This is a genomic window from Streptomyces sp. NPDC058685 (assembly GCF_042714725.1).
Classification (GTDB): Bacteria; Actinomycetota; Actinomycetes; order Streptomycetales; family Streptomycetaceae; genus Streptomyces.
In genome coordinates this window covers 1-40734 of the sequence record NZ_JBHXSL010000063.1, presented here as the reverse complement: position 1 = coordinate 40734, position 40734 = coordinate 1, and the positions used below count along the sequence as shown (strand labels likewise).

37 protein-coding genes and 1 pseudogene are annotated in these 40734 nt (G+C 70.8%); 22 read left to right on the top strand and 16 right to left on the bottom strand.

Annotated elements, in window-relative coordinates; translation table 11 throughout:
* Positions 1-318 precede the first annotated feature (318 nt).
* The 5 genes from ACFWU3_RS32260 (at position 319) to ACFWU3_RS32240 (ending at position 2609) form a co-directional block, all read left to right on the top strand.
* The gene (locus ACFWU3_RS32260; protein WP_384444582.1) at positions 319-894 is read left to right on the top strand and encodes a hypothetical protein; all 576 of its coding nucleotides are present in this window, start codon (positions 319-321) and stop codon (positions 892-894) included.
* 14 nt (positions 895-908) lie between these two features.
* Complete coding sequence (locus ACFWU3_RS32255) at positions 909-1082, top strand: hypothetical protein (RefSeq protein WP_352210653.1); 174 nt, start codon at positions 909-911, stop codon at positions 1080-1082.
* A gap of 120 nt (positions 1083-1202) precedes the next feature.
* A complete protein-coding gene (locus ACFWU3_RS32250; RefSeq protein WP_384444579.1) occupies positions 1203-1598 on the top strand; it encodes a BlaI/MecI/CopY family transcriptional regulator in 396 nt (131 codons plus the stop codon).
* A 9-nt stretch (positions 1599-1607) separates the two neighbouring features.
* A complete protein-coding gene (locus tag ACFWU3_RS32245) occupies positions 1608-2129 on the top strand; it encodes an amino-acid N-acetyltransferase (protein WP_313944932.1) in 522 nt (173 codons plus the stop codon).
* 144 nt (positions 2130-2273) lie between these two features.
* On the top strand, positions 2274-2609 hold the full coding sequence (locus ACFWU3_RS32240) for an Lsr2 family protein (protein ID WP_313944931.1): 336 nt from the start codon (positions 2274-2276) through the stop codon (positions 2607-2609).
* Here the strand turns inward: ACFWU3_RS32240 and ACFWU3_RS32235 are convergent.
* Complete coding sequence (locus ACFWU3_RS32235; protein WP_384444578.1) at positions 2588-3178, bottom strand: SCO3374 family protein; 591 nt, start codon at positions 3176-3178, stop codon at positions 2588-2590. The genes ACFWU3_RS32240 and ACFWU3_RS32235 overlap by 22 nt on opposite strands.
* A 431-nt stretch (positions 3179-3609) precedes the next feature.
* Here ACFWU3_RS32235 and ACFWU3_RS32230 point away from each other — a divergent pair, with 431 nt between their 5' ends.
* Complete coding sequence (locus ACFWU3_RS32230; RefSeq protein WP_384444577.1) at positions 3610-6135, top strand: ATP-dependent Clp protease ATP-binding subunit; 2526 nt, start codon at positions 3610-3612, stop codon at positions 6133-6135.
* A gap of 106 nt (positions 6136-6241) precedes the next feature.
* On the opposite strand, the gene dacB is transcribed toward ACFWU3_RS32230, so the two are convergent.
* Positions 6242-7852, bottom strand: a complete 1611-nt coding sequence (dacB, locus tag ACFWU3_RS32225) for a D-alanyl-D-alanine carboxypeptidase/D-alanyl-D-alanine-endopeptidase (protein ID WP_384444576.1) — start codon at positions 7850-7852, stop codon at positions 6242-6244.
* 536 nt (positions 7853-8388) lie between these two features.
* On the opposite strand from dacB, the gene ACFWU3_RS32220 reads away from it, so the two are divergent.
* Entirely contained in the window at positions 8389-9081 is a 693-nt protein-coding gene (locus ACFWU3_RS32220) for a M23 family metallopeptidase (RefSeq protein WP_384444575.1), read from the top strand.
* An 18-nt stretch (positions 9082-9099) separates the two neighbouring features.
* Here ACFWU3_RS32220 and ACFWU3_RS32215 read toward each other — a convergent pair whose 3' ends face one another.
* Positions 9100-9660, bottom strand: a complete 561-nt coding sequence (locus ACFWU3_RS32215) for a TetR/AcrR family transcriptional regulator (protein WP_384444574.1) — start codon at positions 9658-9660, stop codon at positions 9100-9102.
* 114 nt (positions 9661-9774) lie between these two features.
* On the opposite strand from ACFWU3_RS32215, the gene ACFWU3_RS32210 reads away from it, so the two are divergent.
* The 3 genes and pseudogenes from ACFWU3_RS32210 to ACFWU3_RS32200 all read left to right on the top strand — a co-directional run bounded on the left by ACFWU3_RS32210 (position 9775) and on the right by ACFWU3_RS32200 (position 12622).
* Positions 9775-11352, top strand: a complete 1578-nt coding sequence (locus ACFWU3_RS32210; protein ID WP_384444573.1) for an MDR family MFS transporter — start codon at positions 9775-9777, stop codon at positions 11350-11352.
* Between the two features lie 229 nt (positions 11353-11581).
* Positions 11582-11932: pseudogene (locus tag ACFWU3_RS32205) on the top strand (helix-turn-helix transcriptional regulator); the annotation flags it as partial.
* Positions 11933-12184: 252 nt separating this feature from the next.
* Complete coding sequence (locus ACFWU3_RS32200; RefSeq protein WP_384444572.1) at positions 12185-12622, top strand: VOC family protein; 438 nt, start codon at positions 12185-12187, stop codon at positions 12620-12622.
* 65 nt (positions 12623-12687) lie between these two features.
* On the opposite strand, the gene cseC is transcribed toward ACFWU3_RS32200, so the two are convergent.
* The 5 genes from cseC to ACFWU3_RS32175 form a co-directional block, all read right to left on the bottom strand.
* Positions 12688-14004 (bottom strand): two-component system sensor histidine kinase CseC, encoded by a 1317-nt coding sequence (gene cseC, locus ACFWU3_RS32195; RefSeq protein WP_384444571.1) that lies wholly within the window; start codon positions 14002-14004, stop codon positions 12688-12690.
* A complete protein-coding gene (cseB, locus tag ACFWU3_RS32190) occupies positions 14001-14708 on the bottom strand; it encodes a two-component system response regulator CseB (RefSeq protein ID WP_384444570.1) in 708 nt (235 codons plus the stop codon). The genes cseC and cseB overlap by 4 nt, the downstream gene beginning before the upstream one ends.
* A 9-nt stretch (positions 14709-14717) precedes the next feature.
* On the bottom strand, positions 14718-15389 hold the full coding sequence (locus ACFWU3_RS32185; RefSeq protein ID WP_384444569.1) for a hypothetical protein: 672 nt from the start codon (positions 15387-15389) through the stop codon (positions 14718-14720).
* Positions 15377-15982, bottom strand: coding sequence for a SigE family RNA polymerase sigma factor (locus ACFWU3_RS32180; RefSeq protein WP_384444568.1), 606 nt, complete (start codon positions 15980-15982; stop codon positions 15377-15379). Before ACFWU3_RS32180 ends, ACFWU3_RS32185 begins: the two co-directional genes overlap by 13 nt.
* A 184-nt stretch (positions 15983-16166) precedes the next feature.
* Positions 16167-17072 (bottom strand): A/G-specific adenine glycosylase, encoded by a 906-nt coding sequence (locus tag ACFWU3_RS32175; protein ID WP_384444567.1) that lies wholly within the window; start codon positions 17070-17072, stop codon positions 16167-16169.
* A 595-nt stretch (positions 17073-17667) separates the two neighbouring features.
* On the opposite strand from ACFWU3_RS32175, the gene ACFWU3_RS32170 reads away from it, so the two are divergent.
* Complete coding sequence (locus tag ACFWU3_RS32170) at positions 17668-18495, top strand: hypothetical protein (RefSeq protein ID WP_384444566.1); 828 nt, start codon at positions 17668-17670, stop codon at positions 18493-18495.
* Positions 18496-18628: 133 nt separating this feature from the next.
* On the opposite strand, the gene disA is transcribed toward ACFWU3_RS32170, so the two are convergent.
* Together disA and radA are read right to left on the bottom strand one after the other, a co-directional pair.
* Positions 18629-19753, bottom strand: a complete 1125-nt coding sequence (gene disA / locus ACFWU3_RS32165) for a DNA integrity scanning diadenylate cyclase DisA (protein ID WP_313944917.1) — start codon at positions 19751-19753, stop codon at positions 18629-18631.
* A 44-nt stretch (positions 19754-19797) separates the two neighbouring features.
* The gene (gene radA / locus ACFWU3_RS32160; protein ID WP_384444565.1) at positions 19798-21252 is read right to left on the bottom strand and encodes a DNA repair protein RadA; all 1455 of its coding nucleotides are present in this window, start codon (positions 21250-21252) and stop codon (positions 19798-19800) included.
* A 234-nt stretch (positions 21253-21486) separates the two neighbouring features.
* Here radA and ACFWU3_RS32155 point away from each other — a divergent pair, with 234 nt between their 5' ends.
* Positions 21487-23151, top strand: a complete 1665-nt coding sequence (locus tag ACFWU3_RS32155) for a hypothetical protein (protein ID WP_384444564.1) — start codon at positions 21487-21489, stop codon at positions 23149-23151.
* A 1567-nt stretch (positions 23152-24718) separates the two neighbouring features.
* Here the strand turns inward: ACFWU3_RS32155 and ACFWU3_RS32150 are convergent.
* Complete coding sequence (locus ACFWU3_RS32150) at positions 24719-25522, bottom strand: hypothetical protein (protein ID WP_384444563.1); 804 nt, start codon at positions 25520-25522, stop codon at positions 24719-24721.
* 40 nt (positions 25523-25562) lie between these two features.
* Here ACFWU3_RS32150 and ACFWU3_RS32145 point away from each other — a divergent pair, with 40 nt between their 5' ends.
* From ACFWU3_RS32145 to ilvD, 4 genes are all read left to right on the top strand, one after another.
* The gene (locus tag ACFWU3_RS32145; RefSeq protein ID WP_313944913.1) at positions 25563-26495 is read left to right on the top strand and encodes a Ppx/GppA phosphatase family protein; all 933 of its coding nucleotides are present in this window, start codon (positions 25563-25565) and stop codon (positions 26493-26495) included.
* A gap of 22 nt (positions 26496-26517) precedes the next feature.
* Complete coding sequence (locus tag ACFWU3_RS32140; protein WP_384444562.1) at positions 26518-27348, top strand: sugar phosphate isomerase/epimerase family protein; 831 nt, start codon at positions 26518-26520, stop codon at positions 27346-27348.
* Positions 27345-27959, top strand: coding sequence for a TetR family transcriptional regulator (locus ACFWU3_RS32135; RefSeq protein WP_384444561.1), 615 nt, complete (start codon positions 27345-27347; stop codon positions 27957-27959). Before ACFWU3_RS32140 ends, ACFWU3_RS32135 begins: the two co-directional genes overlap by 4 nt.
* Before the next feature lie 93 nt (positions 27960-28052).
* Positions 28053-29903: a dihydroxy-acid dehydratase gene (ilvD, locus tag ACFWU3_RS32130; protein ID WP_384444560.1), complete on the top strand. Its 1851-nt coding sequence runs from the start codon at positions 28053-28055 to the stop codon at positions 29901-29903.
* A 501-nt stretch (positions 29904-30404) separates the two neighbouring features.
* Here the strand turns inward: ilvD and ACFWU3_RS32125 are convergent.
* The gene (locus ACFWU3_RS32125; RefSeq protein WP_384444559.1) at positions 30405-32558 is read right to left on the bottom strand and encodes a serine/threonine-protein kinase; all 2154 of its coding nucleotides are present in this window, start codon (positions 32556-32558) and stop codon (positions 30405-30407) included.
* A 249-nt stretch (positions 32559-32807) separates the two neighbouring features.
* Between ACFWU3_RS32125 and ACFWU3_RS32120 the strand changes: the two genes are divergently transcribed.
* Both ACFWU3_RS32120 and ACFWU3_RS32115 read left to right on the top strand, forming a co-directional pair.
* Positions 32808-33149 carry a peptidase gene (locus tag ACFWU3_RS32120; RefSeq protein WP_384444581.1) on the top strand — a complete coding sequence of 114 codons (342 nt, stop codon included), beginning with the start codon at positions 32808-32810 and terminating at the stop codon, positions 33147-33149.
* 54 nt (positions 33150-33203) lie between these two features.
* Entirely contained in the window at positions 33204-33731 is a 528-nt protein-coding gene (locus ACFWU3_RS32115; RefSeq protein WP_384444580.1) for a hypothetical protein, read from the top strand.
* Positions 33732-33840: 109 nt separating this feature from the next.
* Here the strand turns inward: ACFWU3_RS32115 and ACFWU3_RS32110 are convergent, their stop codons facing one another.
* Positions 33841-34302, bottom strand: a complete 462-nt coding sequence (locus ACFWU3_RS32110) for a hypothetical protein (protein WP_384444558.1) — start codon at positions 34300-34302, stop codon at positions 33841-33843.
* 127 nt (positions 34303-34429) lie between these two features.
* Here ACFWU3_RS32110 and ACFWU3_RS32105 point away from each other — a divergent pair, with 127 nt between their 5' ends.
* Positions 34430-35248: an ABC transporter ATP-binding protein gene (locus tag ACFWU3_RS32105; RefSeq protein ID WP_384444557.1), complete on the top strand. Its 819-nt coding sequence runs from the start codon at positions 34430-34432 to the stop codon at positions 35246-35248.
* Complete coding sequence (locus ACFWU3_RS32100) at positions 35245-35982, top strand: ABC transporter permease (protein WP_384444556.1); 738 nt, start codon at positions 35245-35247, stop codon at positions 35980-35982. Before ACFWU3_RS32105 ends, ACFWU3_RS32100 begins: the two co-directional genes overlap by 4 nt.
* Positions 35983-35987: 5 nt before the next feature.
* Here the strand turns inward: ACFWU3_RS32100 and ACFWU3_RS32095 are convergent, their stop codons facing one another.
* Both ACFWU3_RS32095 and ACFWU3_RS32090 read right to left on the bottom strand, forming a co-directional pair.
* Positions 35988-36617, bottom strand: a complete 630-nt coding sequence (locus ACFWU3_RS32095; protein ID WP_384444555.1) for a hypothetical protein — start codon at positions 36615-36617, stop codon at positions 35988-35990.
* Positions 36610-37116, bottom strand: a complete 507-nt coding sequence (locus tag ACFWU3_RS32090) for a SigE family RNA polymerase sigma factor (RefSeq protein ID WP_384444554.1) — start codon at positions 37114-37116, stop codon at positions 36610-36612. The genes ACFWU3_RS32095 and ACFWU3_RS32090 overlap by 8 nt, the downstream gene beginning before the upstream one ends.
* A 139-nt stretch (positions 37117-37255) precedes the next feature.
* Here ACFWU3_RS32090 and ACFWU3_RS32085 point away from each other — a divergent pair, with 139 nt between their 5' ends.
* Both ACFWU3_RS32085 and proC read left to right on the top strand, forming a co-directional pair.
* Positions 37256-38188 carry a L,D-transpeptidase gene (locus ACFWU3_RS32085; RefSeq protein WP_384444553.1) on the top strand — a complete coding sequence of 311 codons (933 nt, stop codon included), beginning with the start codon at positions 37256-37258 and terminating at the stop codon, positions 38186-38188.
* Between the two features lie 172 nt (positions 38189-38360).
* Positions 38361-39170 carry a pyrroline-5-carboxylate reductase gene (proC, locus tag ACFWU3_RS32080; RefSeq protein ID WP_384444552.1) on the top strand — a complete coding sequence of 270 codons (810 nt, stop codon included), beginning with the start codon at positions 38361-38363 and terminating at the stop codon, positions 39168-39170.
* Positions 39171-39236: 66 nt separating this feature from the next.
* Here proC and trpS read toward each other — a convergent pair whose 3' ends face one another.
* Positions 39237-40232 (bottom strand): tryptophan--tRNA ligase, encoded by a 996-nt coding sequence (gene trpS / locus ACFWU3_RS32075; protein ID WP_384444551.1) that lies wholly within the window; start codon positions 40230-40232, stop codon positions 39237-39239.
* Between the last annotated feature and the right edge of the window lie 502 nt (positions 40233-40734).

Genomic DNA, 40734 nt, shown 5'->3' with positions numbered 1-40734 from the left:
TGTCCGGGACGTCAAAGCGCCCGCAACTCGCGCGAAGCGCGGTGAGGACCGCAGTCCCGGACACGACCCCGGAACGGCACCGGGCGCCCACCGGACGACCGGCCGCGCCACAAGCACCCGGGGCCCAGCCACAAAAGCCCGCACCGCGCAGGAGGCTCAGCGTCAAGAACCCGGGCCGAACAGGAGGCGCAGCCACGGGCACCTGGGCGCGACCCCGCACAAACACAGGGGCACGCCCGGGGTGGGTGAATAAACCGATTTGAGCGATTTCGCACGTATCGTCGGTACATGCCCACGCCATACGGTTCCCGCGGCGGCATGGCCTTCAGCGCAGACGAGCTGCGTGTGCTCCGACGCGCCCTCGCCGTTGCCCTCCATCCCGTCCCCCTCCCCGACGAGGACGTCCAGGACTGCCTGCGTCTGGCCGACTCGGTGGACGACGCGTCCCGCGAGGCAGGCCGGCTGCGCGCCTTCCTCCTCGCCGACCTCGGCCGGTACCGCTCCGCGCTCCCCGGGGCCGCGGCGAGCTATCTGGAGCTCCTCCAGGACGCTCTGGCCACCGGCTACGACCCGCGCCCGGAGGACCTCGCCGCCCTGCGCACCCTGCGCGGCAATCCGGTCGGCGTGGCCGTGCTGAATCGCTGTCAGGCGCTCGCCGAGCAGTCCGTACGGGCCAGGCTGGCGGGCCGCTGCACCCCCGCGCCGCGTACGCGTCTGCTCGCCCTCCCCGGCGGCCGTGCCTCCGGGGACGCCAAGGAGCAGCCCCGGCCGGAGCCGAGGAAGCCGCAGCCCAGCAAGCCCGAGCCGGGGGAGCGCCCGGTGCCCAAGCCGTCCGAGGTGTTTCCGCCGCGCCGTCGCCCGATGCCCCCGCCGGAGCAGCTCGCGGCCGGCTAGCTACTCTGGGAGGCATGGACTACGTATCCGCGCTCCTGCCCCCCGTGGTGATGGCCGTCTTCTTCACCGTCCTGGTCGTGACGATAGTCAAGAGCCAGGGCGGCCCGAACAAGGCCAAGGAGGACGCGATCGTGGACGCCGCGATCGCCCGCGCGGAGTCCACCCGGCAGGCCGGCGGAGACGCCTGACCCGCCCCCCACGCAGCACCCGCGCACCCGCGCGACCAGGACGTACGGCAGAGCTCCAGCCGTACGTCCTTTTTGTACGTCATTACCGCTCATTCCTGCTTCTCCCACTATGGTGGCGATGTGCCCCGCCAATTGGGAGACCTGGAAGACGCCGTCATGACACGCGTCTGGCAATGGAACCGGCCGGTCACCGTCCGGGAAGTCCTGGAAGACCTTCAGCAGGAACGGTCCATCGCCTACACGACCGTCATGACGGTAATGGACAATCTCCATCAGAAGGGCTGGGTCCGCAGGGAAGTCGAGGGCCGGGCCTATCGATATACGGCGGTCTCGACCAGAGCCGCCTACTCCGCCGCCCTGATGAACGAGGCGTGGTCGAAGAGCGACAACCCCGCGGCCGCACTTGTCGCCTTCTTCGGGATGATGTCGTCCGAGCAGCGGGAGTCCCTGCAAGCCGCCGTCCGGATCGTTCAGGGCGACGAGGTCGCCGACGGCGGTGCCTCAGCGGGGCGATAGCGTCATGACATGCCTTATGCCCCAGCAAATGCCATCACCGTCCGGCGGGCCAGGACGTCCGATGTGCCCGAGGTCCGCCGTCTCGTCGACCCGTACGTGAGTGAAGGCATCCTCCTCGACAAAGCGACGGTCACTCTTTACGAAGCCATCCAGGAGTTCTGGGTCGCGGAACACGACGAGGACGGCACCGTCGTCGGCTGCGGCGCGCTCCATGTGATGTGGGAAGACCTCGCGGAAGTCCGCACACTCGCGGTTGATCCGGCCCACAAGGGCGCCGGCATCGGGCATCTGGTGCTCGACAAGCTGTTGGACACGGCCCGCTGGCTGGGGGTGCGACGGGTTTTCTGCCTCACCTTCGAAGTGGACTTCTTCGGCAAGCACGGCTTCGTGGAGATCGGTGAGACTCCGGTCGACGGAGATGTCTACGCCGAGCTGCTGCGTTCCTATGACGAGGGTGTCGCCGAGTTCCTCGGGCTCGAACGAGTGAAGCCGAACACCTTGGGCAACAGCCGGATGCTTCTGCACCTGTGATCACCGGCAAGAGCCGGAACCCTATGTCCGAATCGCGCACGTTTCCCGCGTTCTCGAGGTTCTGAACCTCTGCCAAGGGTTTGTGTTTTCCAAGGAAAAGCGGTTTCCTTTCCGCGTACTGCATTTTCGATGAAAGGAAATCCGGTGGCACAGAAGGTTCAGGTCCTTCTTGTCGACGACCTCGACGGCGGCGAGGCGGACGAGACCGTGACGTTTGCGCTGGACGGCAAGACCTACGAGATCGACCTCACCACCGCCAATGCGGACAAGCTCCGCGGTCTGCTGGAGCCCTACGCGAAGAACGGCCGGCGTACCGGCGGTCGCGCCGCGTCCGGCCGTGGCAAGGGCCGTGCGGCCGCGAGCGGCAACAAGGACACGGCGGAAATCCGGGCCTGGGCCAAGGCGAACGGCTACGAGGTCAACGACCGCGGCCGGGTGCCCGCCACGGTCCGCGATGCCTACGAGAAGGCCAACGGCTGAGTAAACGGCCCTGCATTCACCCGCTGCGTATTCCTGCGCAGCAATCGGGCCCGATGGCACTGCGTCGCCATCGAGTCCAGGAGCCGTACGAGATCGGGGCCGGCGCCCCGGCCGCTTCCCGCGCTGCGTCCGAAGGGCGCCAGTGCCGGAAGAGTCGGTTCCACCTCGCGCCCGGGCACGGGGGGCCGCAGCCACACGGCGGCCCCCCGCGAGCCGGGCCATCCGGGCGGCGGCGGGGCGGTCATCCGTCCTCCCGTGCCGGCGGCCCTGAGGTCCAGGGCGATTCCGCCCCATCCCAGCCAGTCGAGCAGTCCGGGCACCTCGTCCGCGCTGCCCGCTGCCACCAGTACGCGCATCCTGTGCCCCATCAGGGCGACAGGGCTCGGCAGGTCCGTGCGGCGCAGTACGGCCGCACCGGCGTCCGCCGGCAGTTCCAGCACGTCGAAGCGCAGCCCGGTGAGCAGCTGCACGGGAAAGCAGTCCGCCGCGGCCCAGCCGAGCTCGGTCTCGTACCACTGGGCGCGGCCGTCGTCGGCGGGCGTGCGGGGGAGCGGGACAGTGAGGGCCATACCCCGGGAACTCCCGGGACGGCCCGTGAGTTACGCAGAGTGTGCGTGCGATCGCACCCGGTGGTGGGATCGGGGGTGTCCGGGCGCACTGGGGAGCGCAAGGTTGTTCGCCCGTAGCTGAGGGAACCGGTGCGCGCCGCATGGAGTGTCAGTGCTTGCGGGTAAGACATTCCTAGTGGGGAGGGGCGACACGCTCGCCAGGCCGTCTCACGTTCGCCATCGGCGTAGTCAAGGTGAGGGTATCTGCCTGGCCTGCGGGAACATCGTCTCGCACCATCGGGTTGGAGCAGTTGTCGGCGTTCAGGGGTCAGGAGGCCACTTACGGGTGTCGGCAGTTGGAATGAGCGGTCCCCGCTTGCGGGACTAAGCTGCGGAAGGACAGGGAGGGGACCGACCCCTTACTGCCTGACCGCTCTGAGGAGCGATTAACGATGTTCGAGAGGTTCACCGACCGCGCGCGGCGGGTTGTCGTCCTGGCTCAGGAAGAAGCCCGGATGCTCAACCACAACTACATCGGCACCGAGCACATCCTCCTGGGCCTTATCCACGAGGGTGAGGGTGTCGCCGCTAAGGCCCTGGAGAGCCTCGGGATTTCGCTCGAGGCGGTCCGCCAGCAGGTGGAGGAGATCATCGGTCAGGGCCAGCAGGCCCCGTCCGGGCACATCCCCTTCACGCCCCGTGCCAAGAAGGTCCTGGAGCTGTCGCTCCGCGAGGCTCTTCAGCTGGGCCACAACTACATCGGCACCGAGCACATCCTGCTCGGCCTGATCCGCGAGGGTGAGGGCGTCGCAGCCCAGGTCCTCGTGAAGCTGGGCGCCGATCTCAACCGGGTGCGGCAGCAGGTCATCCAGCTGCTCTCCGGATACCAGGGCAAGGAAGCCGCCACGGCAGGCGGCCCGGCCGAGGGCACCCCCTCGACCTCGCTCGTCCTGGACCAGTTCGGCCGGAACCTCACCCAGGCCGCTCGTGAGTCCAAGCTCGACCCGGTCATCGGGCGCGAGAAGGAGATCGAGCGGGTCATGCAGGTGCTGTCCCGCCGTACGAAGAACAACCCCGTGCTCATCGGCGAGCCCGGCGTCGGCAAGACGGCGGTCGTCGAGGGCCTGGCGCAGGCCATCGTCAAGGGCGAGGTGCCCGAGACCCTCAAGGACAAGCACCTCTACACCCTGGACCTGGGCGCGCTGGTCGCGGGCTCCCGGTACCGCGGTGACTTCGAGGAGCGTCTGAAGAAGGTCCTCAAGGAGATCCGCACCCGCGGCGACATCATCCTGTTCATCGACGAGCTCCACACCCTCGTGGGTGCGGGTGCCGCCGAGGGCGCGATCGACGCCGCCTCGATCCTCAAGCCGATGCTGGCGCGAGGCGAGCTGCAGACCATCGGCGCCACGACGCTGGACGAGTACCGCAAGCACCTGGAGAAGGACGCGGCCCTCGAGCGCCGCTTCCAGCCCATCCAGGTCGCGGAGCCGTCGCTGCCGCACACCATCGAGATCCTCAAGGGTCTGCGCGACCGGTACGAGGCCCACCACCGGGTCTCCATCACGGACGAGGCCCTCGTCCAGGCCGCGACGCTGGCCGACCGGTACATCTCGGACCGCTTCCTGCCGGACAAGGCGATCGACCTGATCGACGAGGCCGGTTCCCGGATGCGCATCCGCCGGATGACCGCGCCGCCGGACCTCCGCGAGTTCGACGAGAAGATCGCGGGCGTGCGCCGTGACAAGGAGTCGGCGATCGACTCCCAGGACTTCGAGAAGGCGGCCTCTCTCCGCGACAAGGAGAAGCAGCTGCTCGCCGCGAAGGCCAAGCGCGAGAAGGAATGGAAGGCCGGCGACATGGACGTCGTCGCCGAGGTCGACGGCGAGCTCATCGCCGAGGTCCTCGCCACGGCGACCGGCATTCCCGTCTTCAAGCTCACCGAGGAGGAGTCCTCCCGCCTGCTGCGCATGGAGGACGAGCTCCACAAGCGCGTCATCGGTCAGAAGGACGCCATCAAGGCGCTCTCGCAGGCCATTCGGCGTACGCGAGCGGGTCTGAAGGACCCGAAGCGCCCCGGTGGCTCGTTCATCTTCGCCGGCCCGTCCGGTGTCGGTAAGACCGAGCTCTCCAAGACGCTCGCCGAATTCCTCTTCGGCGACGAGGACGCGCTGATCTCCCTCGACATGTCGGAGTTCAGCGAGAAGCACACGGTTTCGCGTCTCTTCGGTTCCCCGCCCGGATACGTGGGTTACGAAGAGGGCGGCCAGCTCACCGAGAAGGTGCGCCGGAAGCCGTTCTCCGTCGTCCTCTTCGACGAGGTCGAGAAGGCCCACCCCGATATCTTCAATTCCCTTCTGCAGATCCTGGAGGACGGTCGCCTGACCGACTCCCAGGGCCGCGTCGTGGACTTCAAGAACACGGTCATCATCATGACGACCAACCTCGGGACCCGGGACATCTCGAAGGGATTCAACCTGGGCTTCGCCGCGCAGGGCGACGTGAAGTCGAACTACGAGCGGATGAAGGTCAAGGTCAACGAAGAGCTGAAGCAGCACTTCCGGCCCGAGTTCCTCAACCGTGTCGACGACACGGTGGTCTTCCACCAGCTGACCGAGGAAGACATCATCCAGATCGTCGACCTCATGATCGCCAAGGTGGACGAGCGCCTGAAGGACCGCGACATGGGCCTGGAGCTGAGCCCCGCGGCCAAGTCGCTGCTCGCCAAGAAGGGCTACGACCCGGTTCTGGGCGCCCGGCCGCTGCGCCGGACGATCCAGCGCGAGATCGAGGACATCCTCTCCGAGAAGATCCTCTTCGGTGAGCTGCGCCCCGGTCACATCGTGGTCGTGGACACCGAGGGCGAGGGTGAGGAGAAGAAGTTCACCTTCCGCGGCGAGGAGAAGTCCGCTCTGCCGGACGTCCCGCCGATCGAGCAGGCGGCAGGCGGCGCAGGCCCGAACCTGTCGAAGGACGCGTAAGCGCCCGAAGGACTGACGAAGGGGCTGCCCCGGACCATCACGGTCCGGGGCAGCCCCTTTTCGTGCGGTGCTCCGGGGCGGCCTGCCGCCCCGGGGGGCCGGGGTGTCAGCAGATCGCCGGCTTCCGCCAGGAGCATTCGAGATCGGCCGGGGCGTCCGAGGCGCGGCGCGGCCTCGGCGCTACGGCTGTGACCGTGTCCTTGGCCGTGTCCGACTTCGCCAGCGTCACCACGACCGCGTCCTCGATGCTCTTCACCGAGGAGGCCAGGTAGTTGTTGAGCACGACGCTGTAGGTGAGCTCACGGCCGGCCGCGTCCTTCACATAGCCGGACAGCGCGGACGCGCCGGTGAGCGAACCGGTCTTTCCGCGGGCGTTGAGCGCGGCGGGGGTGCCGCACATGCGGGTCCGCAGCGTTCCGCCGGTGAAGCGGTCCGGGTGGCAGGCCAGGGGCAGGGAGGCGTACCAGTCCGCGTACCAGGGAGCGTCGCGGACGGACAGGAGCAGGGTGGTCAGCTGCTCGGCCGGGAAGAGGTTCATCCGGGACAGGCCGGAGCCGTCGACCTGGCGCAGCTCCGCCGTATCGACGCCTTCCTGTTTCAGATAGCCGTCCACCGCCGCCAGGCCGGCAGCCCACGTGCCGTGGCCCGACGTCTCCCGGCCCATCGTCTTGATGAGCGTCTCCGCGTGCATGTTGTTGGACAGCTGCATGAAGGGGACCATCAGCTCCCGCAGCGGCATGGACCGGTGGGAGGCGAGCTCCTTCGCGCCGGCCGGTGTGGGCCGGCCCAGCCGGGGCGATCCGGCGACGCGGACACCGTGGCGGGCGAGCGCGTCGGAGAACACCGCTGCCGCGTATCCCGTCGGCTCCCAGACGGTGATCCACTCCTTGGTGGCACCGGCGCCGACGGGGATGTTGCCGCTGACCGTGATCGTGTTGGTGCCGTGCTGCCGCTCGACGGCCAGGGTGTCCGGCTGCCCGGCGGGGACGGTGGTGCCGCGCACGTCGAGACGTACGTAGTCCGTCGGAGGTGTCACCTTCACGCGGGGCCGGGCGCCCGGACGGGAGCCCGGGAGGGCCTCCACGATGACGGTGCCCGAGTCGTAGTCGGTGTCGGGGGCGACCGTGAGGGGTGAGATCTGCGCGGAGTAGTACGAGGACTCGTCGTCCGCCGCCCAGGAGCGTCCGAGCCGCTGGGTGTCGAAGCGGGTGTCGTCGGCGACGAGACGGCCGGTGACGCGTCTGATCCCGGTCGAGGCGACGTCGGCGGCGAGCCGGTCGTAGTCCTGCGCGAGGGCGGTGGGGTCGCCGCTGCCGCGCAGATACAGGTCCCCGCGGAGTGTGGAGCCGTGCCGCGAACCGCCGGCGAGCACGTCGGTGCGGTAGCGGTAGTCGGGCCCGAGCAGCGCCATCGCGGCGACGGAGGTGGCGAGCTTGGTGTTGGACGCGGGCATCAGACGGTCCGCGCCGGTGCGCTGATAGAGCCGCTCGCCGGTGGTGGCGTCGGCGATCACCACGCTCGCGGCGCCCCCGTCCATCCGGGCGTCGGCGAGGATCGTGTCGATGGCCCCTTTGAGGCCGTCGTCCGAGGGCCCGGCTCCGGCGGGCGCGCTCCAGGTGAGTGTGGACGTGAGGATGCAGGCGAGCCCGATGACGACGGGCCGGATCCGGGCGCGGCGCTGTCCGCGGCGGTTCGAGCGAATCACGGGTCTACTCATGGCTCAGGAGCATCCCGGAGGGGGCCTCGCTCGGGAAGGACGCCGAGCGGCCCCGTGGGCCCTCTTTCGAGGGACGTTTTACGGGCGAAACGGGCATATAGGACTTGGCTGTTGGTGTGGCCTGGGCAACATCCGAGGGCTCTGGAGAGGTCCTCGCCCGTGACAAGGCACACAGGCCCATCCGGCTCTACTAGCCGGAATAGGAGCATGGTGCACCGCTCGCGGGGGCCCTTCGGTCCTGGCAGTAGGGGGACCTTCGGCCCATCGGTGGGCGAATGGGGTGGATCCGGGCCCCCTGGGGCCCCCGCTCTGCCCGTACGTGCGGTTAAACCCGTTTTCGAGGGGATATCTCCCCCTGTTTCCGGCGTACTTCTCGATCATGGATGAGGGGTGTCAAGAGTTCGATTCCCGGCGCCGGAGCTACGACGCAATGTCGTAGATGGGGGGTTTGATGCCGGATGAGCGCTTCGGTTACCAATGTGGAGCCAGCCCGGTGCGAGCGTGCCGGGTCCATTCATGCCCGGAGGTTCTCCCGAATGTCGAAGCGCATCAACCACCGTCTCCGCCCGTCCGTGCTCCGTACCCGTGGCACCGTCGTGGCCGCCGGACTCGGCGCCGTGATGGTCGTCGGAGCCGGTGCGGGTGTCGCCTCCGCAGCTGGGGGCACCACTGCGGCGGCGGACCCCGCCACCGCCGTGGCCGCGCAGGCCGGCGCTCAGGCGAAGGCCGCCGCCGACACGAAGGCCGCCCAGGCCAAGGCCGCGAAGGCCGCCGCGGCGAAGGCTGCCAAGGCGAAGGCCGCGAAGAAGGTCGCCTGGGTCAAGCCCGTCGGCAAGTACACGCTGAGCGCGAGCTTCAACCAGGGCGGCGCCATGTGGGCGCACAAGCACTCCGGCCAGGACTTCGCCGTCCCGGTCGGCACCACGGTCAAGGCCGCGAACGCCGGTACCGTCGTGAAGGCCGGCCCGTACGGCGGCGGCGACGGCTCCGCGTACGGCAACGCCATCGTGATCAAGCACTCCAACGGCAAGTACTCGCAGTACGCGCACCTGTCGAAGATCAACGTGGGCGTCGGTACGCACGTGAAGACCGGCCAGGCGATAGCCAAGTCCGGCAACACCGGAAACTCCTCCGGCCCGCACCTGCACTTCGAGATCCGTACGACCCCGAACTACGGCTCGGCGCTCAACCCGGCCTCGTTCCTGCGCAGCGTGGGTGTCACCTTCTGACATCCGCTCCGCGGTACGTCACCCGGTGACGCGGTGGGCCTGGCTCACCAGATCGATCGCGACCTCAAGGACAGCCTGGCGCTTGTCCTCGGGGTCGCCTTCGATCGTCTGGAGGAAGAACATCCCCGCGTGCATCGTGAAGAGCGCGCTGGCGCAGCGGACCTGGTCGGGCAGCGGGGCTCCCGGCTCCTTGATCAGGTCCAGCAGGCCGAGCATGCGCTTCTTGAAGGTCTCGCCGATGCTCAGCTCGCGGACCGCCGCCTGGTTCTCCTGCATGAAGCGGAACAGGGGAGCGGCCCGGGTGAGGGCCTCGCTGTAGCGGCGCAGCAGCTCCTTCTTGGTGGCGAGCGTCTTCGGCTCCGCCTGCGCCCACTCCACGACCTCGTCGATCGGCCTCGTCAGATCCTCGAAGAGGCTGATGACGATGTCTTCCTTGGTCTTGAAGTGGTAGTACAACGCCGCCTTGGTGACGTCGAGCCGCTCGGCGATCTCGCGCAGCGAGGTCTTCTCATAGCCCTGCTCGGCGAAGAGTTCGAGCGCGACGTCCTGGATGCGCTGGCGTGTGTTGCCTCTGGCCATGGTCTCTCCCCAAGAACGCTCAAACTTACTTGACGCCCGGCTAGTGCGAGGTCTAACTTCCCCAGTGTAGTCAGCTAGCCGGGCGGCAAGTAAGTGCGTGGGGGAGTGGAACCGATGGACACCAAAAAGCGGGATCCCGAGGGGCCCGAGGGGAACCGGGGGCGGGTCGCGAAAGAGCCGCGCAGTGTACGAGTCGTGATCCTCGCGCTCATGATCGCCATGCTGCTGGCCATGCTCGACAACATGATCGTCGGCACCGCGATGCCGACCATCGTCGGCGATCTCGGCGGCCTGGAGCACCTCTCCTGGGTCGTCACCGCCTACACGCTGGCCACCGCGGCCTCGACCCCGATCTGGGGCAAGCTCGGCGACCTGTACGGACGCAAGAGCATCTTCCTGCTGGCGATCGTGATCTTCCTGATCGGATCCGTGCTGAGCGGCATGGCCCAGGACATGGGCCAGCTGATCGGCTTCCGGGCCGTCCAGGGCCTCGGCGCCGGCGGTCTGATGGTCGGCGTCATGGCGATCATCGGTGACCTCGTCCCGCCCCGGGAGCGCGGCAAGTACCAGGGCATGATGGCCGGCGTCATGGCCGTGGCCATGATCGGCGGACCGCTGGTCGGCGGCACGATCACCGACCACCTCGGCTGGCGCTGGTCCTTCTACATCAACCTCCCGCTCGGCGCCGTCGCGCTCGCGATGGTCACCGCCGTCCTCCACCTGCCGAAGCGCGAGCGCACCAAGCCGCGCATCGACTACCTGGGCGCGGCCCTGCTGACGGTCGGCATCACCTCGATCGTGCTGGTCACCACCTGGGGCGGTACGGAGTACGCCTGGGACTCCGCCGTGATCATGGAGCTCATCGCGATCGGCGTGGCCGCGCTCACCGGCTTCTTCTTCGTCGAGACCAAGGCCGCCGAGCCGATCATGCCGCTGCACATCTTCCGCAGCCGCAACTTCACGCTGATGTCGGTGATCGGCTTCATCGCCGGATTCGTCATGTTCGGCGCGGTCCTCTTCCTGCCGCTGTACCAGCAGTCCGTCCAGGGCGCCTCGGCGACCAACTCCGGCCTGCTGCTCCTGCCCATGCTGATGTCCATGCTGGTCGTCTCGATGATCGCGGGGCGGGTGACCACCAACACCGGCCGGTACCGCATCTTCCCGATCATCGGCGCCGGACTGATGACGACCGGCCTGTTCCTGCTCGCGCAGATGGACACCGAGACCTCGCGACTCACCTCCGGCGTCTACATGGCCGTCCTCGGCGCCGGTATGGGCTTCCTGATGCAGATCACGATGCTGGTCGCGCAGAACAGCGTCGAGCTCAAGGACATGGGCGTCGCCTCGTCCGCGGCCACCCTCTTCCGTACGCTCGGCAGCTCCTTCGGCGTCGCGATCATGGGCGCGCTGTTCACGAGCAGGGTGAACCACGAGATGTCCGCCGGCGGCAACGCGGACCTCACCGAGCACTCCGCCCAGCTGGACGCGGCCAGCCTGGCCAAGCTGCCGGACCGGCTCCGCGAGGCGTACGAGTTCGCGGTGTCGTCCGGGACGCACGGAGCGTTCCTGCTGGGAGCCTCGGTCGCCGTCCTCGCCTTCGTCGCGGCCTTCTTCGTCAAGGAGGTGCCGCTGCGCGGTGCCGCTCCCTCGAAGGACCCGGTGCCGCAGGACAAGGTCGCGGAGAGCGTCTGATCGTGGTCGGACGCGGAGAGCGTCCGACCGCGACAGGCGCGGCGCGGAGGCTCCGTCCGGCCCGCTGCCCGGCCCGCTGCCCGGCCCGCTGCCCGGCTCACGGCCCCCGGTGTGTGCACACCGGGGGCCGTTGTCAGTGGCGCGTGCCAGCATCGGGGATGTGGACAGCACCACCGCGGCGCCGGCGCGCCTTGCCCATCTGCGGCAGCTGCGCCTCGCCAAGGACGCCATGGACCGCGACTGGGCCGAGCCGCTCGACCTGGACGCGGTGGCCGCGCATGCCGGGTATTCGCGCTATCACTTCGTCCGCGCCTTCAAGGCGGTGTACGGACAGACGCCCGGCCAGTACCTGTCCCGCCGGCGCATAGACCGTGCCGAGGAGCTGTTGCGCTCGGCGAACCTCTCCGTCACCGAGATCTGCACGCTCGTCGGCTTCAGCAGCCTGGGCACCTTCTCCACCCGGTTCAAGAAGCAGACCGGGCTGACCCCGAGCGAGTACCGCGCCAAGCACGTCGGCCGCGGAGCCGCGCTGATCCCCGGGTGCTACGCCCTGCTGTACGCGGGCGGCTTCCCCGGCAGGAAGACCGACACCGGGCCGGTCGAGGACGCCACGGACCCCGGCGGCGGTTCCGGCGAGCCAGACACCGGCTCCGACACCGGTTCCGGCGGGCCCGACACCGACGGGCCCGGCTCCGGCACTGGCTCCGAGGACATATCCGCCGACGGCCCCGGCGACGGCTTCCGCGAGCTGCGCAATTCTGAAGAAGCCGGCTGACCGGGCCGCTGCCTACGGTGACAGGGCAAGCAGGAATCACCCCTCGAGGAGCACCTCATGATCAAAGGTCTCGCCATTTCCACCGTCTGGGTCCTGGACCAGGACCGGGCGAAGGAGTTCTACACCGAGAAGCTCGGCCTCGAGGTCCGTACGGACATGACGATGGGCGAGGGTGGGATGCGCTGGCTGACCGTCGGCGCGAAGGACCAGCCCGACGTCGAGCTGACCCTGATGGTCCCGGACCCGTCGACGATGGACCCGGAAGCGGCCCAGGCGCTGAAGACACTGGTCTCCAAGGGGGTCATGGGCGCGGGTGTGCTGGCCACGGACGACATCCACGGGGACTACCAGAAGCTGAAGGAGCGGGGTGTGGAGTTCCTCCAGGCCCCGCAGGAGCGGCCGTACGGCATCGAGGCGATCCTGCGCGACGACTCGGGGAACTGGTACTCCTTCACGCAGCGGCGCGAGGGCGCACTCGACTTCGACAAGGACTGATCCTGCTAGCAGGGCCCGCGGCAGTGCCCGGCCCCTGATCCGGACGGCAGACCCTGGGCCCAGCCCTAGTCGTCGAGCAGCATCGGGAAGCTGCCCGTGCTCGTCGGCGCGTGCTCGGGCAGCCACAGCACGGCGATCGCGCCGCCCGACTCCCCGAGAGGCGTCGCGCCTCCGGGAGCCGCGTTGCGGAAGGTGAGCCGGGCGCCCAGGACTCGTGCCTGGCCCGCCGCGATCGTCAGGCCGAGACCATGGCCCGTCCCGGCGCGGTCGCTCGCACCCGTGCGGAAGCGGCTCGGGCCCTCGCGCAGCAGCGCCTCGGGGAATCCGGGGCCGTGGTCCCGTACGCGAACGACCCGTCCCTCGACGGTGACCTCGATCGGCGCCTTGCCGTACTTGGCGGCGTTGGTCAGCAGATTGAGGAGGATGCGTTCGAGCCGCCGCGGATCGGTGCTCACCCACGACTCGTGGACGATCCGCACGACCACATCGGGGTTGAGTGCGGCGATCCGGCGGCCGACGAACTCGCCGAGGGCTATCTCCTGGAGCTCGGCACGCTCCGAGGCGCTGTCGAGCCTCGCCACCTCCAGGACGTCCTCGACCAGCGTCCGCATGGCCTGGGCCCGGTCCCGTACGAGCTCGGTGGGACGGCCGGGCGGCAGTAGTTCCGCCGCCGTGAGCAGCCCGGTCACGGGGGTGCGCAGCTCGTGCGCGATGTCGGCGGTGACGCGGCGCTCGGCCTCGATGCGGGCGTTCAGCGCGTCGGTGAGGGCGTCCACGGCCCGGGCGAGCGAGTCGGTCTCGTCGCGCACGAGACCGCCGATCGCGTCCCGGACGCGGACGTCCGTGTTGCCCTGGGCGACGGTCCGGGCCGCCGCCGCGGCCTTGCGGAGCCGTCGCGAGAGCTGCCCGCCGATCAGTACCCCCAGCGCACAGCCGCCGAAGACCACCGACACCGAGCCGATGATCAGCGCCCGGTCCAGGGCCTTCAACACCGCGGCGCTGCGGCCGGCGAACTGGGAGTGCAGGGAGAGCACGTCGCCGTTGGAGAGCGGAACGGCCGCCCAGATCTCGGGCGGCCCCTCGTGGTGGTCCTGCACATAGCTGCCGCGGCGCTTCTCGTGCATCAGCTTCTGGAGCGCCTTGGGCAGCGTGGGATCATTGATCTTGGTGCTGAAGCGCGGGTCCTTGTTCTTGGACGTCTCGTACCAGCGCTGGGCGAGCAGGACGCGCTCCATCTGCACATCGCGTGCGTTGTCCAGCATCGAGACGCGGGCGGCGTTGTGCACGACGAGGCTCAGTGCCATCGCGATGAGCGCGCCGACCGCGGCGATCGCGATGCTGATCTTCCAGCGGACGCCGGTGCGCAGGGCGAAACGCTTCATGCCTTGAGCTTGTAGCCGAAGCCGCGGACCGTTTCGATCCGGTCCTGGCCGATCTTGGTCCGCAAGCGCTGGACATGGACGTCGACCACGCGGGTGTCACCGCCCCAGCCGTAGTCCCAGACGCGTTCGAGCAGCTTGTCGCGGGAGAGCACCGTGCCCGGCGCGGACGAGAACTCCAGCAGCAGCCGCATCTCCGTCGGTGTCAGTGCCACGGGCTCGTCGGCCTTCCGCACCTCCATGCCCTCGGTGTCGATCACCAGCTCGCCGAAGGTCAGCACCGCGCCCTGGCCGTCGCGCCCGCCGGACGCGAGTTCGCCGCCCGCCGCGCCACCGGCATGACCGAAGCGGCGCAGCACCGCGCGGATCCTGGCGACCAGCACCGCGCCGTCGAACGGCTTGGTGACGTAGTCGTCGGCGCCCGCCTCCAGACCCAGCACCACGTCGATCGAGTCGGCCCGCGCCGACAGCATGATCACCGGGACGGTCGACTCGTCGCGGATGCGCCGGCACAGGCTCACCCCGTCGAGTCCCGGCACCATGACGTCGAGCAGTGCGATGTCCGGCCGGTTCGCGCGGAAGGCATCGAGGCCGAGCAGTCCGTCGGGCATGGCGGTGACGACGAAGCCGTCGCGCTCCAGGGCCAGCTGGGTGGCCTCACGGATGACGTCGTCGTCCTCGACGAAGAGGACATGGGTGTCGGCCATCCGCTGCTCTCAGTTCCCGTCCGGTTGCGGCGCCTCGGAGGCGACCACGTCGCCTTCCCCCACCGCTCTGCTGAATTCGTTGCGCACCCAGTACTGCTGGGTGAACTTGCCGCTCGTCCAGTGGTACGTGGTGATCTCCTCGCCGGACGGCTCGTCCACCGGATCACCCTTGGCGTACACCTGCTTGGTCACGACCAGGTCGCCCCGGTCGATGGCGGAGTAGACCGCGGGCTCCTCGGCCGCGAAGACATTCTCGTACCTGCTGCCGTTCTCGCGGTACACATATGTGCCCATGCCCACCGCGTCGCCGCAGGTCATCACGTTGACGACGACATCGGGCACGGTGCCGCCGGTCAGATTCCCGTACGAGGTGTCCACCGGGTACGAGTCACGGCTGCAGGGCTTGAGGTCGGCCTTCACTCGCTCGCTGACCTTCGGGTCGCTCTTGATCAGCTCCACCGCGTCCACGGTCTTGGCGAACTGGGTCTCGCCCGTCGTGGAGGCGCCGGCGGACGGGGTGGCCTTGGCGACGGCGTCCGCGTGAGCCGCGCCCTCGTCCTGCACTCCGGTGCCGCCGGTGGAACACGCGACGGTGAACAGGCCGACGGCGGCGAGCCCGGCAATCGCCGTGCCGCTCGCCGCCAGTGATGCCCTGCCGCCCCTGGATGTCAGGCCGCGCACCTCTCCTGCCCCCGATCTCCCCCGTGGCCCTTCGGGCGCGGGAGATGCTTCAACTGCTCACCATCACGCCGCAGCTCGCCGCGCTCCAGAGCGCGCGCGTCCAGATCCCGGCTCTCCAGCTCCTGACGGAGGCGGGCCAGTGCCCGGTGCAGCGTGCTCTTCACGGTACCTGCCGACATCCCCAGGGCGGCAGCCGTCTCCTCGGTGCTCATCTGCTCCCAGTGTCGCAGCACCACCACGCTGCGCTGCTTGGGAGCCAGCACCTTCAGGACGTCCATGAGCAGGGCACGGTCGGCGCGCTGCTCGCTGCCGTCCTCGACGCTGGCGTCGGGCAGCTGCTCGGTGGGCACCTCTTCGAGGCGGCGGGCCCGCCACCACTCGGTACGCGTGTTGATCATGACGCGGCGGAGGTAGGCGTCGGCCAGCGACTTGTCGGCGATACCGTCCCAGCGGCCGTAGGTGCGGGCCAGAGCGGTCTGCAGCAGGTCCTGGGCGTCGATCGGGTCGGGCACGAGACGCCGGGCGCTGCGCAGCAGAGCCTCCTGCCGTGTGCGTACGTACTCTTCGAATTCGAGCACCTCGCCGTGCGCCATTCCAACCGCCTCCGTCCCCGTGACAAGCAACTGCTTTCCGTTACGCCACAGAAGCTACGGAGCGGTTGTCACGGGCCTGTGCGGAGCAGCCGTCGGACGGCGCACGGCCATCCATCGGTTGTGTAACAGCCGATGTTTCAGGTCCGGTTCGGGTGGGAAAGCCCCGTGCCCGGCGGGCCGTTGTTCAGCCCGGCAGTCGGTACGTACCGTCGTCCAGCGGCTCGACGAGTCCGTCCGCGACGAGTCCGTCCAGGGCTCGCGCCCGCTGCACGGGTTCGTGCCAGACCGCGTCCAGTGCCGACTGGGGCACCGGCACGTGCGCCTCCCGGAGAACGGCGAGGAGCCTGCCGCGCACCTGACGGTCGGTGCCCGCATAGGTCTGGCCCCGGCGGGCCGCGCCTTCGTGCGCGGGTTTGCCGGCCAGCCGCCAGGCGCACTGCCCGGCGATCGGGCAGCGGGAGCAGTCCTCGTTCCGCGCGGTGCACACGAGCGCGCCGAGCTCCATGGAGGCCGCCGCCCACCGGGCCGCCGTCCTCTCGTCGTCGGGCAGCAGCGCGCGGGCCAGCTTGCGCTCGGCCGCGGTGGTCGCCGTCGGCGGGTACTGGACGCCGGTCGCCGCCCGCGCGAAGACCCGGCGGACATTGGTGTCGAGGACGGCGTGGCGCTGACCGTAGGCGAAGGAGGCCACCGCGGCCGCCGTGTACTCACCGATTCCCGGGAGCGAGAGCAGCTGCCCGTGGTCGCTCGGCACATCGCCGCCGTGCCGCTCCGCTATCGCCTGCGCGGCTCCGTGCAGCCGCAGCGCGCGCCGCGGGTAGCCGAGCCGGCCCCAGGCGCGAACGGCCTCGCCGGGCGCCTCGGCCGCGAGGTCGGCAGGCCGGGGCCAGCGGGTCATCCACTGTTCGTACACGGGCAGGACCCGGCTGACCGGAGTCTGCTGGAGCATGAACTCGCTCACCATCACGCCCCAGGCACCCGCGTCGGGGCGGCGCCAGGGCAGATCACGGGCGTGCTCGTCGAACCAGTCGATGACGGGGGAGTGGAGGGACGCCGCGTCGGCGCGGGCGGAGTGTGTGGTGGTGTCAGTCATGGCACTCCGATCCTGGCACGTCCGAGCGGACGGAGGGCGCATCCGCCGGTGGCCCGGCGCGGGGCGTGGGTGATGGCGCTCCCGGGAGGCGGGTTCCCCGGGTCGGGCCGGGTGGGTCCCTCGGGCGCGCCTTGCCGGGTGACGGGTTCCCCAGGGCCGGCGCTCATGCGTGGCCGGGGACCGGACCGGGAACCCGGCGCGCGGTGTCCGGGCACCGGCGGCCGGTCCCTGCCCGGTAGGACACCGTCGGCCAAGACGACGACGGCGACGACCGAGCCGCGAGACGGCGAAGGTCCGCCTCTGGGTGACGCACGTGAACTCCCGTTGTCCGCAAGCCGCCGGACGACGGCGGGTGCGGCCCGCGGCACAGAACCCTTGCCGAAGCGCCGAGTTGGCCGAGGCACGCGACCGCTCCGGTCGGCGATCACGCAGCGTGCGCTCCCGGGCGGATCGGTCACCCGTTGCTACCGGCGCGTGCGCGACCGACGGCTGCGGGCCGCGCCGAAACGTCCGGCCGGGATGATGATCCGCAGAACTTGCAAGGAGAGCGGCGGGTGGGACGGGAGTTGGCCCAGATCTCTCGTAGAGTTCGGGTGTGGGATCTCTGCGCAATCCGATCGGGCCGCTCCCCTCCTCCATCTACTGGCGACGGAGGGCAGTCGCGCTGTCGTTGGTCGCGCTGCTCCTGCTCCTCGTCGTATGGGCCCTCACGTCGGGCGGAGGCGGCGGAGACAAGGACGACGGCGCCAACGGCGGTCCCTCGCCCGCCACTTCGATCACACCCGGACCCACGTCCTCGGGTCCCGCGATCAGCGAACAGCCCGGTGGCCGCGACACCGGCGGGACCGGTGAGAGCAACGGCGGTGGCGGAACCGGCGGTACGGGCGCGGACGGCGGAGCCGGCGGCGACGGTGGCGCGGGGACCGGCGGAGGCGGAGCCGCGGGTGGTGCCGGTGGCGCGGGCGGTGCCGGCGGAGCCGCGGGCGGCTCGGCGGGCCAGCAGGTGCCGGCCGGTTCGACTCTGCCCAACTGCACTCCCGGCGCACTGAAGTTGACCCTGCGCAGCCTCAAGGTGTCGTACGAGCCGGGCGAGAAGCCCACCTTCCAGCTGGTCGCCTCCAACTCGTCGTCGGCGACGTGCAAGGCGGACTTCGGTCCCCGGGCGGCGGTGCTGACCGTCACCGACAACCGCGACGACGAGGTGTGGTCGTCGAAGGACTGCCCCTCGGCCGCGGCCGGCGTGCTGCTGAGGGTGCCGGCGGGTCAGACGATCACGTACACCGTGCAGTGGGACCGCAGGCAGAGCGAGCCGCAGTGCGCCACGCCGCGGCCGGGGGCCGCGCCCGCCGGCACGTATCTGGTGGAGGCGAAGTTCCCGGGCGTGACCGTGCTGCCGGCGTCGTTCCGCCTGGAGAAGGACTGAAGCCTGCCGATCGGCTCAGGCCGAACGACAGGCTGTGCAGGAAGCAAACGACAGGCTGTGCAGGAAGCGCGAGCCCGACTTCGACGACAGCTCCAAGAGCCCGTGGTGCGGATCAGGCCCGACGGGGCAGCCCTCAGACGTACCGCTCCAGGATCGAGGACTCCGCGAGCCGCGACAGGCCCTCGCGGACGCTGCGTGCGCGTGCCTCGCCCACACCGTCGACCGTCTGGAGGTCGTCGACGCTCGCGGCGAGCAGCTTCTGCAGCCCGCCGAAGTGCTCCACCAGCCGCTCGATGATCGCGCCCGGCAGCCTCGGCACCTTCGCCAGCAGTCGGTAGCCGCGCGGGGAGACCGCGGAGTCGAGGGTCTCGGGCGAGCCGCTGTAGCCCAACGCCCTTGCCACTATGGGTAGTTCCAGTAGTTCCGTGTGGGTCAGGGAGTCCAGCTCGAACAGGGCCTCGTCGACCGTGCGGGACCGCTTCGCGGTGGGTTCGGGCACATAGTCCCGTACGACCAGCTCGCGCTCGGGCTCGACGCCCGCGATCAACTCGTCCAGCTGGAGGGAGAGCAGCCGCCCGTCGGTGCCCAACTCGACCACGTATTCGGCGATCTCGGTGGCGATCCGGCGCACCATCTCCAGTCGCTGGGCCACGGCCGTGACGTCCCGGACCGTCACCAGGTCCTCGATCTCCAGCGCGGAGAGCGTGCCCGCGACCTCGTCGAGGCGGAGCTTGTAGCGCTCCAGGGTCGCGAGGGCCTGGTTCGCGCGGGACAGGATCGCGGCCGACTCCTCCAGGACCCGGCGCTCCCCGTCCACGTACAGCGCGATGAGGCGCATGGACTGCGACACGGACACGACGGGGAAGCCGCACTGACGCGACACCCGGTCCGCCGTCCGGTGACGGGTGCCGGTCTCCTCGGTGGGAATCGACGCATCCGGGACCAGCTGCACACCGGCCCGGAGGATCTTGGTGATGTCCTTGTCGAGGATCAGCGCGCCGTCCAGCTTGCACAGCTCGCGCAGCCGGGTCGCGGTGAACTCGACATCCAGCACGAAGCCGCCGGTGCACATCGATTCGACCGTTTTGTCCATGCCGAGGACGATCAGGCCGCCGGTGTTGCCGCGGAGGATCCGCTCCAGGCCGTCGCGCAGGGCCTGGCCGGGCGCCACCGCGCTCAGGGCGGCGCGGATCAGTGCTTCGTTGCCGGAGCCTCCGCCGGACTTTCCGGGTGCTGCTGCCCGGTCGTTGGCTGCCACTGCACTCCTCCGGCTCGTACGGATGGGCGAGACCAGGGCAAAGTCTACCGGCGCGTGTCGTCGTCCCGTGGGGCCTCCGCACGCTCTTTGCGTGGTGCCGTGACCGGAGCCCCCTCCGAACCCCTCTGCCGCCCGCGTGGCAGCACCCTCAGAGCATCTCCGACATCGGCCACTTCCGTCACCTTCATGCCCGGTGGCACCTTGCCCGGGTCGGACGGGACGAGGGCGTGCGTGAAGCCGAGACGGTGGGCCTCGGAGAGTCGGCGCTGCACACCCGTGACGCGTCTCACCTCGCCCGCGAGGCCGACCTCCCCGATCGCGACCAGATTCTTCGGCAGCGGGGTGTCGCTGGCGGCGGAGGCCAGGGCGAGCGCGATCGCCAGGTCCGCCGCGGGCTCCGAGAGCTTCACGCCGCCGACCGTCGCGCTGTAGATGTCGCGCTTGCCGAGAGCGGTGATGCGGCCGCGCTGCTCCAGGACGGCGAGCATCATCGAGACCCGGGAGGTCTCCAGACCCGAGGTCGTGCGCCGGGGGGAGGGGATCTGCGAGTCGACGGTGAGCGCCTGCACCTCGGCGACGAGCGGGCGCCGGCCCTCCAGGGTGACCGTCAGACAGGTGCCGGGCACGGGCGCGTCCCGGCGGGTGAGGAACAGGCCCGAGGGATCGGTGAGTCCGGTGATGCCCTCGTCGTGCAGCTCGAAGCAGCCGACTTCGTCCGTCGCTCCGTAACGGTTCTTGACGCCCCGTACGAGACGCAGCCGCGCGTGCCGGTCGCCCTCGAAGGAGAGCACGACGTCGACGAGGTGCTCCAGCAGCCGCGGTCCGGCGATCGCGCCGTCCTTGGTGACATGGCCCACCAGGATCGTGGACATCCCGCGCTCCTTGGACGCGCGGATCAGCGCGCCGGCGACCTCGCGGACCTGGGCCATGCCGCCGGGCGCGCCGTCGATCTCGGGGGAGGCGACGGTCTGGACGGAGTCGAGGACCAGCAGCGACGGCTTGACCGCGTCCAAGTGCCCGAGAACGGCGGACAGATCGGTCTCGGCCGCCAGGTAGAGGTGGTCGTGCAGCGCGCCGATGCGGTCGGCGCGGAGCCGGACCTGGCTCGCCGACTCCTCGCCCGTCACATACAGGGTCCGGTGCTCGTCGCTCGCGGCCTTGGCGGCGACGTCCAGCAGCAGGGTGGACTTGCCGACGCCAGGCTCACCGGCGAGCAGCACCACGGCGCCGGGCACCAGCCCGCCGCCGAGCACCCGGTCGAGCTCGTCCACCCCGGTGGAGCGGGCCGTCGCCTGCCGCCCGTCGACCTGGCCGATGGGCAGCGCGGCGGTGGAGACGCGACCGGCGGCGGTGGTGCGGACGGCGGGCGCGCCGTACTCCTCGATCGTGCCCCAGGCCTGGCATTCGGGGCAGCGGCCGAGCCACTTGGCGGTCGTCCAGCCGCACTCGGTGCAGCGGTAGGACGGCCGGTCCTTCGCGGATTTCGTACGGGCAGCCATGCGGTGAACCGTAGCGGGGGCCACTGACAACGAGGTCACCGCCGTCCCCGGAGCCCTGGCGCGCACCGGGCGCGAACGGCCTCACGGACAGCGGCGGAACGCATGGGCACACGCCCGTCCGTCCCGGGATGAATAAACGATTCCTGTCCCCCTTCGAGCGAACTGTTCACCCGTAAGGATTAAAAGTGTTCAAGGGGTACGAAGTGGGTGTGTTCCTGCGCCTACGGTCACGGCGTGACGAGCAGCAGGCTGGAACCACCCACCGACACCACCGGCGCACGACGGGCGCACCGGCGCACGTCTCGCACCCTCACGCAACAGCCGCCCGCGCGTTATGAGCCGTACCTCGACGGCCTGTTCACCTACTGCCTCTCCGTGCTCTGCGACCACGACGCCGCGACCGCGCTGCTCGGCGATGTGCTCGCGATGGCGGAGCGGCAGTACGGGCGCAGCCCGGCGGACGAGTCCGGACGCAAGGCGTGGCTGTACGCGCTGGCGCGCTGGGCCTGTCTGCGCCGGCTGGCCGAACAGCGGCGCAGCCGGCAGGGGGCGCACGCCGGCAGACCCGCCGTGTCCGAGGAGCGGCCCCGGGTCTCCGAGGAGGCCGCCGAGCGCCGCCGCTCCGAACTGGCCCTGCTGGCCTGGCCGGAGGCGGCCGGCACTACGCCCGAACAGCGCGAGGCGCTCGAACTCGCCGTACGCCACGGGCTCGGCGCGCGTGAGGTCGCCGCGGTCCTCGGCATGGACGCGACCGTCGCCCGCGAACTGCTGGCCGCCGCGGCGTGCGAGGTCGAGCGCACCCGCGCGGCGCTCGCGGTCGTCGAGAGCGGCAACTGCCCCTCCGTCGCCCGGCTCACCGGCGACCACCGGGTGCTGCTCTCGGCGGCGCTGCGCACCGAACTCGTCCGGCACGTCGACGACTGCCCCCGCTGCCGCCGCGCCGCGGAGCGGGCCGGCGCGGGCGGGCCGTGGCCGGGGTCGGCCGTCAGCCCGGCCACACTGCCCCTGGTCGAGGCGCCGCGGGCCGCCGCGTACATCGCGATGCTCCACGTCCCCCGGGCGCGTGCGACCGCACCCCGCTTCGGGCCCGGCGGCTTTCCCCTCGACCCCAAGGACCACGCGGCCCGTCGCGACCGGCTGCGGGCCCGCGCGGTGACCACCACCGTCGTGGCGACGGTCGTCGCCGCGCCGGTCCTCGCGCTGTGGGCGGCCTACCGCGGGGCGCCGCTGACGGGCGAGGGTGAACACGGCGGAGCCTCGGTCACCGCGAGCGACACGGCGGAGGACGGGGGCCTGGAGGGCCGGCCCTACGACCACTACGAGAACGCGGGCAACGCCCGGGCCGAACCGGCGTCCCCGTTCACCGCGCCCTCCGCGTCGCCGGACGTCTCGGTCGAGGTCATCAGCGCGGGCACACCCCCGCCGCCGTCCCGCCCCGGCATGCCGGCCCCGGGCCGCCTCACGGTCGAGGCGGAACCGTCCGGCGACACGACCCGCATCACCCTCCGCGCCTCGGGCGGCTCACCCGTCACCTGGTCCGCCTGGACGAACGCCCGCTGGCTCTACGTGAGCCACACCTCGGGCACGCTGCGCCCGGGTGAATCGGTGACGATCCACGTGACGGTGGACCGGGCGCGGGAGCCGGTGGGGGCGTGGAGCGCGCGGGTGGGAGTGGACCCGTCCGGAGCGGTGATCTCGGTCCGCGGCCACGGCCGCCCCCACCCGCCGACGCCGCACCCCCCGACCTCGGAGCCCCCGCCGACGCCCCCCTCGACCCCACCCCCGACGGACCCCCCGTCCCCGACCCCGTCGGAGGAAACCCCTTCCCCGACCCCGACGCCTCCGTCCTCGCCCCCACAGGAACCGAGCCCGTCGGACTCCCCGCCGTCGAGTTCCTGAGGGCCGGAAGAGGCCGGCGCGGGGCTGGTGCCCCACACCCCTTTTTGCGCGCGGCAGCGTCGCGCTGACCTCACCGGTCCGGTCCGGTGCAGCCGGGAAGGGTCTTGGTGTGCTGCGCCCCCAGGCCCCGTGCCTGCGGCTGCTGCGCGCCGTCTTGGGCCGGGCGCACTTGCTCAGTGCAGGTGAAGGAAGGGGTTGTGTGGGGCTGGCCCCCCGCGGCTTCGCGCCGGCTCCGGCCGGGCGGCGCGAACCACACCTGTCCGGTGAGGGTGGGGGAGGGGTCTGTGTGGGGCTGCGCCCCACTGCCCCGCCGGCTCGGCAGTTTCGCGCCGCGAGGGCCCGGCCGCACTCGCTCAGTGCGGTTGAAAGGAAGAGGTAGGCGCGGGGCTGGTGCCCCACGCCCCCTGGCTGCGGCAGCGTCGCGCCGCATCCCACCCCGGCCGCCCGAACCGGCGCGGGCTCACATATACGCGCACCGCCACCGGGCCGCGCCCTCGACCTCTGGCAGGGGGCGTGCAGGGTCGTCCCCGCAGGGGATCGGCGGCAACACCCGGGTGACCAACACAACAGACCTGTACGCCGCCGACCCCGAGGAGTCGAGCCCGGAGGGCCCCCGGACCCGACGCCGGACAAGGCCCAGGGTCGAATGCGCCTGTTCAGTGCGGGTGAAGGGGGATTCAGCGGGGCTGCGCCCCACACCCCCTGGCTGCGGCAGCTTCGCGCCGCATCCCACCCCAGCCGCCCGAACCGGTGCGGGCTCACATGTCCCCGCACCGCCACCGGCCGCGCTCTCGACCGCCGGACCCGACGCCGGACAAGGCCCAGGGTCGAATGCGCCTGTTCGGTGCGGGTGAAGGGGGATTCAGCGGGGCTGTGCCCCACGGCCCCAGCTGCGGCAGCTTCGCGCCGCACCCCACCCCGGCCGCCCGAACCGGCGCGGGCTCACATATACGCGCACCGCCACCGGCCGCGCTCTCGACCGCCGGACCCGACGCCGGACAAGGCCCAGGGTCGAATGCGCCTGTTCGGTGCGGGTGAAGAGGGATTCAGCGGGGCTGTGCCCCACACCCCCTGGCTGCGGCAGCTTCGCGCCGCATCCCACCCCGGCCGCGCCAGCCGGCGCGGGCTCACATGTACCCGCACCGCCACCGGTCGCGTCCTCTGGCAGGGGGCGTGCAGGGTCGTCCCCGCAGGGGATCGGCGGCACGACCCGGGTACGCAACGCAACGCGGCTGTACGCCGCCGACCCCGAGGAGTCGAGCCCGGAGGGCCCCCGGACCCGACGCCGGACAAGGGCTTGAGGCTCAAGCACCCCGGCTCCCGCTCAAGAGCCCGAGGTCCGCCACCGGCCGGGTCCTCGACCCGCGGCAGGGGGCGTGCAGGGTCGTCCGCAGGGGGGCAACACCCGGGTGACCGACACAACACCGCTGTACGCCGCCGACCCCGAGGAGTCGAGCCCGGAGGGCCCCCGGACCCGACGCCCGACAAGGACCCGAGGCTCAAAGACCCGCCCCGGACCCGGGCTCCCGCTCAAGAACCCGCGCCCCCAAGCACCCCGCCCCCGCAACTACTTCGGGTCCGCCGGATGCGGTGCCACCAACGGCAGTTGCGAGGCCAGCCTCGCCTCGCACAGTTCCGTCAGGACCCCGTACGCCTCCTTGCCCATCAGCTCCGTCAGCTCCGGCCCGTACGTCACGTACACCGGATCCCCCGCCCCGTGCGCCGACGTCGCCGACGTGCACCACCAGTGCAGGTCGTGGCCCCCCGGGCCCCAGCCCCTGCGGTCGTACTCGCCGATCGAGACCTGGAGCACCTTCGTGTCGTCCGGGCGCTCGATCCACTCGTACGTACGCCGCACCGGCAGCTGCCAGCACACGTCCGGCTTCGTCTCCAGCGGCTCCCGGCCCTCCCGCAGCGCCAGGATGTGCAGCGAGCAGCCCATCCCCGCCGCGAACCCCGGGCGGTTCTGGAAGATGCACGAGCCCTTCCAGCGGCGCGTCTGGCGTTCGCCGTCGTCGTCGACCTCCACCCAGCCCGTCTCGGTCCCCACGTCGTGGAACTCCCACAGCTCCGGGGTGAGCCGCGCGACATGCTCCGCGACCCGCTTCTCGTCGTCCTCGTCGGAGAAGTGCGCCCCCAGCGTGCAGCAGCCGTCGTCCGCGCGGCCCGCCTGGATGCCCTGACAGCCGCTGCCGAAGATGCACGTCCAGCGGGAGGTGAGCCAGGTCAGGTCGCAGCGGAAAACCTGCTCGTCGTCGGCGGGATCAGGAAATTCCACCCATGCGCGAGCGAAGTCCAGACCCTTCTCGTCGCTCTGGATCTTCTTCGGGGGGAGGGCTTTGCCCTGCTTCGCCTTTTTCGTCTTTGGCACAGGTCCAGCGTATGCGCGCACCGGCAGTAGCGTTCAGTCCATGAGACTCGGAGTTCTCGACGTCGGTTCGAACACGGTGCACCTTCTGGTGGTGGACGCGCACCCCGGTGCCCGCCCGCTGCCCGCCCACTCCCACAAGGCGGAGCTGCGGCTCGCCGAGCTGCTGGACGAGGCGGGCGCCATCGGCCCCGAGGGTGTCGACCGGCTGATCGACACCGTCGCGGCCGCCGCTCAGGCCGCCGAGGACCAGGGCTGCGAGCAGGTGCTGAGTTTCGCGACCTCCGCCGTACGGGAGGCCACCAACGCCGACCTGGTGCTGGCCCGGGTCAAGGCCGAGACGGGCGTCGACCTCACGGTGCTCACCGGCGAGGAGGAGGCGCGGCTCACCTTTCTGGCCGCTCGCCGCTGGTTCGGCTGGTCCGCCGGCAAGCTCCTCGTCCTCGACATCGGCGGGGGATCGCTGGAGATCGCGTACGGGATCGACGAGGAGCCCGACGCCACGGTGTCGCTGCCGCTCGGCGCGGGCCGGCTGACCGCGGCCCGGCTGCCGGGAGACCCGCCGGACCCCGAGGATGTTCGAGCGCTGCGTCGCCATGTGCGTGCTGAAATCGCCCGTACGGTGGGTGAGTTCAACCGCATCGGCAAGCCCGACCACATCGTGGCGACGTCCAAGACGTTCCGGCAGCTGGCCCGTATCGCGGGAGCCGCGCGCTCCGCGGAGGGTCTGTACGTGCAGCGTGAACTAAGTCATAAATCGCTGCAGGAATGGGTCCCGAAACTCGCCGGGATGACCGCCGAGCAGCGCTGCGCCCTGCCCGGTGTCTCCGAGAGCCGCGCCCCTCAGCTGCTGGCGGGAGCCCTGGTCGCGGAGGGTGCGATGGAGCTTTTCGGCGCGCAGGTGCTGGAGATCTGTCCCTGGGCGCTGCGCGAGGGCGTCATCCTGCGCCGTCTGGATCACCTCCCCACCGCCTAGCGACGGCCCGTACCCTGTCTCCGTGGCAGAACCAGTGGTGCGCATCCCGGATGCGAAGGTTGTCCTGTCGACGGCTTCCGTCTATCCGGAGTCGACGGCGACGGCCTTCGAGATCGCCGCGCGCCTGGGCTACGACGGCGTCGAGGTCATGGTCTGGACCGATCCCGTCAGCCAGGACATCGAGGCGTTGCGCCGCCTTTCCGACTATCACCAGGTGCCGGTCCACGCGATCCACGCCCCGTGTCTGCTGATCACGCAGCGGGTGTGGTCCACCGACCCGTGGTTGAAGCTCCAGCGTGCCCAGGCCGCCGCCGAGAAGCTCGGCGCGTCCACGGTCGTGGTGCACCCGCCCTTCCGCTGGCAGCGCCAGTACGCCCGGGACTTCGTCAGCGGTATCTGGCGGATGGCGAACGAGACGGATGTGCGCTTCGCCGTCGAGAACATGTACCCGTGGCGCTACCGGGACCGCGAGATGCTCGCGTACGCCCCCGACTGGGACGTCACCAAGGAGGACTACCGCCACTTCACGGTGGACCTCTCGCACACCGCGACCTCCCGCGTGGACACCATGGCGATGGTGGACCGCATGGGCGACCGGCTCGGACACGTCCACCTGGCCGACGGCAAGGGGTCCGCGAAGGACGAGCACCTCGTGCCGGGCCGGGGCAACCAGCCGTGTGCCGAGCTGCTGGAGCGGCTCGCCCGCGGCGGCTTCGACGGTCATGTGGTCATCGAGGTCAACACCCGCCGTGCGATGTCCGCGGCCGAACGCGAGGCCGATCTCGCCGAGGCCCTCGCCTTCACCCGGCTGCATCTGGCGTCCGCCACCTCGTCGGGAGTGCGCGGCTCATGACGGACCCGACGGCGCCCCGGCGCCGCGGCCGCCCGGCCCGTACGGAGGCGGCCGAGGGCCCCGGCGCCCGGGAGCGGATCCTGGAGGCCGCCCGCACCGAGTTCGCGGAACGCGGCTACGACAAGACGACCGTCCGCGGCATCGCCAGGGCGGCGGATGTGGACGCGGCCCTGGTCCATCATTACTTCGGTACGAAGGAAGAGGTCTTCGCGGCCGCCATCGAGGTGTCCTTCGAACCGAGCCTGGTCGTCCCGGTGATCCTGGGACAGGGCACCGACGGCATCGGCGAGCGGCTCGCCCGCTTCTTCATCGGCGTGTGGGAGAACCCGGCCACCCGGGGCCCGCTGCTGGCGATCATCCGCTCCGCGCTCACCCATGACGCGGCGGCGACGGTGCTGCGCGGCTTCCTGCTGCGGCGGCTCCTGGAGAAGATCGCCGGGGAGCTCGACGTACCGGACCCGAAGTTCCGCGCGGAGCTCGCCGCGTCGCACATGATCGGCATCGCGATCCTGCGCTATGTCATCAGGGTGGAACCCCTGGCCTCGGCCGATCCCGAGACCATCGTGGCGATGGTGGCTCCCACGCTGCAGCGGTATCTGACCGAAGCGTGAGCCGTGCGTCCCGCATAGCGGACGGTGTGTCCAGATCTTGGATCGGCGGCGTACGCTCGAATGAGTCCTACCCCTATTGAGGAGCGAGCGACGATGCCCGAGCTGAGGTCCCGCACAGTCACCCACGGCCGCAACATGGCGGGCGCCCGCGCCCTTATGCGGGCGTCGGGCGTAGCGAGCGCGGACATCGGCAAGCCGATCGTCGCGGTCGCCAACTCCTTCACCGAGTTCGTGCCCGGCCACACGCACCTCGCCCCGGTCGGCCGGATCGTCTCCGAGGCGATCCTGGCGGCGGGCGCGGTGCCGCGTGAGTTCAACACGATCGCGGTCGACGACGGCATCGCGATGGGTCACGGCGGCATGCTCTACTCGCTGCCCTCGCGCGACCTGATCGCCGACAGCGTCGAGTACATGGTCGAGGCGCACTGCGCCGACGCGCTGATCTGCATCTCCAACTGCGACAAGATCACACCGGGCATGCTGATGGCCGCCCTGCGCCTCAACATCCCCACCGTCTTCGTCTCCGGCGGCCCGATGGAGGCCGGCAAGGCGACGCTCGTCGACGGCACGGTCCGGAAGCTGGACCTGATCAACGCGATCTCGGACGCGGTCAACGAGAACGTCTCGGACGAGGACATCCTCCGGATCGAGGAGAACGCCTGTCCGACCTGCGGCTCGTGTTCCGGCATGTTCACCGCCAACTCGATGAACTGCCTGACCGAGGCGATCGGCCTCTCCCTGCCCGGCAACGGCTCGGTGCTCGCCACCCACACCGCCCGCCGCGCGCTGTACGAGAACGCCGCCCGCACGGTCGTCGACATCACCAAGCGGTACTACACCGAGGACGACGAGAGCGTCCTGCCGCGCAACATCGCCACTCGCGCGGCCTTCGACAACGCCATGGCGCTCGACATCGCCATGGGCGGTTCGACCAACACGATCCTGCACCTGCTCGCCGCAGCGCAGGAGGCGGAGCTGGACTACGACCTCGACGACATCAACGACGTCTCGCGGCGCGTGCCCTGCCTGGCCAAGGTGGCGCCGAACGTCGCGCCCGGAGGCACGTACTACATGGAGGACGTGCACCGCGCCGGCGGCATCCCGGCGATCCTCGGCGAGCTGTACCGGGCGGGTCTGCTCAACGAGGACGTGCACACCGTCCACTCCCCGGGCATCAAGGAATGGCTCGGCACCTGGGACGTGCGCGGCGGCTCCCCGTCCGAGGAAGCGGTCGAACTGTGGCACGCGGCGCCGGGCTGCAAGCGTTCCGCGGAGGCTTTCTCGCAGTCCGAGCGGTGGGATTCGCTGGACGTCGACGCGGCCGGCGGCTGCATCCGGGACCTGGAGCACGCGTACTCCCTGGACGGCGGTCTCGCCGTGCTGAAGGGGAATCTCGCCGTCGACGGCTGTGTCGTGAAGACGGCAGGCGTGGACGAGTCGATCTGGACCTTCGAGGGACCGGCCGTCGTCTGCGAGTCGCAGGAGGACGCGGTCGACAAGATCCTCACCAAGCAGATCAAGGAGGGCGACGTCGTCGTCATCCGCTACGAGGGCCCCAAGGGCGGCCCGGGTATGCAGGAGATGCTGTACCCGACGTCCTTCCTGAAGGGCCGCGGCCTGGGCAAGGCTTGCGCACTGGTGACGGACGGCCGCTTCTCGGGCGGCACATCGGGCCTGTCGATCGGCCACGCCTCACCCGAGGCGGCGTCGGGCGGCACGATCGCGCTCGTCGAGGACGGCGACCGCATCCGCATCGACATCCCGAACCGCACGATCGACCTGCTGGTCACGGACGAGGAACTGGCGTCCCGCCGCGAGGCCCTGGCCGGTGCGTACGCACCGAAGAAGCGCGAACGGAAGGTGTCGGCGGCGCTGAGGGCGTACGCGGCGATGGCGACGAGCGCGGACAAGGGAGCGGTCCGCGACGTCTCCCGCCTCGGCTGACGCTGGGACCGGACGGGCACGCCCGGCCCGTCCGGTCCGGGAGGCCGTCTTCCGCCTCGGTGATTCGTGGGGCGGGGCGAGCCATTCCCGCCTGTCCGCGGACGGGGACGCCGTTCACCGCCTCGGCTGACGCTGACCCGGGCGAGCAGTCCAGCCGGCCCGGCGCTTGAGGACTCGGCCGCCATGGGTGATGCCGACTGCCGCGCCACGCCCGCGGCCAGGGACGCCGTCCTGCGCCTCAGCGATGCGCGGGCCGGGCGGGCAACTCCAGCCCGTCCGGCGTTTGAGGACACGGCCGCGGGCCGTGCACCCGTCCCGCCGCGGCGGTTCTGCGGCTGTCCGCGGTTGATGCCGACTGCCGCGCCAGCACGCGGCCCGGGACGCCGTCCTCCGCCTCAGCGATGCGCCGGCTGGGCGAGCAATCCCAGCCCGTCCGGCCCTTGAGGACACCGAGGGACACCGAGGGACACCGAGGGCACGGCGGACACCGCCGCACGCCCCTCACCACCGCCCCGCGTCCCCCGCCGTCACTCCGAACACCGACCCGTCCGGCGCCGTCGCGTACACCCGCCCCGCCAGAACGACCGGCGCCGGCAGCGCGGACGCGAACGTGAACTTCCCGTCGTCCATCCGCGGCTTCGTCTGACCGGTCAGTACCCCGCGTTCCGCGTCCACCGCCAGCAGCCGCCCGTCACCGGCCGAGACGAACACCCCGCGCGCGTCCGCGGCCGGACGCGACAGGTTCGTCACCGCCGTCTCCAGCCGCCACCGCACCCCCTTCTCGCCGACCGCGAGCAGCGAGCCGCCCGACCCGCTCACGTACACCGAGCCGCCGTGGACCGACGCCTGCGCCTGGTCGATCGGGGCGCCCAGCGGGACTCGGCCGACCGTGCGGTCGCCCCCGACGCCCACCCCCACCCGTACGACCGCGTCCGTGAAGCCGTCGAGGTCGGCGGAGAGCAGGTACAGCACGCCGTCCGCGGTCTGTACCGGCGTCAGCGAGCCCTTGATCCGCTTCTCCCACAGCTGGTCGCCACTCGCCGGGTCGACCGCGGCCACCACCGTGGACGTCCCGTCGGCCGACGGGGTCGCGGACATCACCGGCCCCTTCCCGCCCGGGGAGGAGACCCACTGCGTGCCGACGCCACCGCGCTTGCGGGTCCAGCGTTCCGCACCCGTCGCGGCGTCGACGGCCCGCACCAGCCCGGCCTCGGTCACCAGCAGCACCACGTCACCGGCGTACCGCACGGTCGAGTACCGCGAGATGTCGGTCTCCCGCCGTACCGCACCGGAGGCGGGGTCGAGCGCGTAGAGACGGTCCCCTCCGGGGGCGACGACGTGCAGCAGTCCGCCCGCGGCCACGGGCGTCATGCCCTCGTCGGTCTGCCCCTCGTCCTTCTTCGCGGAAGCCCTGCCGGCCGGCAGCGACCAGTCCGTCGTGCCGTCGGCGGGGTCGAGGCGGGCGGCCCTGATCCCGGGCGCCGCGCAGTACAGACGGCCGCCGGCGGCACCGCACACCGGGGTCTTGTTCTCCGCGTCACCGCCCACCAGCGGCACACTCCAGGCCCGGAATGCCTGCTCCGTGCGGGGCGCGGCGGCCACCGGCGGCGACGGGTCGTCGTCCGCCACGGCGTTGACGACGGCGATCCCGGCCGTGACCAGTAGCGCGAGGCCCGCGGCCGCCCACCGCAGCCTGCGGCCGGGGCCCCTCGTACGCGGCCGTTCGTCCGGGGTCCGCGACGCGCCGTCCTCGACCCGCGGCGCGCTCTCGCGGGGATCCGGCGTGCGCGGCCCCGGAATGTACGCCTGGGTGTCGCACGACGAAGAGGGCGAGGACTCCCGCAGCGCGACCATCACCTCGTACGGTGTCGGCCGGTCCGCCGGGTCCTTCGCCAGGCACCGCCGGAACAGCGGTACGAGATCGGTCGGCACGCCCGCCAGTTCGGGCTCGTTGTGCACCACCTGGTACGCCACGATGTAGTGGCTGTCCGAGTCGAACGGCCCGCGTCCGGTCGCCGCGTGCACCAGCACCGCGCCCATCGCGAACACGTCCGCGGCGGGTCCGACCTCGCGCGGCCGCTGGAACTGCTCGGGTGCCATGAACGGCGGCGTACCGATCAGCTTCCCGGTCTCCGTCCGCAGATCGCTGTCCGAGGGGCGGGAGATCCCGAAGTCGATCACCTTCGGCCCGTCGGGCGCGAGCAGCACATTGCTCGGCTTGAGATCGCGGTGCACCACGCCGGCGCGATGGATGTCGCGCAGCGCCTCGGCGAGCCCGGCACCGGCCCTGCGCAGTTCGTCGGCGCTCAGCGGACCGTTCCGTTTCACCCGCTCGGCGAGGGTGGGCCCGTCGATGAACAGCGTGGCCATCCAGGGCCGTTCGGCCTCCGGGTCGGCGTCCACGACGGGCGCGGTGAAGGCGCCGCTGACCCTGCGGGCGGCGGCGACCTCCTGCCGGAAGCGGGCCCTGAACTCCGGGTCGGACGCATGCTCGGCATGGATGACCTTGACGGCGAGCCGCAGCCCGGATGCGGATGTGGCCAGATGCACCACCCCCATGCCGCCTGTTCCGAGGCATCCCTCGAGGCGGTACTGCCCGGCATACTCCGGATGCTCCGCTTCCGGCGACTGCCCGGTGCTGCGCAGCGGTGGCATCTCCCACCCCCGTGTTCGTGGTGCGCACGCGCGACTCACGGAGCCTAGTCGATGGTGCGTGCGATACAGGTGTGGCTTGTTAGCCTGCGCGGCGTACAGTGCCCGAACAGTGCACATACAGCAACGGGGGATATTTTCATGGCACTTGAGGAAGTACGTCCTGAAATCGATGATCGTGCCGAGGCGCCGTCGGACACGGCCGCCGCCGGCTCGGACATCGCCACGGCCGCCGCCGGCCTCGACACCGTCGTGAGCCTCGGCGCGCTCGACTCGGAGTCGCCTGAAGCGCAGGAAGCGCCCGCAGCGGACGCGGACGTCGAAGGAGACGTCGGTGCCCGGTCCGCCAAGCGCTACCCGGTCGCACCCGGCCACCGCGTGAACGTCCGCAGCGGCCCCGGCACGAACTACCGGCTCGTGAAGGTGCTGCCGCTCGGCGCGAGCGTCCCGATCAACTGCCAGAAGCCGGGGGAGCGCATCAGCGGTCCCTACGGCACCACCAACCTCTGGGACAACATCGCCAACGGCCAGTTCGTCTCCGACGCCTACGTGCGGACCGGCAGCGACGGATATGTGACCATCCGCTGCTCCTGACCGCACGGTTCCGAGGGGATAATCGACCTCGTGAGCGAGCAGAGCGACAGCAGCGTGCAGACCGGCGGCGGCGTGCAGGGTGACAGCAGTGTGGCGGGCGCCGGTCCGCAGCCCGAGCCCATCCGTTTCTTCGGCACGACCTGGGTCGGCCACGACGAGGGCTACGGGCTGCGCCGGGTCGGCGCGGCCGCCGGTTCGCTGCTCGCCGCCGTCGCCGCCTGTCTGGTGCTGCGGTTCGCCTACCAGGGCCTCGAGATCGCCGCGGTCGGCGGCTTTGTGAACATGCTGGTCATCGTCATGTTCGCGGTCTGCAGCGCCATCGCCTTCCGTAAGACGTGGGAGGGCTTCAGCAGCAGGCCCACCGGCGCGGCCACTCCGGACGCGCTGCGCAGCCTGCGGGCGATCGGCTTCGTCGGTGTCCTCCTGGCGTACTTCCTCCGCTCGCTCGTCGAGGCGCCGGGCGAGAAGCTGCACCGCCAGGAGTACGAAACGGCCCGCGCCCAGTACGAGAAGCGCCGCGCCACCCGCACCGGCAACCCGGCCGCCCGCAAGGGCAAGGGCGGCAAGCCCCGCCGCCGTTAGAGGCGAGCACTACGCGCACCCGGCGGTACGCGGCCGCGCCGAACGGCGGAGCGGCCCGATGGGCGCGCCCTGTGCCTGGGCGGCGCACCTCGTCATCCAGCCGGACTGCTCACCCCTTCCGGTGCGAGAACCGCCCCACCAGTCCCACGACTCCCGTCACCAGCAGGCCCCTCCACAGGCTGTCCCAGACGCCGGAGAAGAATCCCTGTGATGTGAGCGCCTGATGCACCACCACATCGGTGGCCGCCATCAGCGCGCCGGGGACCACGGCGACCCGCCACGGGTGGGCCGCCGCCCAGCGCCGTATCCGCCGGTCGGACGGGTCACCCGTCGCCGGCCGTCCGCCGAGCACCGCGCCCGCTCCGCCGACCATGAAGAACAGCATCAGCCCGACCGAGAGCGAGCCGGCCACCAGGCCGAGCCCGACGCCGTCGCTGATCGCACCCAGCGCGAGCGCGACACCGCCGCCCAGTCCGCCGACCGCCGCGGCCGCACGCCACGGTCCGAGTGTCGCCGAGGCGACGGCGAGCCGCCGCTGCTCGGCCCTGGAGATCTCACTGTTGTGGCTCATATGCCCACGGTCGTCCGCCCTTCCCCCGAATCGCCATAAGGGATCGCCCTGACCCGCCCCCCATCTCTCGGCGGCGGCCGCTCCCGGTCTCTTGACGGAGGGCACTCCCGTGAGGATTATTCATCGCATGATGAATTCTTCTGGGGTTGCCGTACTGGCCCGCGGCCTCACCGTCGTACGAGGGGACCGCACCGTCCTGCGCGGTATCGACTTCACCGTCACACCCGGCCGGATCACCGGCCTCCTCGGACCGTCCGGCTGCGGCAAGTCGACCCTCATGCGGGCACTCGTCGGAACCCAGGCCCACGTCACCGGCACGCTCGACGTCCTCGGCAGGCCCGCGGGCGACGCGGCCCTCCGCTCCCGCATCGGCTACGTCACCCAGGCCCCGTCCGTCTACGACGACCTGACGGTGCGCCAGAACCTGGAGTACTTCGCCTCGGTCCTGGAGCCCGGACGCCGGCACCGCGACGCCCGGCACGAGCACGTCGACCGGGCCATCGCCGACGTCGACCTCGTCTCGCACGCCGACTCCCTCGCCGGACGGCTCTCCGGCGGCCAGCGCAGCCGCGTCTCGCTCGCCGTCGCCCTCCTCGGCACCCCCGAACTGCTGGTACTCGACGAACCGACCGTCGGCCTGGACCCCGTCCTGCGCCGCGATCTGTGGGACCTCTTTCACCGCCTCGCCGACGAGCGCGGCACGACGATCCTCGTCTCCTCCCATGTGATGGACGAGGCCGAACGCTGCCACCGCCTCCTGCTCATGCGCAAAGGCGAGATCCTCGCCGAGGACACCCCCGACGACCTGCGGTTCCGTACCCGTTCCGAGACGGTCGAGGCCGCCTTCCTGCACCTGGTCGACCAGGCCGCCGGCCGCGGGCCGACCGGTGCCGACGTCCGGCACGAGACCGCCTCGACCGACGCCATCCAGGAGAACGCCCGATGAGCACCGCCCGCACCCTCGCCACCGCCGGCCGCGTCCTGCGCCAACTGCGCCACGACCGGCGGTCCATCGCCCTGATGGTCCTCGTCCCGTGCCTGATGCTCTTCCTGCTGCGTTACGTCTTCGACGGCAGCGAGCGGACCTTCGACTCCATCGGCGCCTCGCTGCTCGGCATCTTCCCGCTGATCACGATGTTCCTGGTGGCGTCCATCGCCACCCTGCGCGAGCGCACCTCCGGCACCCTGGAACGACTGCTCGCCATGCCGCTCGGCAAGGGCGATCTGATCGCCGGCTACGCCCTGGCCTTCGGCCTCGTCGCCGTCGTCCAGTCCCTCCTCGCCACCGGCCTCGCGCTGTGGGTGCTGGGCCTGGACGTCGTCGGCTCGCCCTGGCTGCTGCTCCTCGTCGCGCTGCTCGACGCCCTGCTCGGCACCGCACTCGGCCTCTTCGTCTCGGCCTTCGCCGCCTCCGAATTCCAGGCGGTGCAGTTCATGCCGGCGGTGATCTTCCCGCAGCTGCTGCTCTGCGGTCTGTTCACCGCGCGCGACCAGATGCAGCCCGTCCTGGAAGGGATCTCGAACGTCCTGCCCATGTCGTACGCCGTCGACGCCATGACCGAGGTCCTCCACCACCCGGACGCCACGGGTGACTTCATCCGCGATGTGCTGATCGTGGCGGCCTGCGCGGTCCTGGTGCTGGCGCTCGGCGCGGCGACCCTGCGCCGCCGTACGGTCTGAGGCTCCTACGTGAGCGTGACGGTGTCGCCGACCTTCAGCCGGTCGTAGACCCACTTGGCATCGGCGGCCGGCATCCGCAGCACGCCCGGGTGCATGCGGATGCCCGAGACGTGGTCCGCGACCAGATACAGCGCCTCACCGTTCGGCAGCGAGAGATTCACCGCCCAGTTGACCTCGACCTCGTACGCGGTGTCCGGCGGGGTCGACAGCAAGGCAGGGAGCTTCAGCTTCGGGTTCTTGAACGCGACCTTCGCCTTGCCCGCGGTGACGTCGTCACTCATCGTCAGATGGAAGGACCGGGCCTTCTCACCGGCCGGCCGGAGCGTCAGCACCTTCGTGCGGATGTCGATGCGGGGAGGGGCGTACACGAACACGGGAGCCGACGACGGGCTCGACGGATCGATCGCCACCGGCCGCCGGTCCTCCTTGTGCCCGTCCATCACCCATGGCACCCCCACCGCGGCACCCGTGCCCAGCACCACGACGGCGGCTGTCGCCACGAGAGCCCGCCGGCGTCGCCCGCGTGCCTCACCGCGCCGCCGGATCTGCCCGCCCGACAGCGTCGGCGGCACGGAAGCGTCGGCGGCCAGTACCCGCAGCGCGGAACCCAGCTCGTCCGGCTCGTGCTCAGACACGGCTGCCCTCCCTCTCGTCCGCGGGCTCACCCGGAGACAACAGTTTGGCGAGAGCGGCACGCCCACGCGACAGCCGGGCCTTGACGGTCCCCGTCGGGGACCCTGTCTCCGCCGCGATCTGCTCGACGCTCAGATCGCACAGATGGTGCAGCACCACCGCGTGCCGCTGCGGCTCCGGCAGCTGCCGCAACGCCTGCACCAGCATGGTGTGTTCCGGACCGGGGCCCGGCACCCGGTCCGCAGGCGCCTGGTGGCGCACCAGCTCCACCCACCGCTTCGCCCGGCGCCACCGGCTCACCGCGAGCCGCATCGCGACCGTACGGATCCACGCCTCGGGAGCCTCGTCCACCAGCAAGGAGGCACGACGGTCCCAGGCCCGGACGAACGCCTCCTGGACGACATCCTGCGCCTCGCCGTGATCACCGGTCAGCGCGTACAGCTGCCCCACCAACCGGGGGAAAGCGGTCGCGTAGAAGGTGTCGAACTCCTCCTCGGTCACGAGCGGTAGGACAACCCTCGCCCCTCCGCGGTTCCACGGAAAACCGTCTTCCCGACGTGCAACCCGAAGCCTCCCGCCGTGCGTACAGAAGCCGGACACGATCCGGCTGATGACCAGCCGGCCCAGGGGGAGGAAACTCATGCGACGACACATCGCCGCCGCCGTACTCGGTATGACCTGCGCACTCGCGCTCACCGGCTGCTCGGACACCGGCGTCCTGCCGGACGCGGCCGCCGCCGAACGCCCCGAGGCCACCGCGTCCGCCCCCGCGAAGCCGAAGCCCACGGCGACCCCGGTGTCGCCCACCACCCTCGGCCACCTCGCCGAGGCATCCGTCAACATCACCGACGGCGCACGCGTCGGCGTCGGCATGCCCATATCGGTGACCTTCGCCCAGCCCGTGCCCCGGGCCGAGCGCGCCGATGTGGAACGCCAGCTCAAGGTCACCGCCGACCCCGGTGTCGACGGAGCCTGGGCCTGGATCAAGGACCACAACCACCACCTGGGCCAGCGGGTCGACTTCCGGCCCCGTACCTTCTGGAAGCCGGACACCGAGGTCAGCGTCCAGGCCGGCCCTGAGATCTCCCGGTCCTTCACCATCGCCCGCTCGCTGGTGGCCACGGTCGACGTGCGCACCCACCGGATGACCGTCGTCAAGGACGGCGCCCCCACGCAGAAGATCCCGATCACCGCGGGCCGCCCGCCCTACGACACGTGGAACGGCACCATGGTCGTCCTCGACAAGCAGCGCAAGGTCCTCATGGACTCCCGCACGGTCAACATCGCCGACCCCTACCGCGGCTGGTACGGCTACGCCGTCCACCTCACGACGTCGGGCACCTACCTCCACGAGAACAAGCGGGCGAACGTCTACGCCGGCGAGGCCAACGTCACCCACGGCTGCGTCGGCCTCGCCGACGACGGCACCGCCCGCAGGTTCTACGAGCAGGTCATCCCCGGCGACGTCGTCCGCGTCGTGAACTCCAAGGACCAGGTGGCCCCCGGCAACGGCTACGGCGACTGGAACCTCTCCTGGAGCGAGTGGCGCTCCCGCAGCGCCCTCAACGCCTGACCGGAACCCGATCGCACCCCGACCGGGGCACCGGCCGGGCGCCGGACGGACCGGCGTCCGGGGGCGCGGCACGGAGCTCACCACCCGTACCGCCCCTCGGACGCACCGGCGCCGTCCCGCCCCCGGTGCGAGGATGAGCGCACATATCCCCACCGGCGAGGTGAACAGATCCATGACCCAGACAGTCGCAGTCCTCGGCACGGGCAAGATCGGCGAGGCACTCCTCAGCGGCATGATCCGAGCCGGCTGGCGGTCCGCCGACCTGCTGGTCACCACCCGTCGCTCCGACCGCGCCACAGAGCTCCGCACCCGCTACGGCGTCGAGCCGGTCACCAACGCCGAAGCCGCCAAGCGGGCCGACATCCTCATCCTGGCGGTGAAGCCCCAGGACATGGGCAAGCTCCTCGACGAACTCGCGCCCCACATCACCGCCGACCGGCTCATCATCAGCGCCGCTGCCGGCATCCCCACCTCCTTCATCGAGGAGCGCCTGGCCGCAGGCACTCCCGTCGTCCGTGTCATGCCCAACACCCCCGTGCTCGTCGACGAGGGCATGTCCGTGATCTCCGCCGGCAACCACGCCACCGCCGGCCACCTCGCCCACGCCGACGAGATCTTCGGCGGCGTCGGCAAGACGCTGCGGGTCCCCGAGTCCCAGCAGGACGCGGCCACCGCCCTGTCCGGCTCGGGACCGGCGTACTTCTACTTCCTCGTCGAGGCCATGACCGACGCGGGCATCCTTCTCGGCCTGCCCCGCGCCCAGGCCCACGACCTCATCGTGCAGGCCGCCATCGGCGCCGCCATCATGCTCCGCGACAGCGGCGAACACCCCGTCAAACTCCGTGAAGCCGTCACCTCCCCGGCAGGCACCACGATCAGCGCCATTCGCGAACTCGAGAACCACGGTGTGCGCGCCGCCCTGATCGCCGCCATCGAGGCGGCCCGCGACCGCAGCCGCGAGCTCGCCTCCGGCAACGGCTGACCGCCGCTCCTCTCCTGCCGTTCCGTTCACCGCCGCGGCGCCACGGCGGTGAACGGACCCGGCCGGCTACCGGGGAAGCAGCCCGATCGCCTCATAGGCGGCGTCCACCCTCGGCCGGGCCATTCCCCTGGCCCGCTCCGCTCCCTTCCTCACCACCTCGTCGACGTGTTCCGCGTCCGCCGCCAGCTCGGCATAGCGCTCCCTGATCGGCCTCAGCAGTTCCACCACCGCGTCGGCCGTGTCCCTCTTCAAGGCCCCGTACGACTCGTATACACCGGCCAGCTCGATCGGGTTCCCACCCGAACAGGACGCCAGGATCTCCAGGAGATTCGCGATGCCCGGACTGTTCTCCCGGTCGTACGCGACCTCGCTGCCGCTGTCCGTCACCGCGCGCATGATCTTCTTGCGCACCACGTCCGCGTCGTCGAGGAGATAGATGATTCCGGCGCCCGACTCGTGCGACTTCCCCATCTTCGACGTGGGGTCCTGAAGGTCCATGACCCGCGCAGCGACAGGGGGGTGCGTCGCCTTCGGCACCGTGAAGGTGTGCCCGTACCGCTGGTTGAACCGCACGGCGAGATCCCGGGCCAGCTCCACATGCTGCGTCTGGTCCTCACCGACAGGGACCTCGTCCGTCCCGTAGGCCAGGATGTCCGCCGCCATCAGCACGGGATAGGTCAGCAGGGACACCCGCACGCTCTGTCCGGCCGCCCGCGCCAGCGCGCCCTTCTCCTTGTACTGGATCATCCGCCGCAGCTCGCCGTCCGTGGCCGTGCACTCCAGCAGATACGAGAGCCGGGTGTGTTCGTCCACATGGCTCTGTACGAAGAGAGTGCACAGCACCGGATCCAGCCCCGCGGCCAGCATCATCGTGGCCGCCTGCCTGCTGAGTCTGCGCACGCGCGCGGGATCGTGGTCGATCGTCAGAGCGTGCAGATCGACCACGCTGAACAGCGCGTCCGCCTCGTGCTGGTCGACCTCGACCCACCGCCGCAGTGCCCCGAGGTAGTTGCCCAGCGTGAGGTGCCCTGTCGGCTTGATCCCGCTGAAGATCCGCGTCATCACGTTCTCCGTCTCCTGATCGGAGCCGCCGCACCGAGCGGCCGGCCCCCAGGGAAGGGAGTAACGAAAACGGCCGCCGAGGCGGCGGCCGTTGGGTGCATACGTGCGTGCCGGCCGCCGTCAGGCGGCCCACCACTGAAGGAAGCACGTACGCGAGGTCATGCAGCCGAGGCTACGGCACCGGGCGCCGGTTGACACGGCAAACACGGGTACGTAGTGTTCTCCGAGTTGTCCGACGTGAGCACCGACTTCGGTTGGTCCCCGGACAGCCATTCCGCAGGACACACTACGAGCGAGCGACACTTGTCGCCCGTCTTTCTGTGCGCGTTTGCGAAATGAGGAATCTGCGTTCGAACGGACGCAGCCCCGATTAGCGTCGGGGCGGATGATTCCGCTAAAGTCTCACTCGTCGGAACGGCCCAACAGCCGGAATGACAACCCGAGTTCGACCGGGAATCAGGCCCGAAAGGATCTGATAGAGTCGGAATCGCCGGAAAGCCGA

Bases quoted from the DNA above. Each gene is read 5' to 3' on its own strand.
- ACFWU3_RS32260 (WP_384444582.1), top strand. From the start codon at position 319: ATGGCCTTCAGCGCAGACGAGCTGCGTGTGCTCCGACGCGCCCTCGCC.
- ACFWU3_RS32255 (WP_352210653.1), top strand. From the start codon at position 909: ATGGACTACGTATCCGCGCTCCTGCCCCCCGTGGTGATGGCCGTCTTC.
- ACFWU3_RS32245 (WP_313944932.1), top strand. From the start codon at position 1,608: ATGCCTTATGCCCCAGCAAATGCCATCACCGTCCGGCGGGCCAGGACG.
- ACFWU3_RS32235 (WP_384444578.1), bottom strand. From the start codon at position 3,178: ATGGCCCTCACTGTCCCGCTCCCCCGCACGCCCGCCGACGACGGCCGC.
- ACFWU3_RS32230 (WP_384444577.1), top strand. From the start codon at position 3,610: ATGTTCGAGAGGTTCACCGACCGCGCGCGGCGGGTTGTCGTCCTGGCT.
- dacB (WP_384444576.1), bottom strand. From the start codon at position 7,852: ATGAGTAGACCCGTGATTCGCTCGAACCGCCGCGGACAGCGCCGCGCC.
- ACFWU3_RS32220 (WP_384444575.1), top strand. From the start codon at position 8,389: ATGTCGAAGCGCATCAACCACCGTCTCCGCCCGTCCGTGCTCCGTACC.
- ACFWU3_RS32215 (WP_384444574.1), bottom strand. From the start codon at position 9,660: ATGGCCAGAGGCAACACACGCCAGCGCATCCAGGACGTCGCGCTCGAA.
- ACFWU3_RS32210 (WP_384444573.1), top strand. From the start codon at position 9,775: ATGGACACCAAAAAGCGGGATCCCGAGGGGCCCGAGGGGAACCGGGGG.
- ACFWU3_RS32200 (WP_384444572.1), top strand. From the start codon at position 12,185: ATGATCAAAGGTCTCGCCATTTCCACCGTCTGGGTCCTGGACCAGGAC.
- cseC (WP_384444571.1), bottom strand. From the start codon at position 14,004: ATGAAGCGTTTCGCCCTGCGCACCGGCGTCCGCTGGAAGATCAGCATC.
- cseB (WP_384444570.1), bottom strand. From the start codon at position 14,708: ATGGCCGACACCCATGTCCTCTTCGTCGAGGACGACGACGTCATCCGT.
- ACFWU3_RS32180 (WP_384444568.1), bottom strand. From the start codon at position 15,982: ATGGCGCACGGCGAGGTGCTCGAATTCGAAGAGTACGTACGCACACGG.
- ACFWU3_RS32175 (WP_384444567.1), bottom strand. From the start codon at position 17,072: ATGACTGACACCACCACACACTCCGCCCGCGCCGACGCGGCGTCCCTC.
- radA (WP_384444565.1), bottom strand. From the start codon at position 21,252: ATGGCTGCCCGTACGAAATCCGCGAAGGACCGGCCGTCCTACCGCTGC.
- ACFWU3_RS32145 (WP_313944913.1), top strand. From the start codon at position 25,563: ATGAGACTCGGAGTTCTCGACGTCGGTTCGAACACGGTGCACCTTCTG.
- ACFWU3_RS32135 (WP_384444561.1), top strand. From the start codon at position 27,345: ATGACGGACCCGACGGCGCCCCGGCGCCGCGGCCGCCCGGCCCGTACG.
- ilvD (WP_384444560.1), top strand. From the start codon at position 28,053: ATGCCCGAGCTGAGGTCCCGCACAGTCACCCACGGCCGCAACATGGCG.
- ACFWU3_RS32125 (WP_384444559.1), bottom strand. From the start codon at position 32,558: ATGCCACCGCTGCGCAGCACCGGGCAGTCGCCGGAAGCGGAGCATCCG.
- ACFWU3_RS32110 (WP_384444558.1), bottom strand. From the start codon at position 34,302: ATGAGCCACAACAGTGAGATCTCCAGGGCCGAGCAGCGGCGGCTCGCC.
- ACFWU3_RS32105 (WP_384444557.1), top strand. From the start codon at position 34,430: ATGATGAATTCTTCTGGGGTTGCCGTACTGGCCCGCGGCCTCACCGTC.
- ACFWU3_RS32100 (WP_384444556.1), top strand. From the start codon at position 35,245: ATGAGCACCGCCCGCACCCTCGCCACCGCCGGCCGCGTCCTGCGCCAA.
- ACFWU3_RS32085 (WP_384444553.1), top strand. From the start codon at position 37,256: ATGCGACGACACATCGCCGCCGCCGTACTCGGTATGACCTGCGCACTC.
- proC (WP_384444552.1), top strand. From the start codon at position 38,361: ATGACCCAGACAGTCGCAGTCCTCGGCACGGGCAAGATCGGCGAGGCA.
- trpS (WP_384444551.1), bottom strand. From the start codon at position 40,232: ATGACGCGGATCTTCAGCGGGATCAAGCCGACAGGGCACCTCACGCTG.